The organism is Bacillus thermozeamaize (genome assembly GCA_002159075.1).
Lineage (GTDB): Bacteria > Bacillota > Bacilli > ZCTH02-B2 > ZCTH02-B2 > Bacillus_BB > Bacillus_BB thermozeamaize.
Map to the genome: position 1 here is coordinate 1 of LZRT01000080.1, position 57,671 is coordinate 57,671.

Annotated in this window: 55 protein-coding genes and 2 tRNA genes (1 of these 57 running past the window's edge); 14 read left to right on the top strand and 43 right to left on the bottom strand. The window is 54.9% G+C overall.

Features of this window, described 5'->3' with window-relative positions; genetic code table 11:
• Nucleotides 1-110 precede the first annotated feature (110 nt).
• The 19 genes from BAA01_16510 to BAA01_16600 all read right to left on the bottom strand — a co-directional run bounded on the left by BAA01_16510 (nt 111) and on the right by BAA01_16600 (nt 20,742).
• Nucleotides 111-740 carry a hypothetical protein gene (locus BAA01_16510; protein ID OUM87013.1) on the bottom strand — a complete coding sequence of 210 codons (630 nt, stop codon included), beginning with the start codon at nt 738-740 and terminating at the stop codon, nt 111-113.
• Nucleotides 741-750: 10 nt separating this feature from the next.
• Complete coding sequence (locus tag BAA01_16515; protein ID OUM87014.1) at nt 751-3,948, bottom strand: acriflavin resistance protein; 3,198 nt, start codon at nt 3,946-3,948, stop codon at nt 751-753.
• Nucleotides 3,945-5,261 carry a hypothetical protein gene (locus tag BAA01_16520; protein ID OUM87015.1) on the bottom strand — a complete coding sequence of 439 codons (1,317 nt, stop codon included), beginning with the start codon at nt 5,259-5,261 and terminating at the stop codon, nt 3,945-3,947. Before BAA01_16520 ends, BAA01_16515 begins: the two co-directional genes overlap by 4 nt.
• A gap of 345 nt (nt 5,262-5,606) precedes the next feature.
• On the bottom strand, nt 5,607-6,731 hold the full coding sequence (locus BAA01_16525) for an alcohol dehydrogenase (GenBank protein ID OUM87016.1): 1,125 nt from the start codon (nt 6,729-6,731) through the stop codon (nt 5,607-5,609).
• Between the two features lie 101 nt (nt 6,732-6,832).
• Nucleotides 6,833-7,222 (bottom strand): thioesterase, encoded by a 390-nt coding sequence (locus BAA01_16530; GenBank protein ID OUM87017.1) that lies wholly within the window; start codon nt 7,220-7,222, stop codon nt 6,833-6,835.
• A 225-nt stretch (nt 7,223-7,447) separates the two neighbouring features.
• Complete coding sequence (locus BAA01_16535) at nt 7,448-8,203, bottom strand: hypothetical protein (protein ID OUM87018.1); 756 nt, start codon at nt 8,201-8,203, stop codon at nt 7,448-7,450.
• A 15-nt stretch (nt 8,204-8,218) separates the two neighbouring features.
• Complete coding sequence (locus BAA01_16540) at nt 8,219-8,677, bottom strand: hypothetical protein (GenBank protein ID OUM87019.1); 459 nt, start codon at nt 8,675-8,677, stop codon at nt 8,219-8,221.
• 24 nt (nt 8,678-8,701) lie between these two features.
• Nucleotides 8,702-10,450, bottom strand: a complete 1,749-nt coding sequence (locus tag BAA01_16545) for an ABC transporter (GenBank protein OUM87020.1) — start codon at nt 10,448-10,450, stop codon at nt 8,702-8,704.
• 38 nt (nt 10,451-10,488) lie between these two features.
• Nucleotides 10,489-10,971, bottom strand: a complete 483-nt coding sequence (locus BAA01_16550) for a hypothetical protein (GenBank protein ID OUM87021.1) — start codon at nt 10,969-10,971, stop codon at nt 10,489-10,491.
• Nucleotides 10,968-11,483, bottom strand: a complete 516-nt coding sequence (locus tag BAA01_16555) for a hypothetical protein (protein ID OUM87022.1) — start codon at nt 11,481-11,483, stop codon at nt 10,968-10,970. Before BAA01_16555 ends, BAA01_16550 begins: the two co-directional genes overlap by 4 nt.
• The gene (locus BAA01_16560; GenBank protein ID OUM87023.1) at nt 11,468-11,836 is read right to left on the bottom strand and encodes a hypothetical protein; all 369 of its coding nucleotides are present in this window, start codon (nt 11,834-11,836) and stop codon (nt 11,468-11,470) included. The genes BAA01_16555 and BAA01_16560 overlap by 16 nt, the downstream gene beginning before the upstream one ends.
• Nucleotides 11,837-12,039: 203 nt before the next feature.
• Entirely contained in the window at nt 12,040-13,044 is a 1,005-nt protein-coding gene (locus tag BAA01_16565) for a hypothetical protein (protein ID OUM87024.1), read from the bottom strand.
• A 143-nt stretch (nt 13,045-13,187) separates the two neighbouring features.
• Nucleotides 13,188-13,796 (bottom strand): hypothetical protein, encoded by a 609-nt coding sequence (locus BAA01_16570; GenBank protein ID OUM87025.1) that lies wholly within the window; start codon nt 13,794-13,796, stop codon nt 13,188-13,190.
• Between the two features lie 404 nt (nt 13,797-14,200).
• On the bottom strand, nt 14,201-15,016 hold the full coding sequence (locus BAA01_16575) for a pyrroline-5-carboxylate reductase (protein OUM87026.1): 816 nt from the start codon (nt 15,014-15,016) through the stop codon (nt 14,201-14,203).
• 36 nt (nt 15,017-15,052) lie between these two features.
• Nucleotides 15,053-16,303: a glutamate-5-semialdehyde dehydrogenase gene (locus tag BAA01_16580; protein ID OUM87027.1), complete on the bottom strand. Its 1,251-nt coding sequence runs from the start codon at nt 16,301-16,303 to the stop codon at nt 15,053-15,055.
• A 25-nt stretch (nt 16,304-16,328) separates the two neighbouring features.
• Complete coding sequence (locus BAA01_16585) at nt 16,329-17,453, bottom strand: glutamate 5-kinase (GenBank protein OUM87028.1); 1,125 nt, start codon at nt 17,451-17,453, stop codon at nt 16,329-16,331.
• A gap of 318 nt (nt 17,454-17,771) precedes the next feature.
• On the bottom strand, nt 17,772-19,715 hold the full coding sequence (locus BAA01_16590; protein OUM87029.1) for a threonine--tRNA ligase: 1,944 nt from the start codon (nt 19,713-19,715) through the stop codon (nt 17,772-17,774).
• A 494-nt stretch (nt 19,716-20,209) separates the two neighbouring features.
• Nucleotides 20,210-20,533: a hypothetical protein gene (locus BAA01_16595; protein ID OUM87030.1), complete on the bottom strand. Its 324-nt coding sequence runs from the start codon at nt 20,531-20,533 to the stop codon at nt 20,210-20,212.
• On the bottom strand, nt 20,530-20,742 hold the full coding sequence (locus BAA01_16600; GenBank protein ID OUM87031.1) for a hypothetical protein: 213 nt from the start codon (nt 20,740-20,742) through the stop codon (nt 20,530-20,532). The genes BAA01_16595 and BAA01_16600 overlap by 4 nt, the downstream gene beginning before the upstream one ends.
• Nucleotides 20,743-20,987: 245 nt before the next feature.
• On the opposite strand from BAA01_16600, the gene BAA01_16605 reads away from it, so the two are divergent.
• A complete protein-coding gene (locus BAA01_16605) occupies nt 20,988-22,178 on the top strand; it encodes an oxalate decarboxylase (protein OUM87032.1) in 1,191 nt (396 codons plus the stop codon).
• A 233-nt stretch (nt 22,179-22,411) separates the two neighbouring features.
• Here the strand turns inward: BAA01_16605 and BAA01_16610 are convergent.
• Together BAA01_16610 and BAA01_16615 are read right to left on the bottom strand one after the other, a co-directional pair.
• Nucleotides 22,412-22,487, bottom strand: a tRNA-Gly gene (locus BAA01_16610).
• A gap of 9 nt (nt 22,488-22,496) precedes the next feature.
• Nucleotides 22,497-22,572: transfer RNA gene (locus BAA01_16615), tRNA-Phe, on the bottom strand.
• Nucleotides 22,573-22,880: 308 nt separating this feature from the next.
• On the opposite strand from BAA01_16615, the gene BAA01_16620 reads away from it, so the two are divergent.
• Nucleotides 22,881-23,852, top strand: a complete 972-nt coding sequence (locus tag BAA01_16620; GenBank protein ID OUM87073.1) for a TIGR01777 family protein — start codon at nt 22,881-22,883, stop codon at nt 23,850-23,852.
• 4 nt (nt 23,853-23,856) lie between these two features.
• Here BAA01_16620 and BAA01_16625 read toward each other — a convergent pair whose 3' ends face one another.
• Together BAA01_16625 and BAA01_16630 are read right to left on the bottom strand one after the other, a co-directional pair.
• On the bottom strand, nt 23,857-24,399 hold the full coding sequence (locus tag BAA01_16625; protein OUM87033.1) for a hypothetical protein: 543 nt from the start codon (nt 24,397-24,399) through the stop codon (nt 23,857-23,859).
• 153 nt (nt 24,400-24,552) lie between these two features.
• A complete protein-coding gene (locus BAA01_16630) occupies nt 24,553-25,080 on the bottom strand; it encodes an RNase III inhibitor (GenBank protein ID OUM87034.1) in 528 nt (175 codons plus the stop codon).
• Nucleotides 25,081-25,224: 144 nt separating this feature from the next.
• On the opposite strand from BAA01_16630, the gene BAA01_16635 reads away from it, so the two are divergent.
• Nucleotides 25,225-26,136, top strand: a complete 912-nt coding sequence (locus BAA01_16635; GenBank protein OUM87035.1) for a hypothetical protein — start codon at nt 25,225-25,227, stop codon at nt 26,134-26,136.
• Here BAA01_16635 and BAA01_16640 read toward each other — a convergent pair.
• The 9 genes from BAA01_16640 to BAA01_16680 form a co-directional block, all read right to left on the bottom strand.
• Nucleotides 26,079-26,924 carry a hypothetical protein gene (locus BAA01_16640; GenBank protein ID OUM87036.1) on the bottom strand — a complete coding sequence of 282 codons (846 nt, stop codon included), beginning with the start codon at nt 26,922-26,924 and terminating at the stop codon, nt 26,079-26,081. The two genes, BAA01_16635 and BAA01_16640, sit on opposite strands and share 58 nt — an antisense overlap.
• A gap of 87 nt (nt 26,925-27,011) precedes the next feature.
• On the bottom strand, nt 27,012-27,941 hold the full coding sequence (locus BAA01_16645) for a hypothetical protein (GenBank protein ID OUM87037.1): 930 nt from the start codon (nt 27,939-27,941) through the stop codon (nt 27,012-27,014).
• Nucleotides 27,942-28,106: 165 nt separating this feature from the next.
• A complete protein-coding gene (locus BAA01_16650; GenBank protein ID OUM87038.1) occupies nt 28,107-29,081 on the bottom strand; it encodes a transcriptional regulator in 975 nt (324 codons plus the stop codon).
• Nucleotides 29,082-29,143: 62 nt separating this feature from the next.
• Nucleotides 29,144-29,401: a hypothetical protein gene (locus BAA01_16655; GenBank protein OUM87039.1), complete on the bottom strand. Its 258-nt coding sequence runs from the start codon at nt 29,399-29,401 to the stop codon at nt 29,144-29,146.
• A gap of 21 nt (nt 29,402-29,422) precedes the next feature.
• Nucleotides 29,423-29,707, bottom strand: coding sequence for a hypothetical protein (locus BAA01_16660; protein OUM87040.1), 285 nt, complete (start codon nt 29,705-29,707; stop codon nt 29,423-29,425).
• Nucleotides 29,708-29,801: 94 nt separating this feature from the next.
• Nucleotides 29,802-30,845 (bottom strand): hypothetical protein, encoded by a 1,044-nt coding sequence (locus tag BAA01_16665; protein OUM87041.1) that lies wholly within the window; start codon nt 30,843-30,845, stop codon nt 29,802-29,804.
• Nucleotides 30,846-31,032: 187 nt separating this feature from the next.
• Nucleotides 31,033-31,728 carry a hypothetical protein gene (locus BAA01_16670; protein OUM87042.1) on the bottom strand — a complete coding sequence of 232 codons (696 nt, stop codon included), beginning with the start codon at nt 31,726-31,728 and terminating at the stop codon, nt 31,033-31,035.
• Nucleotides 31,704-32,606, bottom strand: coding sequence for an ABC transporter ATP-binding protein (locus BAA01_16675; GenBank protein ID OUM87043.1), 903 nt, complete (start codon nt 32,604-32,606; stop codon nt 31,704-31,706). Before BAA01_16675 ends, BAA01_16670 begins: the two co-directional genes overlap by 25 nt.
• Nucleotides 32,606-33,010: a GntR family transcriptional regulator gene (locus BAA01_16680; GenBank protein OUM87044.1), complete on the bottom strand. Its 405-nt coding sequence runs from the start codon at nt 33,008-33,010 to the stop codon at nt 32,606-32,608. The genes BAA01_16675 and BAA01_16680 overlap by 1 nt, the downstream gene beginning before the upstream one ends.
• A 324-nt stretch (nt 33,011-33,334) precedes the next feature.
• On the opposite strand from BAA01_16680, the gene BAA01_16685 reads away from it, so the two are divergent.
• Nucleotides 33,335-34,423, top strand: a complete 1,089-nt coding sequence (locus BAA01_16685) for a quinoprotein glucose dehydrogenase (protein ID OUM87074.1) — start codon at nt 33,335-33,337, stop codon at nt 34,421-34,423.
• 125 nt (nt 34,424-34,548) lie between these two features.
• Here the strand turns inward: BAA01_16685 and BAA01_16690 are convergent, their stop codons facing one another.
• The 4 genes from BAA01_16690 to BAA01_16705 all read right to left on the bottom strand — a co-directional run bounded on the left by BAA01_16690 (nt 34,549) and on the right by BAA01_16705 (nt 37,930).
• Nucleotides 34,549-34,929 (bottom strand): UDP-glucose 4-epimerase, encoded by a 381-nt coding sequence (locus tag BAA01_16690; protein OUM87045.1) that lies wholly within the window; start codon nt 34,927-34,929, stop codon nt 34,549-34,551.
• 61 nt (nt 34,930-34,990) lie between these two features.
• Complete coding sequence (locus tag BAA01_16695) at nt 34,991-36,523, bottom strand: aldehyde dehydrogenase (protein OUM87046.1); 1,533 nt, start codon at nt 36,521-36,523, stop codon at nt 34,991-34,993.
• Between the two features lie 94 nt (nt 36,524-36,617).
• Nucleotides 36,618-37,643 (bottom strand): zinc-dependent alcohol dehydrogenase, encoded by a 1,026-nt coding sequence (locus tag BAA01_16700; protein ID OUM87047.1) that lies wholly within the window; start codon nt 37,641-37,643, stop codon nt 36,618-36,620.
• A gap of 56 nt (nt 37,644-37,699) precedes the next feature.
• Complete coding sequence (locus BAA01_16705) at nt 37,700-37,930, bottom strand: hypothetical protein (protein ID OUM87048.1); 231 nt, start codon at nt 37,928-37,930, stop codon at nt 37,700-37,702.
• On the opposite strand from BAA01_16705, the gene BAA01_16710 reads away from it, so the two are divergent.
• Nucleotides 37,930-39,891, top strand: a complete 1,962-nt coding sequence (locus tag BAA01_16710; protein OUM87049.1) for a hypothetical protein — start codon at nt 37,930-37,932, stop codon at nt 39,889-39,891. The genes BAA01_16705 and BAA01_16710 overlap by 1 nt on opposite strands.
• A gap of 58 nt (nt 39,892-39,949) precedes the next feature.
• Here BAA01_16710 and BAA01_16715 read toward each other — a convergent pair whose 3' ends face one another.
• From BAA01_16715 to BAA01_16725, 3 genes are read right to left on the bottom strand one after another with little or no spacing between them, the layout of a single operon-like run.
• Nucleotides 39,950-40,390 (bottom strand): hypothetical protein, encoded by a 441-nt coding sequence (locus tag BAA01_16715; protein ID OUM87050.1) that lies wholly within the window; start codon nt 40,388-40,390, stop codon nt 39,950-39,952.
• A 21-nt stretch (nt 40,391-40,411) separates the two neighbouring features.
• Nucleotides 40,412-40,660, bottom strand: coding sequence for a hypothetical protein (locus BAA01_16720; GenBank protein ID OUM87051.1), 249 nt, complete (start codon nt 40,658-40,660; stop codon nt 40,412-40,414).
• A gap of 57 nt (nt 40,661-40,717) precedes the next feature.
• On the bottom strand, nt 40,718-40,924 hold the full coding sequence (locus BAA01_16725) for a hypothetical protein (protein ID OUM87052.1): 207 nt from the start codon (nt 40,922-40,924) through the stop codon (nt 40,718-40,720).
• Between the two features lie 473 nt (nt 40,925-41,397).
• Between BAA01_16725 and BAA01_16730 the strand changes: the two genes are divergently transcribed.
• The 7 genes from BAA01_16730 (at nt 41,398) to BAA01_16760 (ending at nt 51,932) form a co-directional block, all read left to right on the top strand.
• Entirely contained in the window at nt 41,398-42,288 is an 891-nt protein-coding gene (locus BAA01_16730; protein OUM87053.1) for a chitooligosaccharide deacetylase, read from the top strand.
• 452 nt (nt 42,289-42,740) lie between these two features.
• Entirely contained in the window at nt 42,741-43,775 is a 1,035-nt protein-coding gene (locus BAA01_16735; protein OUM87054.1) for a uroporphyrinogen decarboxylase, read from the top strand.
• A 19-nt stretch (nt 43,776-43,794) separates the two neighbouring features.
• On the top strand, nt 43,795-44,766 hold the full coding sequence (locus tag BAA01_16740; GenBank protein ID OUM87055.1) for a ferrochelatase: 972 nt from the start codon (nt 43,795-43,797) through the stop codon (nt 44,764-44,766).
• A complete protein-coding gene (locus BAA01_16745) occupies nt 44,756-46,168 on the top strand; it encodes a protoporphyrinogen oxidase (protein OUM87056.1) in 1,413 nt (470 codons plus the stop codon). Before BAA01_16740 ends, BAA01_16745 begins: the two co-directional genes overlap by 11 nt.
• A 31-nt stretch (nt 46,169-46,199) precedes the next feature.
• Complete coding sequence (locus tag BAA01_16750) at nt 46,200-46,616, top strand: hypothetical protein (protein OUM87057.1); 417 nt, start codon at nt 46,200-46,202, stop codon at nt 46,614-46,616.
• Nucleotides 46,617-47,329: 713 nt separating this feature from the next.
• Nucleotides 47,330-48,505, top strand: coding sequence for a carbamoyl phosphate synthase small subunit (locus BAA01_16755; protein ID OUM87058.1), 1,176 nt, complete (start codon nt 47,330-47,332; stop codon nt 48,503-48,505).
• A 97-nt stretch (nt 48,506-48,602) separates the two neighbouring features.
• On the top strand, nt 48,603-51,932 hold the full coding sequence (locus BAA01_16760; protein OUM87059.1) for a carbamoyl phosphate synthase large subunit: 3,330 nt from the start codon (nt 48,603-48,605) through the stop codon (nt 51,930-51,932).
• Between the two features lie 227 nt (nt 51,933-52,159).
• On the opposite strand, the gene BAA01_16765 is transcribed toward BAA01_16760, so the two are convergent.
• From BAA01_16765 to BAA01_16780, 4 genes are all read right to left on the bottom strand, one after another.
• Nucleotides 52,160-52,750 (bottom strand): glutamine amidotransferase subunit PdxT, encoded by a 591-nt coding sequence (locus BAA01_16765; protein OUM87060.1) that lies wholly within the window; start codon nt 52,748-52,750, stop codon nt 52,160-52,162.
• Complete coding sequence (locus tag BAA01_16770) at nt 52,750-53,637, bottom strand: pyridoxal biosynthesis lyase PdxS (GenBank protein OUM87061.1); 888 nt, start codon at nt 53,635-53,637, stop codon at nt 52,750-52,752. Before BAA01_16770 ends, BAA01_16765 begins: the two co-directional genes overlap by 1 nt.
• 135 nt (nt 53,638-53,772) lie before the next feature.
• A complete protein-coding gene (locus tag BAA01_16775; GenBank protein OUM87062.1) occupies nt 53,773-54,354 on the bottom strand; it encodes an anthranilate synthase component 2 in 582 nt (193 codons plus the stop codon).
• Nucleotides 54,355-54,625: 271 nt separating this feature from the next.
• Nucleotides 54,626-55,786 (bottom strand): glycine oxidase ThiO, encoded by a 1,161-nt coding sequence (locus BAA01_16780; GenBank protein OUM87063.1) that lies wholly within the window; start codon nt 55,784-55,786, stop codon nt 54,626-54,628.
• 330 nt (nt 55,787-56,116) lie between these two features.
• Between BAA01_16780 and BAA01_16785 the strand changes: the two genes are divergently transcribed.
• Together BAA01_16785 and BAA01_16790 are read left to right on the top strand one after the other, a co-directional pair.
• Complete coding sequence (locus BAA01_16785; GenBank protein ID OUM87064.1) at nt 56,117-57,535, top strand: ammonia channel protein; 1,419 nt, start codon at nt 56,117-56,119, stop codon at nt 57,533-57,535.
• A 99-nt stretch (nt 57,536-57,634) separates the two neighbouring features.
• A protein-coding gene (locus tag BAA01_16790) for a transcriptional regulator (GenBank protein OUM87065.1) crosses the window boundary here: on the top strand, nt 57,635-57,671 show its beginning. The gene runs 314 nt beyond the window's last position; the window shows 37 of its 351 coding nt (coding positions 1-37); it begins with the start codon at nt 57,635-57,637; its stop codon lies beyond the right edge, outside the window.

The following is a 57,671-nucleotide window of genomic DNA, read 5'->3' on the forward strand; positions in this document are numbered from 1 at the left end:
GAAGAGGAAGGTCATGGTCAGTAAGGGCAAGCCACCCAAGTATACCTCTTTGAGGTGAATGTTGGGTTAGATTTTCAAATGAGTGATCTATTCCGTCTTCGGTAAGATTTTTATATGGGTTGACACGCACATTGCGACACATCTGTGTCGCTCACCGGCTTTGCCCGCAAGCCGGATAAAAGCAAGGACACCACATCCCGGGCCCGTTCCTGCGGCAGCAGCTGGCCATCCGCCTGATAAACCGCTCCCATGGCCGAAAACAGAACGCCCGCCGCCAGCTGAACGTCCATGTTCCGGAAAGCCCCTTGCCGCATCCCCTCTTCAAGTATATCACGGATCTTCGCAAACAAAGCCTGTTTTTGCTGTAAAAACCATTTGTGCATCTGTTCATCCACAAAACCAAAATCCCGTCCGCCCATTTGGATCAGGTGCCGATTTTGGTGCACAAGGCTGAGGTGCGTCTCAAACAAGGCATACAGCTTATCCAACGGGGATGCGGCAGCATCCAGCTCCCGGTTTACAGCAGCCAGATAGGCGCGCACCCGTTCCTTGAGCATATCCCGAAGAAGGGCTTCCTTGCTGTCAAAATAAAGGTAGATGGTCCCCTTGCCCACGCCGGCATGCTGGGCAATTTCCTCTATTTTTGTATTGTGGTATCCCTTTCGTCCAAAAATCTCAAACGCGCTTTCCAGGATCGCTTCCCGTTTGCCCGGCAACTGCTCACCTGAGAACTCCGTCATCCTCCTCACCTCATCTCCGGCCACCGTCATCGTTTTCATTTGTGTTCGTTTCGGTCCTGGTTACAGCCACTTGTCGTGTAACCATTTCCCCGTTTTCCGCTCCGCCATCCTGAGGACCGATGGGCCGCCGGCGGGAAAAACGACGCCTTAGCCGGTCGAGATAATCATCTGTCAAGCTGTAAACGGCCGGTATCAACACCAGGGTGACCAACGTGGAAACCAACAGCCCGTAAATCACCACGACCGCCAATGGCGCCATCATCTCCGCAGACTCACCGCCACCATAGGCAAAAGGCAGCAAGACCAAGTTGGTGGACAACATCGTCATCAAGATGGGCCTCAGCCGGATCGGTCCGGCCTGAAGCAGCGCCTGATCCCTCTCATATCCGGCTCGCCGCAAGGTGTTCGTATAATCAACCAGCACAATGGCGTTGTTCATGACCACCCCGATCAGCATGATCATGCCAATCATCGCCGTCACGCCGATATGCATGCCATGGGTAGCCAGACCAAGCAAGGCCCCGACCACCGTCGGCGGCAGACAAAACATGATGACAAACGGCTGGAAGAAGGATTCAAATTGCCCCGCCATGATCATGTACACCAGCAACACGGCCAGGACCATGGCAATCACCAGCGACTGGAACGACTCACCCATCTGTTCTGTCTCGCCGCCAAAAGACCAAGCGTACCCGTGTGGAAGCTGCAGCTGCTCCATCACCCGCTGGACATCAGCCGAAACCTCTCCCAACGAACGCTCCCCGGTTAGGCGAGCCGTGATCAAGGCCTGCCGCTGCCCATCGCTGCGGGTGATGGAAACCGGCCGCCCTTCCGAAACCACCTCGGCAACGTCGCCGAGCCTTACCAGCGCCCCGGTTGCGCTGCGAAGCGTCAGATCTTCCAGGTGACCATACTCTTGCCGGAAAGTGTCAGGAAACATCAGGCGAACGTTGTACTCATCCTCGCCATCCCGGATCCTGGTCACCGTGCGCCCCCCAAAGGCAGTCTCAATCGCCGCCTGCATTTCCAGCGGAGAAATGCCATGCTGGCTCGCTTTTTGCCGATCGATATAAACAGCCACTTCGGGCCGTGACGCCTGCAGGTTGTTGTCGACACTGGTCAATCCGGGAATGCGGGAAATGGCCGCTGTGGCCTCTTCCGTCAACTCCTTCAAGCCGTCCAGATCCGGTCCTGCGATATTCACTTCCAGGCCGCTGGTCCCCATCGCCGACCCTTGCGTATTGACGTTTACAACAACCCCAGGAATATCACGCGTACGCTCATAAAAATCGTTCATCACTTCCTGGGTCGTCCGCCCCCGTTCCTCACGCGGCTTCATCATCACTGTCAGTGAAGCGGTGTTGGTCGAACTGATTCCGGTGATGGCGGTCTCCTGGGAGCCACCCACGGTGCTGGAAACCAGGTCCACCTCCGGATAACTGAACAGCACCTCTTCCAGCTGCTGCACCACCTGCCTGGTTTCCGACAACTTGGCCGACGGCGGCAGTTCGACGGACACCACCGCCTGCCCCTGATCGGTCTGCGGAATAAACTCCGCACCTATCAATGGGATGAGACCCAGTGAGGCAACAAAAATGAGCAAGGAACTGATGATCACCAACCAGCGACGCCGCAGGGTCCACTCCAGAAGATGGCGGTACACCACCTCCAACCGCTCAATCCCCCGTCCAAACAGGTGCAACGGGTTGGATGAACGGCGCGGCCTGGACGAGGCGGGCAGGCTTCCAAGACGTGCAGCCAGCATCGGAACAAACGTGATGGCCCCAAACCAAGCAGCCACGTGAGAAAAAATCACAGCCAAAGCCATGGGGCCAAACAGCTCCGTCGCAAGCCCGCCGGCAAACAGCATCGGAAAGAAGACGGCAATCTGGGCCAAGGCGGATGCGGTCACCGCCGCCGTCACCTCACCCGCACCAAGCGTGGCTGCCTCTTTCCCCAGCGAACCCCGCATGCGGTAGCGGTGGATGCTCTCAATCACCACAACGGCAAAGTCCACCAGCGAGCCCATCCCGATTAATAGCCCGCCGAGAGACAAAATATTCAACGATTCCCCGGAGGCGGCCATAAAAGTAAAAGTAGCAATCACCGAGATGGGCAGCATCAACGCAACGACCAGCGTTGTCCGCCAATCAGCCAGGAAGAGGAACAGGATCAACACCGCGATCGCCCCGCCAAGCAGACCATGTTCCACCACGTTGCGAATCGACTTGTTGATAAACACGGCCTGGTCAAAAATGGGTGTCACTTTCACCCCATCCGGCAGCGACGCTTTCAGCTCATCCAGTTGTTGATACACTTCCTTGGATACCTTCACGGTATTGCCGCCGCTGGCTTTCATCACTTGCACCTGAACCACTTGCTGACCGTTTAGGAAAGCCAGTTGAGACTGCCTGGCATGGGTCAGAGAGACGTCGGCCAGATCTTCCAGCCGCACCGTACCGCCTGCCGGCAGCGAAATCGCCATCGTCTTAATCTCCTCGACGTTGTTCATCTCCGCATCGAAACGGATCGCCAGCTCCTTGTCCCCCCGTTCCACTGAGCCGGCGGTAGCCATCAGGTTGGAAGAGGCCAACGTTTGCGCAATCAGGCCGGGGGTGAGGCCATATTCCGTCAGCTTGTTCGCATCCAGAATGACCTGGATTTCCTTTTGCGGGCCGCCCGTCGCCACCGCGGAGGCCACCCCGTCCGCCTGTTTCAGAGAAGGAACAATCTGTTCCTCAGCCAGTTTTTGCAGCTGATCAAGCGGCATATCTCCCGTGACACCCAGGATCATCACGGGAAACGAATTCGGGTTAATCGTCAGCACCAGCGGCTTGTTGGCACCTTCCGGCAACATGCCAGAGATGCGATCCACTTGTTTCTGGATATCCAGCTGCGCCTTGTCCATGTTGGTTCCCCAGTTCATATGGATAAGCACCATCGAGGAACCGGTTTGCGACAACGATTGAATCTTGTCCACATTGTTCACGGTACTGACGATGTTTTCAATAGGTTGGGTGATCAATTTTTCCACCTCGGCCGGTGTAGCTCCCGGGTAGGAGGTGACCACCACCACCATGGGCAACTGCAGCTCCGGCAGCAAGTCCACCGGCAAGGCCGGTAACAGGATGGCGCCAATCATCACCATCGCCGTCAGCAGCATCGTGATCAGGACGGGCCGATTGACCGAAAATTTGGCGATGTTCACTCTTGGTTCCCCTTTCTCGATGCATCAGGCTGAACAACGCGTACCTTGTCTCCGCTCCGCAACAGGTGCTGTCCCCTGGTCACCACCTGTTCGCCTGGCTGGAGTCCCGACAAAACCTGAACTTTTTGGCTGGTCATCTTGCCAATGGTGATCTGCCGCTCTTCCACCACGCCATCTTTGACCACCATGACTCTCCCCGTTTGAGGTGTTTCCCCATCCATGTAAGCCGCCACGGGAATCAGGATACCCTTTGCAGAAACCTTTTTCGCCAAAATGACTCCCACGGTCATTCCCGAATACAGCCGGCCATCGGCATTGGCCACTTCAATCTTCAGCAAATAGGTCTTGCTCATCGGCTGCGTGGTCAAACTCTTCTCTTTCACCTTTCCTGTAAGCAACTGTCCGTTCACCTGTACCTGCATCTCCTGTCCCGCCGTGACCGCATCATACAACCCCTCCGGGAGCTGTACCTCGACTACTGCCGGATTCATCTGGACGATCGTCACCACCGGCACATTTGGGGCGGCCATCTCCCCGGAAGCTACATTCACCGAAGCCACTGTTCCGCTAACCGGCGCCACCACACGCGTATTCTCCAACTGCTGTCGCGCCGCATCCAGCGCAGCCTCCGCCTGCGCCACCTGAGCCCTGACGCCTTTGACAGCCGACTGCTGTTCAGCGGCTTTCAGTCCGCGAAGCGCGGCCTGATAGACGGAACGGGCTGTATCATAGGAGGTTTGCGCCTGTTTTACAGCCACTTCCGCCTGTCGCAATCCCTGCTTGGCCTGTTGCAGCTGCTCCGGTTTTGCCATTCCGGCATCCACCAAACGCTGCAGCTCCTGGACCTGTTTTTGCAGGTCCGCGTATGCCTCTTTCGCCTGCTCCAGCTGCAGCCCGGCCTGTTTCATCCCGCCCTCGGCCTGCGCCACGGCAGACTGGGCGTTGACAACTTGCGCTTCAGATTGTACACGGGCCTGCTCCGCACCGGCCTGGGCCGCTTGCAAACCGGCTTCCGCCTGCGCCACCTGCGCTCGAACGTCTGACTCATCCAGGCGGATCAAGAGTTGCCCCTGCTTCACCCGATCTCCCGGCTTCACAGCCACCTGTTCCACTTTCCCGGGAATTTTCGGTAACACCTGCACCTCCACGCTGCCCGTAACAGTGCCGCTCAACTGTACGGTCTCTTCCAGGTAGCCTTCTTGCGCTTGTTCTGTGGTCACCGACCGTATCTGTTCTTCTTGTTGTGCAGTCTCCTTCTTTTGTCCGCATCCATATAAAGGGAACATCGCCAGGATGGCAACAACCCCGATCAATATCCAACGTTTACCTCGCGTCATTGACACATGTGGTCCCTCCCCGATCTACTGACTGGACGTTCAGTCACTTGCGCCTAAAACAGTTTTATCATAATCTGTACCTTCTCCCGTGTCAATGCCCCGATCACTCGGCTAATCTACGAAACCACATTTATGCACATGAGGTCCTTGATCCCGAATATCGGAAGATACTGGAAATAGAAAGGCAAGCCTTATATCCATTCGACCGGATGGCTTGCCTTAAGCCTTCAGCTTCATGCCGGTTCAACCTCGGGTCCATCAAACCGGTGCGATACCTTTTAATGTTACCAATGATTGTCACAGGAGCGCGAAACGACATCCTCACATTGTAACAACGAGCCGCGATACTTCTCCGCGATCCAGCCGGTCAAAGCCTTCATTGATGTCTTCCAGGCGCAAGCGGTCAGTCAGCAGCCTGTTTACCGGCAGGCGGCCCTGCTTGTAGAGCTCGATAAAACGAGGTATATCCCGTGCTGGAACACAGCTTCCAACATAAGATCCCTTGATCGTCCGCTCTTCGGCTGCAAGCAAGAGCTGCGGGAAAGAAAGATGATGATCGGGATGGGGCAGTCCCGCCGTGACGGTTGTACCCCCACGACGCGTGATGGCGATTGCCGTTTGCATGGCCGGCACGACACCGGCGGTTTCAAACGCGTACTCCACCCCGCCCTCGGTGGCTTCCCTGATTTGTTGCGTTACCTCAGGATCACGCGCGTCAAATGCGTCGGTCGCCCCCAGTTCCAGTGCCGTTTTGAGCTTTGCAGGATTTACGTCCACGGCAATGATGCGCCTTGCCCCAGCAACCCGAGCGCCGAGAATGGCGCTCAGGCCGACGCCTCCAAGGCCGACGACAGCTACCGTGCTGCCCACCGGCACGCGGGCCGTGTTCACCACTGCACCAACTCCGGTCATGACGGCACAGCCGAAGAGGGCAACCTCTTCAAACGGCACGTCCGGATCCACCTTCACCAGGGAGTTCCTTGCCACAACCGCATATTCCGCAAATCCCGAGATCCCTAGATGGTGGTGGATGTCCGCTCCATCTTTATGCAGCCTTCTCTCTCCCGACAACAGCGTTCCTGCTCCGTTAGCGGCAGCGCCTGGCTCACAGAGGGCCGGCCGTCCTTCCCGGCAGGGCAAGCAGTGTCCGCAACTGGGAACAAAGGCGCAGACGACATGATCGCCAGGCCGGAGGTCGGTCACGCCAGGACCTACTTCCACGACCTCACCCGCAGCTTCATGACCAAGCGCCATCGGCACCGGCCGGGGCCGGCTGCCGTTGATGACCGACAAATCCGAGTGGCACAGCCCGGTGGCACGAATGCGAATGAGCACTTCACCCATTTGGGGCGGGTCAAGATCAAGCGTCTCAATGCGAAGCGGCTGACTGTCCTTGTAAGGAGCCGGAAGATTCATTTCATGCAGAACGGCGGCGCGAATTTTCATCTGGCAGTGCCTCCTTTACGAGATGACAATATCCTCAATTTTTGAAGTGGGTATCCTTTGAGCGGTTATGTAAGGTTCGACCAAGTATATCCGAGATCCGATCAGCGAAGATGCTGCTCCAGTTGTTTCCGAATGTGCGGCGGAATTGGTTCCGGTTTCTTATCCGCAAAATTGTAGTGGACGTACGTGCATTCTCCCCGTGCCCGCAACACATTGTCTTGAAATAACTCCTCCGCCAATTGCAAACTTGTATTGCCAATCTTCTTGATCCAGGTTCGCACCTCCACCTCCCGGCCGTAGAAGGTTTCTTTCACAAAATCGATGTTCATGTTAACCAGGACCAATTTCCAATTCCGAAAAGACAGGTCAGGTGTAAATAAACGAAAAATTTCATCACGTCCTGCTTCAAACCAAATCGGAATGGTCGTGTTATTGATGTGACCGACGCCATCTGTCTCGGATACACGTGGACGAATCCTCGTGACAAACATTCAATCCCCCCTTATCTTTATTGTTGTTGGGTTTATTTTTTCACTGTTTGAGATATATTTTTTTCGCTTGATATTGCTATAATAACTGAATTGATGACAAAATTCACTGTTTCGCCGAAAAAGCACAAAAAGAAAGCGGCTACACTTCCGCGCAGCGTTGATGAAACACGCAAAAACAGCTGCATGTCCCACGATGCAGCTGTTTTCCAAAAGCTATTCCAAAAGCTAAATGAGCCGGATTTTCCGCGACATCTTTTGAAACGCTTGCAGCACTTTCGCCTTGATGTCATCCACGTCCATGCCGACGTAAGCTGCCGCATCCCGCTGCGCGCTGATCACCTGATCCAACTGTGGCAACCAGCGGTCAAAGAGCATCCGTCCCTTTTGCCTCTCTTCCCCGGGGGCTTGTTGAATCCGTTCCTTCAGAAAAGGAATCACCGGCTCCAACGACCGATTTTCCTCCTCCAAAAATTGCCGGATGGTCTCCCGAAACAGCGAAATCGATGTCGTCTCAGCCACCCGTTCATAAATCGCCGGCAAAACGACACTATCCAGAAAAAAGGGAACGGCCAGGCACTTCCCCAAAACGCCTTCATTTCTCACATCATTGCCAAACTGGACCAATTGCGGATGGAATTCAGCCGGCGGTTGCTCCATTTCGATGATTTCCTTGAGCAGACGGGAACGCTTCAACTTTTCCCCTGCCCGGTGCAACCAGTAAGCCTGTTCATCATCGCTATATTTGGCTTCCGAAGGAACCGCCGCCAGTGCCGCATACGTCTGGGCACCAAGCCATTCGCAACCGTACAATTGGGAGAACAGTTGGGCATAGGCCGACTTTTCTTCCAATGTCAACCCTTCCAAAAACATCTCAATCTCGGCCAGCCGCCTCGTCCACTGCGACATCCACCTCCTCATCTCATCCAATGCGCCTTCCGCCTCGTACATCATCTCCTTGTCATCCAAAAAAAGCGGATCCATGGCAGCACCCCTTTCTCAAATCTTTAGATGTTTGATTTTCGACGCATCGGAATTGCCGTCTAATTGTTGCAGAATTTGATCCAGTTTAGCTTCCAGTTGTGCAAGGCGTCGGTCTTGTTCTGCCAGGCGCTTATTGACGACTTGGGCAAACTCACGCATCATCCGCTCCGTCTGACCATCCTGGCGATGAACCAGTTCCTCCCAGTGATCGTTCAAACTGGCTCGAAACTGTGTAATCCACTCATAAACCAATTTGTTGGAAGGATCATTGCTGATCACCCGCCTGAAAGCATCCCTGATCGTCTCCCGTTTTCCGCGCACGCCATGATCCTTGCCGTACAAAAGGTGCTCTTCGATGATCCGCTGAATGTCGGGATTGTTCGGCCCGCCACTCTGGCGATAAAAGGCTTCAATCCGTTCTCTCATCGTCGGGCTTTCTTGTTCATTTGTCAGGATATCCTGCTCGTTCGCCATCCTATCCCTCCTGACTCAAAATCGTCAAAACAACGATCGTTGTTTCTTCCGCCACCAGGAGCGTACGACTGCAACCCCTGCCGCAAGCAGCAATACCACAACCAGCACAACTTGGAATGCACCAGGCAATCCCACCAACACTCCTGAACGATACAGCAGACTGAAACTGATCAGGATGCTGGAGACAAAAATGGCCAGAGAAACACGGTTAAAAATGGTCAGCAGCGTGTTGCGGGTGGTCGCATCCATCTGAATCCGGATATTGAGACCCATCTCATTCCAGAACAAATGTTCAAGAAATTTGTTGAGCCTCCGGGGGAGCGTCCCAAGCAGCTTTCCTGTTTCTTGGACGAGGCTGGCATTTGAGCGGTAGTTGAAGCGCTTTTCCAAAATCGACTCCATGACCTGGACATCGGCGCTCTCCACCACCGTATGGTAACTGATTTCAGGGCACAGCCAGCGGGCCGTTCCTTCCGTCGCGGAAAACCCCTTGGCCCAAAGGGCCAGTCCGTTCGGAATCTTGCAATAGTTGGCCACACCGATGCGAATCAGGTTAAGCACCAAGGCCCCCCAGTTGTATTTCATATCCCCCTGCTCGCTGTTGACATAATGAATCATCATCGAGCGCAACTGATCCCGCAGTTTCACCGGATCGGTATAAATGGTCGGTTCGATGATGTCCATCGCACATTCCGTCGCATCTTCCGCCTGGTTTAATCGAATATGCATCAACATCCGGAAAATGGCCTGCGCGTGAAGCACATCCATTTTCCCGGTCATGCCCCAATCAATGACCACCGCCTTGCGCGTCTTGCGATCGATCAGGATATTGCTGCCGTGCGCATCGGCGTGGTAATGGCCGTTGGCCATCGAGAGAATGTAATAATGCGCCAGGTCCAGCATCACTTTCAAGCGTTCCTCAAAAGTGTAAAAATCCACAGGAAATTCTTTAATCGTCCAGCCATCGATAAATTCCATCACGAGAACATGCTTGGTAGCAAGGTAAACTTCCGGAACGCGAATCCACTCGAAATCGTTTTCATATTGGCGATGTTCGTTCATCGTCCGTGCCTCGGCCCGCATGTCCAACTCTTTAAGTGAACTGGAATAATAATCCTCGACCAAGCCCGTCAAGTCCAAAGAGGCCCGCAGTTCTTCAGGCAAAAGGGCGTTCAGCCGCTTCACCAATTTCTTGATCACCACGATGTCGGTTTGAAACAACTTCTCCACAGTCGGACGAACCACTTTCACGGCCACGTCCTGGCCGCTTTTCATCTTGGCACGGTAGACTTGCGCCAACGAAGCGGAGCCTAATGGCCGGGGATCGATCCATTCAAATGTTTGCAGCCCGTCTGGAAGCTCTTCTTCCAACATAAGCTGCAAGTAGCCAAACGGGAGAGGCGGCACCTCATCCAACAATTTTTCCAGCTCACGGGTGACCGGTTCGGGAAGAATGTCCTGTCGCGTTACCAGAACTTGCCCCAACTTGATAAAGGTAGGGCCCAGTTCTTCAAACGCCTCCCGTAACTTCATCCCCAACTGGCGCAAATTTTCCTCTTCCGTTTGATTCCGCTTTTTTTTGGAAAACAATGAAACGAGGCTGTTCTGCCGAAAAAAGTATCCCAAGCCATGCTTTGCAATCACCGCGAAAATCTTCCGCTGCCTGGAACGGGGATGGATGGCCCGCTTCTGGCGCTCAATCTCCTGGCGTATCTCTTTCAGTTGCTGGGCGGATATGATCGCTTCCTGTTCCTTCTCCAGCACAACCGCCATGACCACTCCCTCCTTCCTTCGCCCATCCTTTGCTCAAATCAAGCCTCGATCAAATCCTCCCGGCCAATGGCTTTCAGATGTTCCTTATAGCGCGGATAGAAGGAAGCCAAATGCGGCATCACTTGCAACGCCTTCATGAACATGCCGCTCGCCTTGATTTGCTGCGTAGCCATCGCTTGTGTCAGGTCCAGCTTGCCTTGCCAGAACCGGTTGGCCACCTCCGCATCCATTTCAAAAATCATCTCTGGCTTCAGATCCGTCTCGCCATACACTGACTCGATTCCGCCGTCTTCCCCTACAATCCAGGTAATGACGGCATCTGGACGACGATAGACAAATTGGACAATCGCGTCATGATCCTCGGAAGCAGATTCCTTGTACGCGGCAAGAATCGCTTTGGCCGGCACACTGTGCTTATTCTTCTCGCAAAAACCGCCAAAAACTTCATATACTTCTTGCGATGTCTGAAACCCTGCCACAGAGATTCCTCCTCCAAATGAAAAATCATGATCATCATTCATTGAACGCGCGATGAAAGATGCCCTTCCCCAACGGTTAACACCAGATTGGGAATGACAATTTTTTTTGCTTGTAGACGATGGGTGTTCAGCTTCAACTGTTCAGCATCAAGCCTGGCTCCCAAATCAAGCAAAGATCCCAGAAAGATCAACAGATTTTTCTCAGGTTCCGTGTCCCAGAAATCACGCAATGTTATGGGAAGAAAACCTAACACCCTTGCCGTCATTTCTTTCGCATACAACTCGGAAACCTGCGTTTCAAGGTCACGATAGAATGGCGTTGTGCCGGTAATTTTCACTTCATCTGACGGGTTCCTTGTCGTAATCTGAATGTGAAACCGGGTGCCGTCCGATGTCGTCAAGTTTTTGTAGAGGTTCAACCCCCGCAGGGTCACATTTTCAAGGCCGATCTTGGCCTGCGGCTCAGACCCTTTTTCCGAGGTTTCGCCATTCACCTTACCCATTGTCAAGTTATATCCTTGGAGTGAATTCACCTCGATCACGAACCCTCCCACCTGAGGTTCCTTTGGAAACGGCCCGGGCGCAAAATGAAGTTTCGGCAACTCATGCTCCGGCGCCTTTTCGTCATCCTGCTCCTCATCAGGAGGTGTGTTACCCTCATTGGGAGGTGTATCACCCTGGCTGGGGGGCGTGTCACCTTCATGGGCAGGTGTGTCACCTTCATTGGCAGGTGTGTCACCCTCGTTGGGAGGCAGGTCTCCATCCGGATTGTCCTGTTCGTCAGGAGTGGGAGAGCCTCCTGAACCGTTATCTGGATTATCGCTACCATCGCTCGGAGTTTGTTCTTCTTGCGCTGTTCCCACTGTGTCATTCTCCGCTGATCGGGCAGGTGAAACTTGATTGGCAAATACAGGGACGGCGTAAATCCCCCCGGAAACCGTTAGAGCTCCAGAGAAGATGAGCGTCATCAGCGCGATACCACTAAACAAACATCTCGTTCCATAGGAAAAATGCCAACGCTTTGTGCAGCTCCGTTTCTTCACATGTCCCCCTCCCCGTCCAAACTGCTCCTGCATCCCGTGTCCTCCAGAAGATAAACCTGATAAGCCGTTACTTCTCCGTCGCCCTTTGGGCATCTAACTCCGGAGAATCCGCCTCCTGGGATGCTGCCACTTCACCTATCGCCTCGCCGTCACCAACCTTCTCCTCAGCCTGTTTCTCTTTGCTCTCATCCACCTCCTGGGCTTTCTGCTGCTGGCCGGCGGCACCTTGCCAGGAAGCAATCAGGCTGCCTGACAAAATTCCCAGCAACCCCCCGACAACCAACCCTCCGGTGGCACCTACAAAGGACAAAATGGAAAAAAAGATCAAGAGTCCGCCGAGCACCAGAGAAAACTTGGGATAAATAAGTGGAAGCACCGAAACCACCAGCATCAGCGCGCCAATGACCATGCCGGCCCACATCAAGCCGCTGCCGGGAAGGAACAGCAATGGCGCCACGTTGATTCCCACCCACAACACCAAGCCGCCGCTCAAGATGCCGAGTAAACTTGCAAACAGCGGGCGGTTGTGGTTACGGGAAAAAATGATTCCGGGCAACAACGCAAAAAATCCGGCAACGAGAAAAGGCAGCGTAAAATATAGAACACCTTGCAACCATGTTCCTTTTTCGGTGATTGCAGCTGCCAATTCAAATCCAAGCCAAGCGCCAAGCAAACTCAAAAGGAAAAAGACGCTCATTTCACCCCGGTACGCAACATACCACCGAGCCTTTTGAAGACGGGAAATGACAAAAGCCCAACCTGCCGCAAACCAAACCACACCCCACAGGGCACCCAGGAAGATCCCAAGATGAAAGAAGCCAATCCAGGCATACAAATGCCCGCCAAGCAATATGCCAGGGAGAATTCCCGCCACCCCGGCGTGAATCGCCCTGCGAAAGCGCTCGTAGCGCTGCCCCAGCCAAGCCAACAAACCACCTGACAAGAGAAGACCTGCCAAAGCATAAATACCGGTTCCTTGCAATGAGCTTCGCAAGATGATGCCGCCCAAAAAACTGCCAATCAACAGACCAGACAACCCCATCTGCACATATGTGCCAACACTTCGCAACACGGGCAGTCCCCCTCAGGACGAAAACTCCAACCTGTAATCACTTTCATAACAAAGAATCGAAGACCCATGACGGCCGGACATACGCTGGCAAACGCTGTCATGGGTCGAATCTCCGATCCATTAGATGAATAAAAGAGCAGAACTTAAAAATCTCCGCCAATCAATTTTCCATTGGCGTCATAGGCCTTGATTTTTAACTTCATCCCTGGAATAGCGATGGACTGGGCCACCAGGCTGTGGGTATTCAATTCGGCCTTGGTCAGTGTCAATTTCGGAGCTTCCATGCCCAATTTGTTTAACGGGTTGTCACTGTGTTTTTCTTTTACATCCAATGTATCAAATTCCGCACGATCAGCAGCCAGACCGGAGATACGCAATTTCAGTCCTTGACCCACAACATCCTGGGTGGCCGTAATTTCGACAAGGACTTTATGAATCCCATAGTTTCCCAGAGCCCCCGATACATCCAGATCTTTCGAAAGATTCAATCCACTGATGGTCGCACTACTCAAGTCGACCGCGGCTTGCGGCCAGGACGGTTTTTCCGATGTTTCTCCGAGCGACGGATAAAGTTTGAATCCATCACCGACAATTTTGTCGGCCGCAATGACGAAACCGCCGATCCCAGCCACTGGAAAAGCCGCAAAGACAGTGCCGGTCAGAAGCAGGGCAGCCAAGAGAGCAATCAGCGCTGCGTAACCCACACCCCCCATGATCAAAAATCGTTTCCGATCAATGTGCAAAACTCCCATCTTTTGACCCCTTTCTTGATTTCATTTTTTAAAACGCTTACTTTTTGATCTAAATCGCTGACCTCGCTCCAGTACAATTTTCTTCTAGACCGAGTGAATCACTACAAGCGTATTTACCACTCAATCCTTCCCTGACATCACCTCCATTTCGCTAAAAGCTGATGTTACTGTCTGTCATTGCTGTCATCGGTGCCACGCTGCTGTCACAAATGCAAATTGTACTTTTCATACAATATTTTATCTTTTGTTTCCTACGACGAATTATAAAATCATGCCATTCTGCAAACAATCCCCACAATTGAGGGATTTTGCATCCGCTTGAGCCGAAAAAAATCCGTCATTTTGTCGAAGCATAAGAAAACGAAAATAAAAAACAGGAGCTCTGGATTGGCTCCTGTTCATGTTCAGATACCCAACTCTCGCGAACGGGAAACAGCCGCCTTGACTGCCTCCCGCAAAGCTTCGTGGAAACCGCATTCGGCAAGACGGGCCAAACCGGCCATCGTCGTGCCGCCAGGCGAAGTCACCCGTTCCCGGAGCGCCTCTGGCCGCTCACCGCTTTCTTCCAACATCCTGGCTGCACCAATAAAGGTTTGCCGGCTTAACTGACGGGCTATCTCAGGGGACAAGCCCAACTCCATCCCGGCCTTTTCCAGGGTCTCGACCATCGCATAAAAATAGGCCGGGCCACTGCCAGCCACACCCGTCACCACATCCATTTGCCACTCCTCGACCCACACCAGCTGGCCCATGGCATGGAATATTTTTTCTGTCCAGCGCTTCTGGCTTTCTCCGGCATAACGTCCCAAGCAGGCGGCCGTCGCGGAATAACCTACGGCAGCTGACGTGTTTGGCATCGCGCGGATCACAGGAATGGACAAGCCGCTTTGTTCCTCCAGCCAGGCCGTGGATATGCCGGCGGCAACTGACAGCAGCGTCTGGCTCGGACTCAGATGTTGCCGGATCGCCGCGATGGCTTCCGGCATATCTTTTGGTTTCATTGCCAGGACCAAATGACTGCATTGCTTCAAAAAAGCCTCTCTGTCTGTCTCGATCCGGACGCCGTAACGCTCTGTCAAGTGCTTCAAGCGGTCGCGGTTGCTGCGGTTGGTCACGATGATCGACTCCGGCAAGTATACCTTGTTTTTCAGCAACCCAGCGATCATCGCCTCGGCCATTGAGCCGGCGCCTAAAAAGCCTATCGTTTCATTCACATCCAACTCCCCCCTTTGTGTCGTAGTCCGAGGTCACCTGTCCTACTGCCGAATCTGTCCATCGCCCCGCACCACATATTTGTATGTGGTCAAGGCTTCCAGTCCCATCGGCCCGCGCGCATGCAATTTCTGCGTGCTGATCCCGATTTCCGCGCCAAAACCAAATTCAAACCCGTCGCTGAATCGCGTCGAGACGTTGTGATAGACGACGGCAGCATCCACCTCGTTTAAAAAGCGCTCTGCTTCTCCGGCATCAGAGGTGACAATCCCCTCCGAATGATTCGTGCCATACCGGTTGATATGTGCGATCGCTTCATCCAGGCTTTCCACGACCTTGACAGCCAGGATCAAGTCCAGATACTCCGTCGCCCAGTCTTCCTCCGTCGCCTCAAGCATCGATGGCACCAGCTGGCGGGCAACCGGGCAACCCTTCAACAACACACCTTTCTCCTCTAACTTCGCCGCCAGCTGGGGAAGGTGTGAGGCGGCCCATTCGCGGTCGACAAGCAAGGTTTCGATGGCGTTGCAGACGCTCGGGCGTTGCGTCTTGGCATTGACGGCGAGCGAAATGGCCATCTCTGGCACGGCCGAGCGGGCGACATAGAGGTGGCAATTGCCAACGCCGGTCTCGATGACCGGCACTTTCGACTCGTTCACCACCCGCTGGATCAAACCTGCACCGCCACGGGGAATCACCACATCCAGATACCCCCGCAACTGCAACATCTCCTGCACCACTTGCCGATCCGTCGATTCAACCAGTTGCACCGCATCCGGTGTTACCCCTGCCTGGCGCAATCCTTCCTGCAAGATGGCGACCAGCCGGCGGTTGGAGGACACTGCGTCACTTCCTCCTCGCAACATCACCGCATTGCCGGTCTTCAAACAAAGGCCCGCCGCGTCGACCGTGACATTGGGCCGCGATTCGTAGATCATCCCGATGACACCCAAAGGAACGGCCACCTTTTGCAGCCGCATTCCGTTGGGACGCTCCCATTCCGCAAGCACCGCCCCCACCGGATCCGGCAAAGCGGCAATCTGGCGCAAACCCTCGGCCATCGCCCGTATCCTCTCCGGTGTCAGCCGCAGTCGATCCATCAGGCTTTTGGCCATGCCGGAAGCCTCTCCACGCTCGAGATCCTCCGCATTGGCCGCCAGGATCTCCTGTTGACGGTTCTCCAGCATCGCAGCCATGGCATGAAGCGCCTGATTTTTCTGCTCCGTCGTGTATTTGGCCAACTGCCGGGATGCGCTCCGCAGGCGCTCTGCCTGGCGGATCAATTCCTCTCTCATCATTTCTCCCTCCATTCATTGCTCATCATGACCTTTGGACACTTTCCTTCTCCACCAACAGCACCAGCTGATCCCGGTGAATGACCGGTTCGGCAGGCATGTTCAGCTGCGCTTCGATCTCTTCGGAACGCTTACCCTTGAGCTGTTCCAGCTGTTGGCTGGAGTAGCGTGTAATCCCTTTGCCGATTGGCTCGCCCCGGTACGTGATCAGCACCACCTCACCAGCTGCAAATTCCCCGGATACCGTGCGGATCCCGGAAGCCAACAAGCTCTTCCCTTGGGACAACAGTGCTTTGGCCGCACCGTCATCCACGCCAAGCTTCCCTGCCTCTTGTGTCATAAAGCGAAGCCATTGCTTGCGATTCGGCAACGGCTCACCTGAGGCGCTAAAATAGGTGCCCCTGGCCCGGCCGTGATACGCATCGCGCACGATTCCGGGCCGGTCTGCACGGCCCAAAAAAACCGGCACGCCTGAGGCGGTGGCGATTTTGGCCGCTTCCACCTTGGAACGCATCCCGCCGGTTCCAAACGGACTCCCTGCATCTCCGGCCATCCGTTCGATTTCCGGTGTGATGTGCGGCACATCGCTAATCAGTTTCGCTTCGCGCACTTCGTGGGGGTTGGCGTCATACAGCCCATCCACATCAGAAAGCAGGATCAGCAAATCCGCCTTGACCATTCCTGCCACCAGCGCAGAAAGGCGATCGTTATCGCCGAATGTCAACTCGTCTACACTGACTGTATCGTTTTCATTGATAATCGGCAAGATCCTCTTTCGGAGCAATAGCATCAGCGTATTAAAGGCGTTCACATACCGCGTGCGGTCGGAAAAGTCGCTCCGGTTCAGCAAGATCTGCGCGGCAGTAATCCCATGCTGCTGCAGCCGGTGCGTATACTCTTCGATCAGGATGCCTTGCCCCACTGCGGCAGCCGCTTGACGCGCCGCAATGGAACGGGGACGCCGGCGAAACCCCAACTTGTTGAAACCGGCCGCCACGGCCCCGGAAGAAACCAGGAGCAACGACACCCCATCCCGGTATAATCCGGCCAGTTCATCGACGATATGTTGCAATTTGTCCCGATCCAGCCCCCCAGACGGATTGCTCAAGGAACTGCTTCCTACTTTCACGACTACCACAGCCACGTCCATTCCACCCCATTATGCAAAATCCTCTGTCCAATACAAAAGCCTCTCCCATCCCTGAGGACGAAAGAGGCTCTTCCGCGGTACCACCTGGGTTGACCATGCCAGATCGCTGGTCCACTCACATGTTGATAACAGGAACGCCTGAACCTGCTCATCGCAGTCCGCTCAAGAGGCGGGTTCGACCGGTTGTCCTCCTTTCAGCCGGGGGAGAACTCTCTGGAAGTCGGTCTACTATTCCTCTTCATCGCGTGTATGGATTATTCATGTTCTCATCCGAATGCTATCATCTCATCTGAATCTTATCGGTTCACGCGGGGATTGTCAATTCGGGGCAACTTTCTTCTGCACGATTTCCTCTTTGGCGCTGGCCAACCATTGATCCACCGGCATGGCACCCTGATCTCCGATTTTATAACGGCGGACGGCCACGAGACCTTCCTTCTCCTCCCGTTCGCCGACCACCAGCACGTACGGAATTTTTTGCAACGTGGCCTCACGGATCTTGTACCCCAATTTCTCGTTGCGCTCATCCACTTCTACCCGCAGGCCTTCCTCCCGGAACCGCTCCATCAGTCGGCGGGCATACCCCAGGTAAGCGTCAGACACCGGGACAATCCGCGCTTGCACCGGCGCAAGCCAGAGAGGAAAAGCGCCGAAATAATACTCCAGCAGAAAAGCGACAAATCGCTCCATCGTCCCGACAATTCCCCGGTGAATTACGACCGGACGGTGCGGCTTGCCATCCTCACCAATATACTCCAGCCCAAACCGCTCCGGATTGTGGAAATCGAGCTGCACCGTGGACAATGTCTCATCCTTGCCCAGCGCCGTCCTCACCTGCACGTCCAGCTTCGGCCCGTAAAAGGCTGCCTCCCCTTCTGCCTCCACATATTCGAGGCCCAGCTCATCCATCGACTCCCGCAGCATCCGCTGCGCCATCTCCCACATCGCGTCATTTTGCACATATTTTTCCTTGTCTTGCGGATCGCGGTAAGAAAGACGGAACCAGAAGTCACGGATGCCAAAGTCGTCATACACCTGCTGGATCAGCCGGACCACCCGTGTAAATTCATCCTTGATCTGATCCGGCCGGCAGAAGATATGCGCATCATTGAGCGTCATCGAACGCACCCGGTGCAATCCGGTCAGCGCCCCTGACATTTCATAACGGTGCATCGTCCCCAGCTCGGCGATCCGAATCGGCAAATGACGGTAGCTGCGCAATTCATGTTTGTAGATCATCATGTGGTGGGGACAATTCATCGGCCTAAGCACCAGTTCTTCATTGTCCAGCTGCATGGTCGGGTACATATTTTCGTGATAATGTTCCCAGTGGCCGGAAATCTTATAGAGCTCTACATTGGCCAGGTGAGGGGTATACACGTGCTGGTAACCAAGCCTCTCCTCCAGATCGACGATGTACCGCTCCACAATCCGGCGGACCGTCGCCCCGTTCGGCAGCCAGATGGGCAGCCCCTGGCCCACCTCCTTGGCAAAGGTAAAGATCTGCAGCTCCCGGCCCAGTTTCCGGTGATCCCGCTCCTTGGCCTCTTCCAGGCGCTTCAGGTGCTCTTCCAGCTGGGAAGGCTTCGCAAAAGCGGTGCCGTAGATCCGCTGCAACATCTGGCGCTTGGAGTCACCCCGCCAATAAGCCCCCGCCACACTGAGCAGCTTGAAAGCCTTCAGCCTGCCCGTGGAAGGCAAATGCGGACCACGACACAGATCAAAAAACTCTCCCTGCTCATAAATGGTAATTGTCTCCTCTTCCGGCAATTCCCGGATCAGCTCCAATTTCAGCGGATCGCCTTCCTTTTCATAGATCCGGATCGCTTCTTCACGGGATACCACATGCCGGCGAATCGGCAGGTTTTCCTCGACGATCTTCTTCATCTCCGCCTCGATCTTCTCCAAATCTTCCGGCGTCAGGGACACTGGAATCTCCATGTCATAGTAAAAGCCGTCCTCAATGACCGGCCCTACGCCCAGGTGGGTCCCTGGATATAACCGCTTTACCGCCTGCGCCATCACATGCGTGCAGGTGTGACGGTACACTTCCAGCCCTTCAGGGTGTTCCAGCGTCACAATCTCCACGCGCGCATCCTGTTCCAAAGGCGTGTACAGATCCACCAGCCGGCCGTCGATTTTGCCGGCGACTGCCGCTTTTTGCAAACTTCGGGAAATCGAACCGGCGATCTCTTCCAGGGTCGTCCCTGAAGCATACTCCCGGACACTGCCATCCGGCAAGGTCACCTTGACCATCGACATCTCTGCTCACTCCTTTACACGTTCAATGCACGATCATTTCAATAAAAACACGCCCATCCCAACAAGGGACGGACGTATGCCGTGGTTCCACCCTTTTTCAACAGCAGGCCAAACTTTTATTTAGACAGGCCTGTGTCCTCATTTGCGCATAACGGACGCCTTGACCGGCTGCCGATACTCTCGTTTTCCCGGCAGCAACTCCCAGACGGTAGACGCAGCTTCTATAGGTAGGCGTTCCCAGCTCCCCGCCCTCTCTGGTACCATCAAAACCACGCCTGTGTTCTGTTCATCGCTTTTGTTTATGTCGTTGGCAAAGCATCATGGACGACGCAGCATACGCACAACTCAAAGGTACCACATCGGGTCGGGAAAATCCAGAGGTTGACAGGACAACAAACAACCTAAACCACTCTTGTACCCGTTTGATGGCACGGGAGTTGGTCACCTTCGGACTAACCCCAAACCATTACGCCGAACCGATTGGGATTCGTTGATTAGGATTCAATAACATCGAGAATCTTCTCAACATCAATATGTATTTTTCCATCGTCAGTGACAAGCCTGAGCGCGTCCATCTCAAACCGGACAATACGGCCAACCGCTTCCCGTTCCCCATGCTCTCCCCAATACCGGATCGTCACTTTCCGTTCCGTTTTCCAAGCTTGATGGATTCTCCACGAAAGCTCTTCCCTCAGCTGCTCATCCATCTCTGGACGCTCTTTTACTTCCTCGTTAAACCATTGCTCCAACCCTTCTCTAAGTTCAGGGATCATGAGAGACACCCATTTCTTGCTGCCCCGGTCGAATATGCCTGTCATGATGCGATCCCCTTCGCAGGCATGATGGCCAGGATATTCTCTGCAATAAGTTCCCTAATCCCGTCCTTCGCATAACAATAAACTCTTACACGACCACCACGAATAGATAAAATGACGACTTCGCGTTGGCTGAATCGGCCATGGCGATCCAAATAGATCACTTCCACTCGACATCCTCGGCGGCGATAGTGTTCAAGCTGACGAATCATGACATCACCTCGAACGTTTGTTTGTTTTTATTATATGCAAACTGATGTTCGTGATGATAGTGGAAAGTTTTGGGCTGCAAAATTCTGGGATTGTACAATGGGCTCCGGACATGGGCGGATGATCTTCGCAATACAACGGCAGCATTTCTGCCGTAAAATGGACTTCCGACACGCTTGCGAATTTTGCGTCATAGACTAATGTATGTCGAAAAGGATGATTAAAATCATCAAAGGAGAAAGTTTGCATGGAAAGACATCCTGAGAATTACCCGTATATATATGTACCCATGCCTATCAGGGATGATGGCGCCGGTGGGATCGATTTAGGTCCTCGGGACGTGATGCGCGACCTTGAGAATCCCGACTCGCTGGTTCCGCCGGCCACCGATGCCGGAACCATCCCCAACTTGAAATTCTCTTTTTCCGACACCCATATGCAGTTAAATCATGGCGGTTGGTCACGGCAAATAACGGTGAGAGAGCTGCCAATCGCAACCACGCTGGCCGGGGTGAACATGTATCTGACGCCGGGCGGTGTGCGTGAGTTGCATTGGCATAAACAAGCGGAGTGGGCTTTCATGATTTGGGGGCGTGCGCGCATCACCGCGGTCGACCAGGACGGAAAGAACTTTATAGCCGATGTCGGCATGGGCGATTTGTGGTACTTTCCTTCCGGCATTCCGCACTCGATTCAAGGGCTGGAAGAAGGCTGCGAGTTTCTGCTCGTCTTCGATGACGGCAGCTTCTCCGACCTTGACACCTTCTCCATCTCCGATTGGTTCGCGCACACGCCGAAGGATGTGCTGGCGGCAAATTTCGGCGTGCCGGAAAGAGCCTTTGCCCACATCCCGACAAAACAGCGATACATTTTCCAAGCAAAGGTGCCTGGTCCGCTGGAAAGCCAGAAGGTGTCGAGTCCCCACGGTACGGTGCCAAAGAGCTTCACACACCGGCTGCTTGCGCAGGAGCCGATCGTCACGCCGGGCGGGACAGTGCGCATCGTCGATTCCACCAACTTTCCCGTTTCGACTACCATTGCGGCGGCGCTGGTAGAAGTCAAGCCGGGCGGAATGAGGGAAATGCACTGGCACCCGAACAACGACGAGTGGCAGTATTACCTCTCGGGCACGGCGCGTATGACGGTATTCGCGGCAAATGGCGAGGCCCGGACTTTCAATTACCGGGCTGGCGATGTTGGATACGTACCGTTTGCCTTCGGGCACTACATCCAGAACACCGGTGACCAAAGCCTGTGGTTTTTGGAGATGTTCAAAAGTGACCATTTTGCCGACGTGTCGCTGAACCAGTGGATGGCACTGACTCCCCGGGAGCTGGTAGAGGACAACTTGCATGCAGGACCGGAGTTGATGAACGCACTGCGGAAGGAAAAATGGCCGGTCGTCAAATACAAGCAGAAATATAAACAGCAGAGGTAACGTCCAAAACCCTGATCACCACCACGACAGGGGGTTGTGGTACAATGATTGTGGTGGGGAGGTTTCCATACCCTGTTGGCTTAGCATCGCTTCTTGTGAGCTTAGCGTCTCTTTTTGAGACGCTTTTTCTGTTTTCTTTATCGCTCCTGGGCCACAAAAAATCCCCGGTGCATGACCGGGTTTTAGGAAAAAGAAAAAAGCCTTGTGTACCAAGGCTTTTGTCGTCGTATGTATGGAGCGGATGACGGGACTCGAACCCGCAACTTTCAGCTTGGGAAGCTGATGCTCTACCAATTGAACTACATCCGCTCGGTTTCATGGTGGTTCGGGACGGAATCGAACCGCCGACACGAGGATTTTCAGTCCTCTGCTCTACCAACTGAGCTACCGAACCATATCTGGAGGATTAATCGATGATCGATTTTCCGTATGGAATATTACCATGCAAAGGTTAAAGATGTCAAGCGGTTACCCACAGCACGCCGACGAAATCTTGCTGCCGCACTCCCTGGATGGAGACCATGCAGACAAAGGCGGACCAATCATCTCTGCATCAAATCCTCTCCTTCGGTATGGTAACTGTATGGTAAAATCAGAGAAAACGATCAAATGTCCTCAGGGATCTTCTGTGTGTACGGGGCGGCATCATTGAACAGTGGAAAACCAAAAGGTTGGTCTGATTCCATGGAGGTGGAACAAAAGGTGAAAGTGGTAATCACGGGCGGGACAGGTTTCATCGGCAGCAATCTGGCCAAATCCCTGCTGGACGACGGCCATGACGTCGTCATCCTTACACGCCAACCGGCCCGTTCAGCCCGCCTGGCACACCCTTTCCTCGACAAAGCGACGTGGGCCGCCTGGCCGGGTGACGCGGCAAACGATCCAGAGAGAAAGCCTCTCGATGTTCAACCGGCCGATGAAGATCAATGGCTTTCCGCACTAGACGGGGCGGACGCGGTCGTCCACCTTGCTGGAACCTCTATCGCCGCGGGAAGGTGGAACCACGCACGCAAAGCAGCCATCCGAAACAGCCGCATCCTTGGCACGCGAAATCTGGTGCAGGGGATTTCCCGGTTAAACCGCCCGCCGCGTGTGCTGATTAGCGGCTCCGCAATCGGATTCTACGGTCCACGTGGAGATGAAGAGGTAACTGAAACGGATAGCCCTGGGCGGGGATTTCTCTCGCAAGTATGCCAGGAATGGGAACAGGAAGCTCGTGCCGCTGAGCAAGTTGGTGTGCGCGTGATTCTTCTGCGCACCGGCCTGGTTTTGGACGGGAAACATGGTGCGCTGCCGCGGATGCTTCTGCCCTTCCGTCTGTGGATTGGAGGGCCGCTGGGTAACGGGCAGCAATGGATGTCCTGGATCCACCTTCGGGATCAGATAGGCCTGATCCGCTTTCTGCTGGAACACCCGGAGGCGAATGGCCCCTATAACGCCACGGCTCCCCGGCCGGTCACCAACCGCCAGTTCAGCCGTATCATTGGCCGCCTCATGCACCGCCCGTCTCTGTTTCCAGCTCCCGCACCGATGCTCCGGCTGTTCTTGGGCGAAATGGCAGAAGAACTCCTGCTCACCGGCCAGCGGGCCATCCCAAAGCGCGCCTTGGAACAAGGATACTCCTTTCAATACGCAGACCTGGAAAGCGCCTTGGCTGACATTCTTCGCCGGTGAAAAATCACACCACTTCTGCCTTGTAGATGTTCTCCATGTGCCGGAGCATGAAATGATGTGCTTCCTCTGTCAAGTCGGCCACGCCGTCCTGAAAAACCTTCATCCGATATCCGCGAAAATATCCGCCTTGTACCGTGGCCGAAACACAGATGGAGGTGCATACGCCGGCCACGTACACCTCCCGGACTCCCTCTTTTCGCAAGATCGCATCCAAATCCGTCTCGTAAAAGGCGTCATATTTGGTTTTCGGCAGTTCGTAAAACCCCGGTTTTCCGCGCAACTGCCCGATCACCTCCGCGGTTTCTCCATAAGGCTGACTGCCCCACGTCCCCTGCACACAATGAACCGGCCAGATGGCGAATTCTTCATCATCCGGTTGATGTTGGTCATTAACAATCACCACGGCATCTCCACGACCATGAAAGAGGCGAATCTGCCGGGAGATAAACGGATCCAGCCGCTGGCCGGCCAACCCGCAAGTCAGCGCCCCATCGGAATGAACAAAATCGTTGTTATAATCAACGACCACCAGCGCCTTCCTGGACATCTGACAGTCCCTCCTTTTTCCATAACATCTATCCGTTGCTTTACACTTTCATCATATTGTAAATACAGGTGTAAAGTCAATTGTCAATCAAGAAGGCGCCTGTTTGAACATCCAGAAGGCCTTAGCAACGAAGGGCCTTAGCAACCAAGGATCTTATTCCTCTTTGGATGCCAATTCCTGCAGGCTCTGCTGGTATGTGTCGTATACCCGCTGGTCAAAACAGACGACAACCACTTTTTCCAGCGTATGGTTTTGCCGGAGGAATGCACCGATCTCCCGCAGGGCAATCCGCGATGCCCTTTCAATCGGAAAACGATAGGCCCCCGTGCTGATGGACGGGAAAGCCATACTCCGGATCCCGTACGGCTCCACATAGGCAAAGCAGCTGCGGTAGCAACGGGCCAGCAAGTCATCCTCACCTGCATTGCCGCCTTGCCATATCGGGCCAACCGTATGGATCACCCATTTCGCCGGAAGACGGTATCCCTTGGTAATCTTCGCCTCCCCGGTCGGACAGCCGTTGAGCCTCCTGCATTCTTCCAGCAGCTCAGGCCCGGCGGCGCGGTGAATCGCGCCATCCACCCCTCCCCCGCCGAGCAACGTGTTGTTGGCCGCATTGACAATGGCGTCTACTTCCTGCTTGGTGATATCTCCGATGATAATCTCAAGACGCGCATCCATCCTTGTGCCACCTCCGCATTTCCTATGGATGAACTGGGATCCCCTGCATGAAGTCCAAAAGTTTGATATACTGTCACTATATTTCAGAAAATGAATCGTCACTAAAAACCAGCATCTGAAAGTGAATAGAGGAGGAAAGCAATCTTGAACACGTGGTGGTTTGACGGCCATCTGCACATCATGTCGGAAAAGCGGATGAAAAGCGGCATCCGCTGGGCCATCAAAGCAGGCTTTGATATGGGCCTGGAACCGGAACAAACAACGGAAGACACCTTGCTGCAACAGATCCGCAACACCGGAATCCGGTATTTTTTCAATTTCTTCTTTCCCATTTTTCCGCGCACGACGTTGGAAATCCTAAACTGGCAGACGCAGTTTGCCCTCCGCACACCCGAGGCTTTCCCTTTTGTCTCGGTCCACGTCAACGACGGAGACCCGCTTCCTTTTGTCGAGGAGGCGTTGGAGAGACGTCGTTTCGTTGGCTTGAAACTCCACCCGTACGCCCAGAGATTGGCGCTTTCACATCCGCTCCTGGAACCGGTTTATGATTATGTCGAAAAAAAAGGGGCGATATTTGTCACCCATACCGGATACGACGCGTTTTACGGCCAGTCGGGAATCACCCAGGATCTGGAGAAGATTCTTGAGGATCATCCGCAGCTGATCACTGTCGTGGCCCACATGCTCTACCCTGAAATGGATAAAGCATTCGAATGGCTGGAACGCTTCCCAAACCTCTACCTCGACGGAACCAACGTCATCTACTCCGCCGCCCAGGACGGCACCATCGGGAGATTGTATCCGCTACTGGAAAAGTACGCCGATCGGATCCTGTTCGGCAGCGATTATGCCATGGCGATGGAGCCAATCGGATCAACTTGGAAACGATTTGCCGAGCTGCCCATTTCCGAAGAGGCCAAAATCCAGATCGGCCAAAAAACTCCTCTCCAATTGCTCCGGCGAAGTGGATGGCCGTTCCGCGGTGAAGCACCGATCAGTTACAGGGAAGTGGTAGAGGGGCAAAACGCCTCCCACAACTCATCCAGTGTACGGTAGGCAGCGATGATCTCCAGCGCGTAGCGCGTGGGCGGAATAATCGGAAACCTGCCATCCCGGTTCTCCAGAATCTCCTGCGGCCGGAACCAGCCGTCCTCCACCGCTTCTCCCGTCAACCCCTGCATATTGTCCACCTCTTGCCCTTCCGGCAGGCGGGCCAGGAAAAAACGCGTATCAAAGCGGCGTTTCTCCGTGGAGGGCGTGAGCAGGCGGCCCATATACCTCAACATCTCCGGAACAGGACGCAAGCCATGCTCTTCCAGGAAATCTCCGAACCGGATTTCACCGCTCATCACCTTTTGCCGGATCTCCCGCAGCAACATAGGATCCGGTAAATTTCCTTCCACGAGCAATGTGCCTGTCTCTTCAAACAACTCGCGAATCGCTGTAACCCAGGAGGCCAGGTTGGTCGCGGGATCCAGCGATGAATCCGGAATCGGATCATCCGGGATTTTGGTCCCGATCCGCTTTTCAATCCATGGACCGAGCCGCTTGCGGAAGTCTCTCGTTTCGATGGCCGGCATGGTTCGCTCGCGATACACCGTCTGTTCGGTGGCTTGTCGCTCATCAAAAGGGGCCAGAAGGATTCGCCATTTCGGAACGCGATCCTGTTCATCCACCGATCCGCCGGGAAAGGCCCATACTCCGGCAAAGGAGCGGAGTTTGGGCGAACGGCGCATGGCATACACCTGAAACCCGCTTCCGCCATCCGGACGAACGAGCAGGACCGTCGCCGCATCGCGGACTGGCGAATGGGATTGCGCTTGTGCGTTGGTCGTGTCCATCATGCACACACTTCCTTGTCTCATGAATCTGAAGTCGGATCCGCCTATGATTCACATTATACCTTGATCCGCGCCGTTTTCCAAAAATTTTTACCTCAAAATCTTTTTCAGGCGACCGATCTTTTCCACTAAATACTGATAATACTCCGGGCTGACAACTCCCCACGCGCCGCGCAGGATTTCCTCCGCATACCAGTCGGGCGGCGGAGTTTCGGTAGCCTTATCCACCACCGTAAAGGTCAGGACATCAGTAAGCTTTCGCCCATCCACTTCCACATCCACAAAGGTTGGACGATAAGCGCCTTCCCGCACCCCTTCCCGAGCATACAAATAAGCAAGCGCTCTCCTGCCGATCCGGTAAACCCTTCCCTCAACCACACCCCCCGTCTCCAGAATATCGGCCCGTCCCGTGCCGTCCTGAGCGGACTTGTGGGTAAAAGCGATCTCATAGCCGCGCAACACACCCCGTCCGATCACATCCTGAAACCACTCATGGACACCACATTGCCTGAAGCGTTGATCATCCATACAGGACCCGTAGGCAAAGTACAACCAGGATCGTTTCCCGTCGCCTTCCCCTTCCCTTTCATCGGCATACTGCACGGAAGCTTCCTCAGGGTCCGGCAACCGCAAATAGCACTTCCAGTCACCGGAACGAATCGGCGCAAGCCCATGGGCCCGCTCAGGCGGGTAGACATAGAGGTACGCCTCCAGATCCTCGCGGTCGGTATGGACCACACCCACCACCCGCTCATAGTGGTTATCCGAACTCCCCTCCTCGTACTCTTCCAGCTCATCCAGTGCCGCCAACTGTTCATCCGTCACACGGATTAATTCCCCGTATACTTTCTTGGGAACGTTGCCAGGGCTACTGTCGCAAACCAAAGCCGGATACCCGCACCCTGTATCGTAAAGCGTCCCATGGACCCATGCCTGCTCCGCCACCCGCTCCGCATCAGCCAGCAATCTCGCGTTACTCTCATGGCGGCGCAATGTGCCATACGCAAAAACCAGATGCATGCAAGTCCCCCCTTGTAGCCATACGAGACAACCATTTCTTTCGACGCTGCCATTGTAGCACAGACATCCTGACAACAGGTTGTCACCAAATGCGCGGAATAAAAAAGCCGGACACCAGGCCCGGTTCGATTGACTGACGGAATATTGACCTTTTTTATGAAACGATTACTGTGGATGCGTCCCATACCGTTTTAGCCAACGCTCCAGCTTCTCGCGCATCCTTCTCCGGTATTCAGCCGGCTCCAGGATTTCCGCATCCTCCCCATAGCCGTACAACCAGCGCAAAAACTCTCCGCTGCTGTTCACCGTCACCTCCATCAACACCGAACCATCTTCCTGCTCTTCAAACTTCGGCTTGAGAAACAACTCCTCCTCCAGAACATAGCGGGCCGCCTCCGGCGAAAATCGGACCACAAACCTGATCTCTTCCTGGCCCCTTTCAATCGACCATGTCCCGCGCATGTATTCGTAAATGTTGAAAGGCCGCCGCTCAAAGCATTCGTCCAGTACCTTCACTTCGTGAAAACGGCTGAGGCGAAACGTGCGAAAATCCTGATTGTCATGGCAAAACCCGACGAGGTAAAGCCGGTACTCCCGCGGCAGGAGTTGATAGGGATCGATTCGCCGCCAGCGCGTCTCATTGCGCCCTTGGGAATGGTACAGCGCCTCGATCGTCTTCTGGTTGACAATCGCCCGGAAGATGTCAGGAAACAGGTTGCGCGTCTCAGGCGCATAATGCGGCTTCCCGAGCTGTATCACTTCTTGCAGGCGATCCAGGAACGTGAGCGCGTTTTTCTTTTCCTTGGCATGGGCGGACAAAACCTTTTCATAGGCGCGCCGCCAGGCAGGAGAAAGTTGTTCTCCCAGACGCTCCAGCCAAACGGGAATCATCGAAAAAGCCATGGCTTCCTCTTCGGTCAGATCCATCGGATAAATGGCAAAACTGCCGATAAACCGGTATCCCTTTCCGTACCCCTCGTTGACTATCGGGAAACCGGCCTCCGCCAACAATTCCAGATCCCGGTAGATGGTCCTTTCGCTCACTTCGCACTCTTCCGCCAAATCCGGCGCACTGATTCCCGGACGCGCCTGTATCAAATCGATCAACCGCAACAGCCGGAGCAATCGTTCTTTTGACATGCCCTCACCTCAAACCCATCACTAGCCCCGGAGGAGAACCGGTGTATTCATTGCCGACGCATTCATTTTAGATCATTTTGAAGAAAACTGTCATTCGCATCTGTTTTACACAAAATGGAAACCACCTCATCAACCACCTGATCCGCCCATTGAAACAGCGTCTTCCGATCTGTCGCCGCAATCGGATGCGGGATCATGACAAACGGGTAATCGGGCACCCCGTGCGCCACAGCCATCGCCTTTGCCGAACTGGCAAAAGGTCTGGTAATGATCACGGCGGCTGGAATGTTCCGCTTTTCCATGACAATTCCGTCGAGCAAACTGCCCGAGCTGCAAGACCCTCAGTCACCCACTCCGGCAATCACAAAATCACACTTCGCCAGTTGATCCGCCTCCGCCGCGTTCAACGGATGCGAAAAGGAGTGTTTCCGCACGGAGACCATCTCTTTCAGTTGATATCTTTCCGCCAGGCGCCGGGCCAGGCGACCCAGCACCGTGTCGGAGTTGTGTTTCCGGTTATCGATGATGCCCAGAATGCCGTTTTCCAACGTGACTACCCGGTCCGCCAGCCGGCTCCGCCTTTCAACCACCGGATCACTGGTCGGATTGAGCACGACGAAACGCAAGGTTCCATCTCCTTTCCGAAAAAGTCGGTTTAGCCAATTACATAACCAACGATTTCTGATTTCTGGCCAATCGCCGATTGGCCTGTCACCACCCTCAGGTGCCGCAGGTGGCTTCCCTGATCGCCTTGGTCACGGCACGCGATATAGACGTTCCAAACCAGCCGGGAATACACGCGGAAAAGCGCCCTGCGTCTCCTCCTGCCACCAGAAGAAGGATATCCTCTGGTGACTGCACCGCCCTGACGAGTGTATGTTCGTCTTCCGGTTGGACGGGCTGCTCGAGGTATCCGCCTTTTTTCAGATCGCTGAGCGGACGCGCGGCATGTTCGTAGAGAAATTCCTGCACCGTTCGTTTGTTCCACCCTTGTTCGTGTAAGGTATGGTAATGCTCAGGGCAAAGTACGACCGCCATTTCCGCCTGGCCGCCCATGTTGAACGTTCCAAGGCCGGACATCCGGTCGGCCAGTGTCCGCAGGATATTTTCAGCGTTTAACGCGAAGTGGTTATTGATCTGATTGGGCCCCTCCGCCGCAAAAACCGTTACGGTGCTGACATCCCGATCGTATCCCCGTTGCACGTGGAGCGGTTCCCAGGCCGTATCCTCCCGCTCGGCAATGCAGTAGGTGTATTTTCCCGGATGCCCCAGCGTCGATCGATCAAACTCACGTGAACCGCCCGCATTGATGAGGAACAGCCGGATGGCCCGGCCAATCGTGGCATTGGCGCGGTTTCCCGGTCCAAAGAGGTTCTGCCCCGCATTCATGCCGATCGCCTGGGCAACCGGCCCATTCACAATGATCAAGATGGCCGGCCCATGGGTGCTGGCGCTCGGCCCATGCAGGCCAAACGCGGGATCGCACATGGCGGAAACTGCTGCCACCACCACCGGGAAATAGGCCGGCAGACACCCAGCCATCACCGCGTTGATGGCAACCAACTCCGCCGTAAACACCCGGTTTCTTTCCGGGATGGCGCCAATCACCGTGTCGGGGGCCATATCCACCATGTCCAGCATCTCCTGAACCCGCTCCTCGGTGGGCGGAATCACAGGGAGCCCATCCGTCCATCCCATTTGGTAATAATATTCAATGGCCGCAATGGCATCTGGCAACTCGATCCGGGATGCGCGCAGCGTCATCTCAACACCTCCTTCACCAATATTTTATAAATTGATATTTCTTTTTAAAGTATCATAATTGGTCCTTCTTGCCAAGAAGCTCCTCTGGAACAAACCCATCCGGGAAAAAAATGAAAAAACCCGCCCAACCGGGCAGGTTTGTGGCCAGCCGTCACAACAAACATCAAACCGTCTGGATGGGAGGGATTTACCCCGCCGTTCTTGCCGGCGCCTTGCGGAGAAACAGCCATCCCGCCACAAGACAGACGAACGCAAACGGGATCAGCCATAGCGTCAACTCTTCCACTGAGTTGATTCTGCTCAACCACCGGAAAAGCGCCTTCCAGCCGTCCAACAGATGAAGCATGACAGTCAAGAGCAACACAATCGCAAACGAAGCAAAGAGGCCCAATCTGCCAAAGCGATAGTACAGACATCCGACCACATTGCCACAAGACACAATGGCCAGGATGACGATGAAATGAAACCATAGCAAAAACCAAACGGATGGCCGCTCCATCCAAGGAATCTGATAGAATAGCAAATGTACATCCGGATTCACCGACAAAAACCATTTCTCAATCCCGTACAGCAAGGCGTACACGACTGAAAGGGCAAAGGACACAAGCACATAATGAATCACCGTGGCCAAATAATAATCCCGCCGCGTCACGCTCCAGCCAAGGGCAACCGGCAGCGTGCCATTCACCGTCACCACACCGCCAACCAAAGCGTAAATGTACACGGCAAACCAGCCGCTAAACATGACTCTGCTGTCCGAAAACTGGTATGTCAGATAACAGGAGAGTAGAAACACCGCAATCAATATGGACCAAAAGATGACAAAAGAATGCATCGTATCCATGTAATGCAGCCGCATCATCGCCTTGATTTTACTTCCCACTGCGCGTCCGCTCCTTTCTCCGTCAAGTAGATAAACAGCTTCTGCAAAGGCAAGGGGCCCACTTCCATTCCCGCTGCGGCCGCCTGGCGCCGCTCTTCTTCCGTGCAAGACCCGTAAACCGCAGCGATACGGTTTGAGCCGATGGTCTCCGTATGGAGCACCCTCTTGCCGACGACAAATCGTTCCACCGCTTCGCTGTTGCCGCTGACGGTAAACGCCGACTCACGCAGCCGCTCAGCTTCCTCGTTCAGTAGGAGCTGCCCCTGGTGAATGATCATGACCTGCTCGAACAGCTTACTCACCTCGTCGATCAGGTGCGTCGACAGGATGACGGTCCGAGGGTGTTCCGTATAATCTTCCAGCAATCGTTCGTAAAAAAGGTTCCGGCCGACGGCATCCAGGCCAAGATAGGGTTCGTCGAACAAGGTGATCGGCGCACGGGATGCCAGACCAATGACAATGCCCACCGCCGATTCCATGCCCCGCGAAAGATGCTTGATTTTCCGGCGCATCGGCAGGCCGAAATCCTGAACCAGCCGCTCCGCAAATCGCTGATCCCAGTTCGGGAACACGGCTTTTGCCAAATCCAGCGTCTGGGAGACGGTCAGGTGCTTGACGTACCGCTGGCTCTCCTTGATGAAACAGATGCGGTTCAGACAATCTCTGTTCTCAAACGGAAAAACGCCGCCGATGCGAATCTCCCCTTCATCAGGAAGCAGCTGTCCTGTCAACAGATGCATCAGTGTCGTCTTGCCCGCCCCGTTTCGTCCCAGCACGCCATAGATCTTTCCATCCTCCATGGTAAAGCTCACGCCTTTGACAGCTTCCACATCGCGGTATCGTTTCGTCACATTCCTGCACTCCACTGCCAAGCTCATCACTGCTCCCCTTTCCCGTTATCAAGGCTGCCGTTTTCGATCATGGCGATGATCTCTTCCCGGCTGATTTGGATTTTCTCCGCTTCGCGCAACATCTCCAGGATGTACTTGTCGTAAAATTGTTGCTTCCGCTTCTGAAACAACTTCGCTTGCGCCCCCGGCGCGACAAACATGCCAATCCCCCTCTTTTTGTACAAAATCCTCTCCTCTACCAGAAGGTTAATCCCCTTGGCCGCCGTTGCCGGGTTGATTTGGTAAAACGAAGCAAACTGATTGGTCGAAGGCACCTGATCTCCTTCCCGCAACTTCCCTTCGATGATGTCATCTTCAATGGATTCCGCGATTTGCATAAAAATGGGCTTGCTGTCATCCAGTGAAAATTTCAATCTGTCGCACCACCTCATCGGTTAGTTACTTATGTAATGAAGTATACATCTATTGAAGTAATATGGCAAGTGATCAAACGCACAAAAAATCCCCCTGCCTTCAAGCAAGGGGAAAACGGTTTCGCAAGGGAGCTTTCTGGGCAAGCACGGACAACTGCACACCGCGTGCCACGACGTTGCGCGGCAGCATGCAGGAATTCCCGTGTCCGATATCGAAGCAAGACACCATGGGAAACGATGAGCACCAGAGATGAGCACCAGATTTGTTCAAAACAAGAACGGTGTGGGGGGTGTTGGCCCATACGCGCGTTTTTCTTCGTCGTGCTGTCCCTTTGTTTTTTCATGATGACCGCGTGCTCTCCGGACACAAAACAAGAGCCCCATCGCCATGAAGGCGAAGTCGTTTCAAAAGAAGAAAATGACCATGAGGAACAGACGGAATCGGCAGGCAGACACAAGTCTGAGGCGGTGGACAAGCGTCAAGTGATCGCGAAACATCTTCAAGAACCTTGGGAGATCGCTTTAGTTGGGAATACATTTTATATCAGTGAGCGCAACGGTTCCATTGTTACTGTTACGATGAACGGCGATGTTCAAACACGGAAACCTGTCCGGTTTGAAAAAGACCTATCGCATCAGCCAGAAGCCGGACTGCTAGGAATCGCCTTTCCAAGTGACTTCCAAGAAACAAAAACAGCCTTCGCATATTATTCTTACCAAGAAAACGGAGCGTTTTTTCAGCGTGTCGTCACCATCAAAGAATCACATGACCATTGGGAGGAAACCTCCGTATTACTGGATAAGATTCCTGGCGGTCGCTACCATCAAGGGGGCCGGATCGAAATCGGGCCCGATCAAAAGTTATATGTCACAACGGGCGATGCGGCGAAGCCCGAGTTGTCCCAGGAGCTGGACAGTTTAGCAGGAAAAATTTTACGGATGAATTTGGACGGTTCCATCCCCGATGACAATCCGTTCGGTGAATCCTACGTGTATTCGTACGGGCATCGAAACCCTCAAGGCCTGGCATGGAATTCGGATCATGAGCTTTACGCGACCGAGCATGGTTCGAATGCATATGATGAAATCAATAAGATCGAGGCGGGAAAAAATTATGGATGGCCTGTCATCCGTGGGGATGAAGCGGCAAACGGGATGGCATCCCCGGTCCTGCATTCCGGTGAAGGAACTTGGGCCCCTTCAGGCATGACATATTTTGCTGGCTATTTCTACTTTGCTTCATTGCGAGGAGAAAGCGTGCGAAAATTTGATCCAGTGAATAAAACAGAAGAGATCATGGTTTCAGATGTTGGACGGGTCCGTGATGTCTTGGCAACAAATGAAGGGCTTTACATCATCACCAATAATACAGACGGACGCGGGACACCGTCTAAACATGATGACCAACTCATTTTTATCCCGCTGACATGATCGCCGGCACATCAACAAAAAGCCCCTTGTGAACATGTCGTTGTTCCAAGGGGTAACCATACTTGTAACCATACTTGTCCCGCGCAGGGCAAGCATGTTTTCCTTATCCTCCCTATTATCCTGCCTCATCCTGCGCCCACCACCACCGGTTCCAGCCGCTCCTCCTCACCCGGGCGAAACGGCCGGGAGCGGATGAAGAATCGCACGCCCAAGGGGATTTCGAGGGAAAAGGAGGCCCCTCTTCCCTCGGTCACGTCTACCGTCAATTGGGTGTGTTTCCAGTATTCAAACTGCGGGCCGGAAATGTAAAAGGGACATCCGTGAATCTCCCCCAGCTTCACATCGCTGCTGCCGATGCGAAAGGTTCCCAGCTTGTAACACATCGGCGCCGAGCCGTCACAGCATCCGCCGCTTTGGAAAAACATCAGTTCCCCGTGTTTTTCCCGCAGCCGGTCAATCACTTTTTTCGCTTCATCTGTGACCAGCACCCTTTTGACAAGCTCCATACGAAAGACCTCCCATCAGAAAGCCGACACTGGCCGGGCCATAGCCGGGCGGCAACGATCCCTAAAACAGCCCGACGGGATCTTTGCTGTATGAGATCAGCATATTCTTTGTCTGCTGATAATGCTCCAGCATCATTTTGTGTGTCTCGCGGCCGATGCCGGATTGTTTGTACCCGCCGAACGCCGCATGGGCCGGATAAACGTGGTAGCAATTGACCCAGACACGTCCGGCTTCAATTTTGCGCGCAATCTGATAGGCTTGGTGGACATCCCGGGTCCACAAGCCGGCGCCCAGCCCGTACAGCGTGTCGTTGGCAATCTCAATGAGCTCTTGTTCGTCTTTAAACGTGGTGACGGAGACGACCGGGCCAAAAATCTCTTCCTGGAAAATGCGCATTTTGTTGTGTCCTTTCAGGACGGTGGGCTGAATGTAGTAACCGTCCGGGTAAAGCGGGTGGTCATATGGCTTTCCGCCCGCCAGAACTTCGGCCCCTTCCTGCTTGCCGATGTCGATGTAGCTGAGTATTTTTTCGTACTGGTCCTTTGACGCCTGGGCGCCCATCATCGTTTCAGGATGCAGCGGATCGCCCATTTTGATCTGTTGGACCCGTTTCAACGCCCGCTCCATAAATTCGTCGTAGATCGACTCCTGAATCAGGGCGCGGGAAGGACAGGTGCACACCTCCCCCTGATTGAGGGCAAACATCGTAAACCCTTCAAGCGCTTTCTCCAGAAAAGCATCCTCTTCCCGCATCACGCTTTCCGTGAAAATATTGGGTGATTTTCCGCCCAGCTCCAGGGTCACCGGCGTGATGTTCTCGGAGGCGAACTGCATGATCAGCCGGCCTGTCGTGGTTTCTCCGGTAAAGGCGATTTTGCCCACTTTGGGCGAGGTAGCCAGGGACTGCCCCGCTTCCGGACCAAAGCCGTTGACAATGTTCAGCACGCCAGGCGGCAGCAAATCACCGACCAGTTCGGCGAACAGCATGATCGTGGCCGGCGTCTGCTCCGCCGGTTTCAGGACGACGCAGTTTCCTGCCGCAAGCGCAGGCGCCAGCTTCCAGGCGGCCATCAGGAGCGGAAAGTTCCAGGGGATGATCTGCCCCACCACGCCGATCGGCTCCTTGATGTGCATCGACACGGTATGGGCATCAATCTCCGACACCGTTCCCTCCTCGCCGCGAATCACTCCCGCAAAATAGCGGAAATGGTCGATGGCCAGGGGCAAATCGGCTGCCAGCGTTTCGCGGATCGGTTTTCCGTTGTCCCAGGTTTCCGAGAGGGCCAGCTTTTCCAGGTTTTCCTCCAACCGATCGGCGATTTTCAATAAGATGCGGCTGCGCTCCGCCACCGGGGTATTCCCCCATTTTTCCTTGGCCTGGTGGGCCTTCTCCAGCGCAAGATCAATGTCCTCCTTTTGCGAACGGGCCACCTTGGTAAACACTTTCCCGTTCACCGGCGACGGGTTCTCAAAATACTCCCCGTTTAACGGGGCCACCCATTCACCGCCGATGAAATTGTCGTATCTCTCCCGATATTGCACGAGGCTTCCTGGCGTGTTAGGCGCTTGAAATGCCGACACTTTTTGGCTCATTGGACCGTTCCTCCCCCTCATCATATTCCTGTTGAATTCGGTTTTGCCATCAATATATATAACGTCATGGACAGCCGAATATGACTGGTATATTTCAATGACCAAAGTCAATGACCAACCGGGCCGGAACCTCCCCTTTCTCCACTTTGCGAAACGCCTCTTCAATCTCCTCCAGATGGATTTTTTCGTGAATGACACGCGTCTTCCCCGCCGCATGCAATTCAAAAGCTTCCGCCAGATCCACCCGCGTGCCGACGATCGACCCGACCACGTGAATCCCGTTGAGAACGGTTTCAAAAATCGGCAACTTCATTTCATTGTCGGCCGGCAACGCGACAAACACCAATTTGCCTCCCCGGCGCAAAGAATGGTAAGCCTGTTCGAATGCCCGCGGTGAAACGGCCACACAGATGACTGCGTCGGCGCCGCCCAGCTTGCGAATTTCCTCAACCGGGTCCTGCTTTCTGGCGTTCACCGTATAGTCGGCACCCAATTGTTTTGCCAATTTCAATTTCTCGTCAAACAAATCCACCGCCACGACGGTACCGCCGGCAATTTTCGCATACTGCAAAGCAAGGTGTCCCAAGCCGCCGATGCCAAAAACCGCCACCAATTGCGACGGACGAACGCCAGCCACTTTGACAGCCTTGTAAGTGGTCACACCGGCACAGGTGATCGGCGAGGCATCCACTGGTGCAACGCCTTGCGGGACTTTGACCACTTGTTTTGCATACGCCTTGGCATACTCCGCATGGGTGCCGTCGAGGGAATAACCCGTATTTAATTGCTTTTCACACAGCGTTTCCCATCCGGTGACACAATACTCGCATTCCCCGCACGCGTAACCCAGCCAAGGAATGGCGACCCGGTCCCCTTCTTTGAGATGGGTCACACCCCGGCCGACACTTTCCACCAAGCCTACCCCTTCATGTCCAGGAATAAACGGCAACTTGGGCTTTACCGGCCAATCTCCATGCGCGGCGTGAATATCCGTGTGGCACAAACCGGAGGTTTCGATTTTTACGACAATCTCCCCTTCTCCCGGAGTCGGCTTCTCCACCTCCTCGACCCGAATGGGTTGATGAAAATCGCGAACGACAGCCGCCCGCATTTTAGCCATTACACATCACCTCACATGATTTTTTTAAGGGTTGCCCATTTTCTGGTGGCGCTTTTTCATAAATGCAAGGTTCGTGCCAAGTTGGCCAAAGGACTTGATTGAAGGCCTTCTTGGCTTGTCACAAAACCGGCATGTGCCCATCCCTGTACCACTGGAACAAAAGATTGTTCCACAAGGAACAATAAATGGAACAGTCGAATTTTTTTGTTAATCCATTTCTGTTTGATATAATACAGGGTAAAGAACCATACGGGTTTGAAAAATCGATTCAGAAAGGGGGATGACAATGAAGATCGTGGATTCTTCACCGCAGGCGCTGACCATCTCGCATCAACGCAGCAAGCAATTCGGAGTGAATCCGGAGTACGTGGTAAATGATATCCTGACCGGCGGGGAACTGCTCGACCGGCAAGCGAAACTGGGTCCGCTGCTGTCAATCGCGGAAGCCGTGCTGAAACCGCTTTATACGTTCTTGGAGCAACGGTCGTTTATGGTGTTGATTTCCGACGTAGACGGGTACATTCTCTCCTCTTGGGGAAAGTCTCCGTTCACAGAACGGGCCAAAACCGTGCAACTCAGCACCGGAGCCAACTGGCACGAACGGGTGAAAGGGACCAACGCGATAGGGACCGCCCTGTTGGAGAAAAAACCGGTGAGCGTGGTCGGCAAACAACACTATTGTTATGAGAATCATTTTTTGACCTGTTACGCCGCGCCGCTTTACACTTCAACAGGCGAACTGATCGGGATCCTGGACATCAGCGGCGACGTGCGCGCGCATCACCCCCATACTTTGGGCATGGTGGCGGCGGCGGCGATGGCCTGCCAATCCCGCCTGCTTCTGGAGGAAGCGCGCCGGGAACTGACACTCACCCTCCACGAAGCCGACGCCATGATGCAAACCAGCGCGCAACCTCTCATCTCTGTGGACGGCGAAGGAAAAATTACGCGCATGAACCAGGCGGCCGCGGAAATGTTCAACGTCCAAGCCAGCCAGTGCATCGGCCAGCCGCTGGAAATGATTTTCGGCAAGCGCTACGCTTCGGACATCCTGTCGCTTGCAAGCGGTGACATGGCCGAGGTCCGGTTGAAGAAACGTGCGCATGCCAATGAATCGGACACCTGGATCGTCCGCGCTGTGAAGGACGAGCGAAAACAGCTGTTCAGCACCATTTTGTCCCGTCGGCCATCCCCGATGAAGCTTTCGGAAAGCAGCAATGGAACGGAAAAAGCCGACACAGAAAAGCAAACGAAGATCATCGCCTCCTGTCCCAAGATCAAGCAGGTTTTCGCACTGATCCAGCACGTCGCGCAAACAAACGCCACCGTCCTGATCCGGGGAGAGACGGGCACGGGAAAAGAAATCGCAGCCAGGGAACTGCACCGGCAAAGCGGACGGAAAGGGCCCTTTGTCGTGGTCAACTGTGGCGCCATTCCCGAATCCCTGATCGAATCGGAACTGTTCGGATACGAAAAAGGCGCGTTTACCGGCGCACAGCAGAAAGGACAGATGGGCAAATTTGAAGCGGCGCACCTGGGCACCCTGTTCCTCGATGAGATTGGCGAACTTCCTCTGGCCTCCCAAGCGGTTTTGCTGCGGGTGCTGGAAGAAAAGCGGGTGACGCGCATCGGCTCGCACGAGTCGAAACCCGTGGATGTACGGATTGTGGCGGCCACAAACCGGGATCTGTACAAAGAAATTGCGCTGAAGCGTTTTCGCGCCGACCTGTACTTCAGATTGAATGAAATGGAAATCCTCCTTCCTCCCCTCCGGGAACGAACCGATCTCGACGAATTGATCTGCCATTTTTTGCATGAAATCGCATCTGAACTGGGCATCCACCACCTATCCATCGACCCGGCGGCCATGCACAAGCTGAGGCAATACTCTTGGCCGGGAAACATCCGGCAACTCCGGCACGTCATCCGCCAAGCGGCCTATCAAGTGCACATTGTCAAGCGAAAAAACGCCATCAGCGCTGAAGATCTTCACCTGCCTGAAGAGAAACGAAATGAAAGCGATTTCATCATATTCCAACTGGAAGAAGCGCCTGACTCGACAGCTGCAACAGCCACAACAAATCCAACAGTCGCGGATGAAGAAACACGGATTGCCCATGCCCTCCGCAAAGCGAAGGGCAACATCTCGCAGGCCGCACGGTTGCTCCACATGGGCCGCACCACCCTGTACCGGAAGCTGAAACAATATCCCGCGCTGGCAAACATCCGCGATGAATGGAACACATGATGTCCCAAATGCGACAGCCCGTGCCACGACACACCGTGACACGGGCTGTTTGCAGGTTTCAATGCATATTTCCGTCCAAGGATGGCACCAACTCAAATCCAGATGATAAAAAGTGATGATCAAATCCAAACACCTTACGGATCCCTAATAATTTCATGATTGCAATGCTTGTGGCATCCACATAAGACAAGTTTTGGTCTTGAAAATCATGCAAGATTTGTTCTGAAAGTTTTCTTATCCCATAGTCTAGATAGTGCACCTTCAGGTATCCTTCTTCCTCTGCCTCCTCAATAATTCGTAAAAATTGTATGGCTACATCTGCATGCATTCTGTATCGAAGAAATGTGTAAGTTTCAGATATCACCATGATGCTGCTGACACGTTCCCAGTAACGAGGCATCATTTGATAAGTTTTTTTGGCTTGTTGATGCCACTGATCCCTGCTGTTTACCAACGCGATCCATGCACCAGTGTCAAGAAATATTGAATCTCTTTCCAAGTGCTATAACCACCTTAAATCTTATTCATTCCCATAAATATATTGATCATGGTGAACGGATCCATCGATTGGATTAGAATCAGTAAGATCGAACAATTTCAATAACGGATCGTTTTGTTCTTGTTTCTTCATATATTCATCGATGGCTTCCCGAATCACTTCCGCTTCTGTCCACCGGCGCCTCATGGCAATTTGTTTTATCTTATCATTTTGTTCCTGGCCAAGATAGATTTGTTTGCGAACTTTTTTTCCTGAATGTTTCGCTTTCACGATTTTTCACCTCATGTACATTATATACATATTGGACGATGTATGTAAACCTTCTTCTCATTCTTGGACAATGGCGCCCCGCTTTTGCTTCACCCCTACCATCGTCATATTCCCACCCTGCCGGACCAGCTGAAGCGTGGTCTCTTCCAGCTCATGAGCCTTTAAGGAAAACTGAAACGGAAACAAGGCCGGACACAATACGTTCCAAAAGCATTCCCGCCATTCGCGGCTGACGGGAATGCGGATATTCCAACAGCGCTTCACTTAAGGTAAGACTCAGCGGAATCAGCGGAAAGTGCAACTGTTGCGCCAGGCGCGGCAACACAGGCAGATGCGGCGGATGACACAGAATGAGCAATTGATGGCGGCGCATCCGCAGTTCACGCTGTATTAGCAGTATGTCGATATGGCATCCCTCTTTTCCTGAATCAATTACCTCAACGTACATTTTGTCAGTTTTATCATAGCATACAGATCCTGACAACCTTATGTCAGGATTCATTGAATTCTCTTAGGCATTTTTTGATATAATCTGCCAATTCAAATCAAGCCGACCCTCCACATACCAATATCATCCAAAAACAACCCTGCTGCTATTATATACTTTGCATGTCTTTTTTTTTGAAGTATTTGTCATCTCATCCCCTGCATATTTCTCCCAAAAACAAAAAATCCTAACCAAAGAAACGTTACATCCACGTTTAACACGACTAACATGACCGATACAGGAGGTACCCATGAACATTCGCAAGCAATTTCACAAGAACTTTCCCTGCATTATAGCCCTCTTCATCATTGCCATCCTCATCGCCACGGGCTGCACGCAAGCGATTCCCCCAGAAACCCGCCAACCAGGGCCAACAGGCATCACATACCGGCTTGACACGACGCAGCGGAACGTTCCACCTCCGACCCGGACACCGGATTTGCATGGCGGACCGGAACATGCCATCCGCCAGCCTCATCCGCTCACCTTATCTGATTTGAGGAAGAAATACCCCAGCACGTTTATCCTCAATGCGCCATCGGCCAAACGGGAAGTGGCGTTGACCTTTGACGACGCCCCTGACAGCATCTACACGCCGCAAATCCTGGATGTTTTAAAACGAGAAGGCGTCAAAGCCACCTTTTTCGTCGTGGGAAACCGCATCGAGGCCCATCCCGAAATCATGCGCCGCATCGTGAAGGAAGGACACGCGGTAGGCAACCATTCCTACAATCACGCCAACCTCCCCAAACTGAAAGATGGCCCGTTCCGTAATCAGATTGAAAAGACGGATCAACTCATTCGCCGCTTTACGGGGCATATCCCTCGTTTTGTGAGGCCCCCTTACGGAAATATTCAGGAAGAGCAAATCAAATGGCTGGCCAGCCAGAAAAAAACGATCGTCAATTGGAACGTGGATTCGCTGGACTGGAAAGGCTTGAGCGCAGAACAAGTGGCAACCAATGTGCTGGCCCATGTGCATCCGGGCGCCATCATCCTGATGCATTCAGGCGGAGGCGCCGGAGAAGATCTGTCAGGAACGGTCAACGCGCTGCCTGAAATTATCCGCAAGCTCCGGGCTGATAACGTCAAGCTGGTCACCATCCCAGAGCTGCTTGAGTTGCCGCCTGGGGTGTCATGACTGGCCTGGGGTGTCATGACTGGCTTTCAGCCGCATGGCATCCCCGGTTCATCGTCCATGGCAGAGCCGCATGCATTTCATCGCAAACAGATTCTGGAATGATTGCAGGATAAACGCCTGATCCTCTCCTCTAGCCACGAACTCCTCTCAGCATGGTCCCCCATTCAGAATCAGCAGTGTTTCATGCCGGGAAGGCAGCAACGATGCCGACGAGAAACATCCCGTCAAAAACACCAGCCCCGCCTAATACATCAGCACCGCCAAATACTCAAAACCATATCCCCCGATTTCCAAAGCCGCCTCCTGTTGCCAGAATATGTTTTTGGATTTGGATCAATTTAATGACAAACGCTGTCCATCCCTATCCATTTTAATCCGTACAGGTTATTATGTAATAATGAGTTTGAAGTGTATCCTAAAACTGCCGCGCGTCATCTAAAAGGGGTGTTTTAATGGGAAAAAGACCGTTTAACGATACCTTTTTAAAAGCGTGCCGCCGCGAACCGACACCGTACACGCCGGTCTGGTACATGCGTCAAGCGGGCCGTTATCAACCCGAATACCGCGCCATCCGGGAAAAGTATTCCTTTTTTGAGATGAACGAAATACCGGAGGTTTGCGCAGAAGTCACCCGCCTGCCGGTCGAACAGCTGGGTGTGGATGCAGCGATTCTGTTCGCCGACATCATGACCCCGCTACGGCCGATCGGGGTTGACGTGAATATCGTCTCCAGCATCGGCCCCGTCATTCAAAACCCGATCCGCTCAAAAAAGGACGTGACCCGGATACGGGATCTGGAACCGGAAGTACATATCCCATACATAATGGAGGCTGTACGCATCTTAACCGAACAACTTTCTGTCCCTTTGATCGGATTTGCCGGTGCGCCGTTTACCATCGCCAGTTATTTGATCGAAGGCGGCCCATCAAAGCATTACCATAAAACAAAAGCCTTCATGTATTGTGAACCCGACGCCTGGCAAGCCCTGATGGAAAAACTAAGGCAAGTCACTGTGGCTTATTTAACGGCACAAATCAAAGCTGGCGCCACTGCCGTGCAAATCTTCGACTCGTGGATTGGCGCGCTAAGTGTCCACGATTACCGGATGTATATCGCACCGGTGATGCAGCAGATTTTCAGCCAACTAAAGGATCTGGACGTCCCGTTGATTTATTTCGGCATCGGCGCCGGCCATCTGCTGGAAGAGTGGGACAAACTCCCGGTAGACGTGATCGGCCTCGATTGGCGCACCTCGATCAACGAGGCGCGAAAGCGGGGGATTGAAAAAGCGCTGCAGGGGAATCTCGATCCCGCCCTGCTCCTTGCGCCGTGGGAAACGCTAAAAGAACGGACACAGTCGATTCTCGACGAAGGGACGCAATCACCCGGCTTTATCTTCAACCTCGGTCACGGCATCTTTCCGGAAGTGAACGTGGACACGGTGAAAAAATTAACTTCTTTCATCCACGAATATACGAAAAAGTAAAGAAAGCAAGGTGTAAAACATGTCAAAAAAAACTGTCGGACTACTTGTCATGGCTTACGGCACGCCGCGAAACAAGGAAGAGATTGAACCGTACTACACCCACATCCGCCGCGGCAAAAAACCGCCACAAGACTTGCTGGAAGATCTGATTCGCCGTTATGAAGCGATCGGTGGCGTTTCCCCTCTCGCGCAGATTACGGAACGGCAGGCAGCAACACTGGAAAAGGTGTTAAACGAGCGGAACACAGAGATTCATTTTAAACATTACCTGGGGTACAAACATATTGACCCGTTTATCGAAGACGCTGTTTCAGCCATGCACCGGGACGGCATCGAAACGGCCGTCGCGCTCGTCCTCGCTCCCCATTATTCGACGTTCAGCATCAAATCGTACCACGAACGGGCACAAAAACAGGCGGAAGCGCTCGGCGGACCGGCGCTCTTAAGCATTCACAGTTGGTACGACCAACCCAAATTCGTCCGTTACTGGGCAGAACAAATCCAAAAGACGATGGCGCATATCCCAAAGGAAGAACACGACAAGACGGTCGTCATTTTTTCAGCCCATAGCCTCCCTGAAAAAATCATCCGGCTGAACGATCCGTACCCGCAACAGTTGGAAGCAACCGCTCAATTGATCGCCGAGCAGGCCGGGATAAAACATTACGCGGTCGGCTGGCAAAGCGAAAGCGCCACCGGTGAACCGTGGCTCGGCCCCGACGTGCGGGAACTGACACGGAAGCTGTTTGAACAGAATCAATACACCGCTTTTGTCTACTGTCCTGTCGGATTTGTCGCCGACCACTTGGAAGTGTTGTACGACAACGACGTGGAATGCAAAGCGGTCACCGACGAGCTTGGGGTCCGTTATTACCGTCCGGAAATGCCCAATGTTCATCCGTTGTTTATCGAAGCGTTGGCCGATGTCGTCGAAAAAACAGCGCATCAAATCTTGGAAACGCACATGTTGGAGGTTCAACATGAATCTTAAGCACCCCCACATCACCATTGTCGGTGGCGGGATGACCGGCCTGTCCGCCGCCTTTTATTTGGCGAAAACGATCCAGGCGGAACGTCTGCCAATCCGCTTTACGCTTGTCGAAGCAAGCGGCCGGCTCGGGGGAAAAGTGCGCACGGAACACCGGGACGGCTTTATCATTGAGCAAGGTCCTGACTCGCTGCTGGCACGCAAAAAAGCCGGGCCCCAGCTGATTGCCGAGCTTGGCCTGGAACATGAAACGGTTCGCAATCAGACAGGGCAATCGTACATTTTACATCACAACCGGCTCTTTCCCATTCCGGAAGGCGCGGTGATGGGCATCCCGACCAGATTGACACCCTTTGCCGCCACTCCGGTCATTTCCCCGCTGGGAAAAATGAGAGCCCTGCTCGGCGATCTTCTCCTCCCCCGTTCCCCGCAGCACGCGGATCAGTCGGTGGGACACTTTTTCCGCCGCCGCCTTGGCAACGAGATTGTGGAGCGATTGATCGAGCCTCTGCTCTCGGGCATCTATGCGGGAAATATCGATCAATTGAGCCTGATGGCCACATTTCCCCAGTTCTACCATCAGGAACAAAAATACCGCAGTTTAATGATCGGCATGAAAAAAACAGCCCCGCAAACGAAAAAGGGCGAAGCGCAAGGGGCCTTTCTCACATTGAAACGAGGCCTGTCTTCGCTTGTCGAAGCGATCACGGATCATCTGTCGCCGGCCGCCATCCGATTGAACACAGCCTTGACCCGCATCGAAAAGGCTGAAAGCGGCTATACCCTCTACTTCCGGGACGGGAATTCCATCGCGACCGATGCCGTCATTCTCGCCGTTCCCCATGACGTCACGACACACGTTCTTGCTCATTACCCATTTTTGCATTTAAATCGCGACGTCACAGCCACCTCCGTTGCGACAGTCGCCCTGGCTTTCGATGCCAAAGACATCCATATCCCATACGAAGGAACCGGCTTCGTCGTCACGCGCACGTCCAAGCATACGATCACGGCGTGTACGTGGACACACAAAAAATGGCCCCATACGACACCTGAAGGAAAAGTGCTCATCCGCAGTTACGTTGGACGGGCCGGCGACCAGACAATTGTCGACCAGTCAGACGAGACGATCGTGCAGACCGTGCTCCATGACTTACAGGCCGTCACTCCGATAAAAGGAAATCCCTTGTTTTACATCGTCACCCGCTGGCGCGAAGGGATGCCCCAATACGTTGTCGGCCACAAGGAATGGCTAAAACAGGTGCATGATCAGCTGGACAAACACCTTCCCGGCATCCGGCTAGCCGGAGCCTCCTATGAAGGCGTCGGCCTTCCCGACTGTATTGAGCAAGGGAAAAAAGCGGCCATGCAAACGATTGACCACATCAAAACGCGTCTATTGTGAAATGGAATCGACATTGATTGGAGGTATGACGATGCATGTCCCTCCCCAGAATGTGCAAATCAAGCGCATTTATGATCCTCCTGAGCCAACCGACGGCAGGCGGATCCTTGTCGATCGTCTCTGGCCCAGGGGGGTATCGAAATCCCGCGCCGCCATCGACGAGTGGGCCAAAGAGGTATCCCCCAGTCCCGAACTGCGCAAGTGGTTCAAGGACCACCCGGAACGCTTTGAAACGTTTCGCAAACGGTATATTGAGGAACTGCTAATGATTCCGGAAAAGTCCAAAGAAATTGCCAGGCTTCGACGTCTGGCAGCGGAGGAAAAACTGACGTTACTGTATGCCAAAAAGAACCCTGATTGTAATCATGCCCTCGTCCTGGCAGAAGTGATCCGGGGAACCGTCGACATGGAATCTCCTTCTGCAGAAGGTCCCCTTTCACTCCTTTAGAACAAGATCATTGATTGCAGCGAAAAGCCCAACAGTTTCGTGTATCCACACAAAGCCTGCGGCTGGCAAACGCCATACGGATCACGGGCCAATCATCCGTGTCGCCGCGAAAGCGCGGGCGCGCGGCTCTCCGCATACGCATCGACACGCATTGGCCTTCTTCCTTAAAGCCATCCACACTTTTTCTGAATAAGAATAAAATAAACCCCTTCTCCCCCCCACCGGAACAACATAATCAAAAAATTTCAAAAAATCGCATTCGCAGGACAAGCCGGCCCGCAGGCTCCCCTGATCACGATAAACAGCCCCTTCCGCTCATGCTGTAATCTGCCGCACAGTGGAACTTTTTTCAACATGGACAAGATGTCGGGTCATCCATTGGACACAAAAAAGCTCCTTGCATCTGCATTTCTATTAAACAATTAACCTGACATTTACTCAGACGATATGAGAAGTCATTTCTTTTAATCTTGACACTATGCAGAGAGATGTTATACTTATGCAGAACCTGCGTCAAGGGAAATCCCTGGCGCGTATTTTATGATTGAAACGGCAAGCCATGCCCAAGCTCTGGGCAAGGCATCCTCACCGACAAGGAGACGGAAACCATTTTTCGCCCCCATGTTGCCCGATGTTCCCGGGCTCAAGACAGACACGGCTTCCGTCAGCGTTCATACAGTCCCATAATGCGCACCACCAAGGAGGATGAGAACATGAAGAGCTACCTTGTTCTTGAGGACGGCACCGTTTTCCAGGCGGAGGCCTTTGGCGCCCCAATCTGGAACGTCGGTGAGGTAGTTTTTAACACCAGCATGACCGGTTACCAGGAGATTCTCACTGATCCCTCATATGCCGGTCAAATCGTCACCATGACCTATCCCCTCATCGGCAACTACGGCATCAACCCCGAGGACTTCGAGTCCCGGCAACCCTTTGTGCGGGGCTTTGTTGTAAAGGAACTCTGTTCAGACCCCAGCCATTGGCAAGCCCACCGTTCCCTCAACGATTATCTCACGAAAAACGGCATACCGGGTCTCTTCGGCCTCGATACCCGGGCCCTCACCCGCCACCTGCGGGTGGAAGGAACGCTCCGGGGCGTGCTGGCCACAGCCGACTACGGTCCCGCCGAGGCCAATCAGGACCTAGGCGCCAATGGCGGACTCCTCGCCCTTGCCGGCCAATGGCGAGTTCCCCACCTCCCTCCATCCCTAAGGGACTGGCTCATGGAACTGCAGCTCAAAGCCCAGCAATTCGTTCTATCCCGCCCCGTACTGGAGGTAACAACCCCCACCGCCTACCACCTGGAGCCTCAGGACGGACGAAGCCGGGGTCCCAAGGTCGTGGTGGTTGATTTCGGGGTGAAGCAGAACATCCTGCGCATACTCACCAGCCTCGGATGCCAGGTAACGGTGGTGCCTGCCACCGCCACCGCCGAGGAGATTCTGGCTCTGGAGCCTGCCGGCGTTCTTCTCTCCAACGGCCCCGGCGACCCCAAGGACGTACCCGAGGGCATCGCCACCGCCCGGATCCTCATGGCAGCCGGTATCCCCCTGTACGGTATCTGCCTGGGTCATCAGATTCTGGGCTTGGCCATGGGCGGCAACTCCTTCAAACTCAAGTTTGGCCACCGCGGAGCCAACCACCCGGTAAAGGACTGCCTGAGCGGCCGAATCTACATCACCTCCCAAAACCACGGGTACTCCCTTGACGAGTCCACCCTCCCTCCTGAGGTGATGGTCACCCACCGCAACCTTAACGATAACACGGTCGAGGGCATCATGCACACCCAGCTCCCCGTCTGGTCGGTTCAGTACCACCCTGAAGCCTCTCCGGGTCCGGAGGACTCCCGGTACCTGTTTGACCGCTTCCTCACGGCGCTTGTCCGCTGAATCCACTCCGCCGCCTGGAATGGACAGATCGGCGCCTTACGCCCATGCGTGCCCTCAGGAAGAAGGTAGAGCAGCAAATGACGAAGGAGGAGTAAGCATGCCTAAACGGAAAGATCTCAAACGGGTGCTGGTGATAGGCTCAGGTCCTATCATCATCGGCCAGGCCGCGGAGTTCGACTACTCCGGTACCCAAGCTTTGCAAGCCCTCTTGGAGGAAGGGCTGAAGGTGATCCTTGTCAACCCCAACCCCGCCACCATCATGACCGATGCCCAAATGGCGGACCGCATCTACCTCGAACCCCTCACCCCGGAGTTCGTGGAGCGGGTCATCGCCAAGGAGCGGCCCCAGGGACTTCTGCCCACCCTCGGCGGCCAGGTGGGGCTCAACCTGGCTACCCAGCTGGCCGAAACCGGTGTGCTGGAGAAGTACGGTGTCGAGCTCATCGGCACGCCCCTTCAGGCCATCCGTCAGGCGGAAGACCGGGGCGAGTTTAAGGCTCTCATGCACACCTTGGGTGAACCCATCCCCGAGTCGGCCATCGTCACCAGTGTCAGTGATGCCCTGGCCTTTGCCGAAAAAATCGGTTTCCCTGTCATCGTCCGCCCAGCCTACACCTTGGGCGGCACCGGCGGAGGCATGGCAAAAGATGCAAAGGATCTGGCGGAAATCGTGGGCCGTGCGCTAAAGCTTTCGCCAATCGGCCAGTGCCTCATTGAACAAAGCGTCTACGGATGGAAAGAAATCGAGTATGAGGTCCTGCGGGACAGCGCCGGCAATGCCATCACCGTCTGCAACATGGAAAACATCGATCCAGTGGGCGTTCACACCGGCGACTCCATTGTGGTAGCTCCGTCCCAGACCCTGACTGACCGGGAGTACCAGATGCTCCGCTCTTCCGCTCTCAAGATCATCAATGCCCTTGGCATCCAGGGTGGCTGCAATGTCCAGTTTGCCCTCAATCCCAATAGCCGGGAGTACGTGGTCATCGAGGTCAACCCCCGCGTCAGCCGATCCTCGGCCCTCGCATCAAAAGCCACTGGCTATCCTATCGCGAAGGTATCGGCCAAAATCGCCATCGGGCTCACCCTTGATGAAATCAAGAATCCCGTTACCGGCACCACTTACGCCGCCTTCGAACCTGCCCTTGACTACGTCGTTGTAAAGATTCCTCGCTTCCCGTTCGACAAGTTCCCCGGCGCCAGCCGCATCTTGGGCACCCAGATGAAGGCCACCGGCGAAGTAATGGCGATCGACCGCACCTTCCCCGGCGCCTTGCAAAAAGCCATCCGTTCCCTGGAGATCGGACGGGACGGCCTGATGCATCCAGGCATCCAAAACATCTCAGATCAAGAGCTGGAGCAGAAAATCATCACGCACAACGACGAACGGCTCTTCGCCATCGCCGAGGCCCTGCGCCGAGGATGGACCTGGCAAACCATATCCCGCCTTTCCCACATTGACAAGTTCTTTGTCCAGGGCATCGGTCAAATCGTCGAGATGGAGCGGCTCATCGCCCATAGCGGATACGAAGGGCTAAATCGAAGCATTCTCTGGAAGGCCAAACGTTTGGGCTTTTCCGACTCAGCCATCGGCCGGCTGGTGGGGAAAGACGCTCTCACCATCCGCCAGCTCCGAAAATCCCTCGGAGTACGGCCCGTCTACAAAATGGTAGACACTTGCGCCGCCGAATTCGAGGCCGCCACGCCCTATTACTACAGCACCTACGACGGTGAAACAGAGGTAGAGGCGCCCTCAGGTGCCAAGGCCATCGTCTTGGGCTCGGGGCCAATCCGCATCGGCCAGGGCATCGAGTTCGATTACAGCGCTGTCCACGCCGCTTGGGCCCTTCGGGAGGAGGGCATTCAGTCCGTCATTATCAACAACAACCCCGAGACCGTATCCACTGACTTCAACACCTCCAACCGTCTCTATTTCGAACCCCTCACTGTCGAAGACGTTCTCAACGTCATCGAACAGGAAGGCGGCGAGTGGCCGTACGGCCACGGTCAGCCGGACATTGCCGGCGTCGTGGCCCAGTTCGGCGGCCAGACGGCCATCAACCTTTCCGGCCCCCTGGCGAATGTGGGTGTGCCTCTTCTCGGCACCCCCGTGGAGGAGGTGGACCGGGCCGAAGACCGCAAGAAGTTCGACCAACTGCTTGCTGAGCTCGGGATTTCCCGTCCCCCTGGGGGGACCGCCGTCACCGTTGAAGATGCGGTACGCATCGCCAACCAGATAGGTTATCCTGTCCTGGTCCGGCCTTCCTACGTCCTTGGTGGCCGGGCGATGGAAATCGTTTATTTTGAGGAAGAACTCCGCGCCTACATGGCCACGGCGGTTGAAGTGTCTGAATCCCGGCCGGTGCTGATTGACAAGTATCTGCTCGGCAAGGAGATTGAGGTGGACGCCGTCTCCGACGGCAAGCAAGTGCTCATCGCCGGCATCATGGAGCACGTGGAGCGGGCTGGCGTCCACTCGGGCGATTCCATTGCCGTCTACCCGGCCATGGGCATCAGCCACAAGGTACGGGAACGGGTCCTTGACTACACCACCCGCCTCGCCCTCGCCCTTAGGGTAAAAGGCCTGGTAAACATTCAATATGTCATCTATGGCAGCGAGGTGTACGTGCTGGAGGTGAACCTACGCGCATCCCGCACGGTACCGTTTCTTGCCAAAGCAGCCGGTATCCCGCTCGCTAACCTGGCGACTCGGGTCATTGCCGGCCGTACCCTGCAAGAGCTGGGTTACAAGCCTGCCCCTGATTCGGCGGTCATCCGGCACACATTGAACGTTTCATCTGGCCAAAGCGCCGAGGGCTACGGCTGGATCTGGCCCGAACCAAACCGGGTGGCAGTCAAGGCTCCGGTTTTCTCCTGGCAGAAACTCACCTCGGTGGATGTCTCCCTTTCACCTGAGATGAAATCCACGGGCGAGGTCATGGGCTCCGATCGGGACTTCCCACGTGCCCTCTACAAGACGCTTCTGGCCGCGGGCCTTAGGGTGCCACAGAAAGGAGCGGTGCTCATCACCGTAGCGGACCGTGACAAGGCAGAGATACTGCCCATCGCCGCCGAACTGGCGTCCCTGGGCTTCCGAATCTTTGCCACCAGCGGCACCGCCAGGGCGCTGAAGGCCTCTGGGATCCCGTGCACCCAGGTGAACAAGGTCTCCGAAGGGTCCACCAACATCCTGGATCTCGTCCGAAACGGTGAAATCCACCTTGTCATCAACACCCCTTCCCGCAGCAATCGTGAGGTGGACCGGGACGGCTTCCTCATCCGCCGGACGGCTGTGGAACACAACGTACCGTGTCTCACCAGCCTCGATACGGCCCGGGCAGTGGTTCAGATGCTGGCGGCAATCTCAGAGGGGACGCCCATGGACGTCTCGGCACTGCAAGACTGGAACAGTGTCCCTCAGATCTAGCCAAAAACCCTATAGACGAAGAGGACGTGGCTTAAAGCGAAAACCCTGGATGATGGGGCCCTGGCGCCGCATCACCCAGGGTTTTTACTGTCCTGTGGGCATCGAGAAAAAGCGAAAGAGACCCCTGGCTCGCCAAGCCAAACACAAAACGGGTCTCTTCGCTTCACGATCTATTCAATTTCTGCTATTCTTCTTCTGCTATTCTTCAGCTCAACGATGCTGCTTCGTCAGCGTCCTTCAATCGCCATTTCCATGAACAGCCGATGGATCCGCAAGTCGTCGGTCAGCTCCGGGTGGAACGCCGTGGCCAGGTGGCGGCCGTAGCGCACGGCCACCACCTTGTCGTCGAGGGTCGCCAGCACCTCGACTTCCGGATCGGTTACCTCAAAATAGGGGGCACGAATAAAAACCGCCCGGAAAGGCTCCGGGCCGATGCCTTTCACGGGAAAATCCGCTTCGAAAGAATCCACTTGCCGGCCAAAACCGTTGCGGTAAACGGTCAAGGGCATAAGGCCCAGACGGGGCTGGTTGGGTTTGCCGTTCTGGATGTCGGTGGCCATGAGAATGGCGCCGGCGCAGGTGCCGTAAACGGCTCCCCCATTACGGGCCCACTCCCGGAGCGGATCGAGGAGCCCCCAGGTTTGCATGGCATCGCCGATGACGGTCGACTCCCCGCCAGGAATGATGACGCCGTGAAGCCCCTCCAGATCCCGGGGCCACTTCACAGGCACCGCTTCGGCACCGGCACTCTCCAGGGCTCGCAGGTGTTCGGGCACTGCTCCCTGATAGGCGACAACACCGATGCGCGGCTTCAACATTACCAACCCCGCCCCGCCAGACGCTCCTCGGCAGGCAGTGTCGAGATGTTGATGCCCACCATGGGCTCCCCAAGATCCTCAGAAATCTCGGCAAGGAGCTTGGGATCTTTGTAGTGTTGCACAGCCAGCACGATGGCCCTGGCCCGTTTTTCCGGGTTGCCGGACTTAAAAATGCCCGAACCCACGAAAACCGCCTCAGCCCCCAGTTGCATCACCAGGGCAGCATCGGACGGCGTTGCAATGCCACCGGCGGAAAAGAGGGGCACCGGCAACTTCCCGCGCTCCTTCACCTCCTGCAGCAGTTCCAGGGGAGCACGGAGCTCCTTGGCGATGGCGGGGAGCTCATCGTTTGGCGCCGCCACCACCCGCCGGATGTCCTTTTGGATGGACCGGAGGTGCCGCACGGCTTCCACCACGTTGCCCGTCCCCGCTTCCCCTTTGGAGCGGATCATGGCCGCCCCCTCGGCGATGCGGCGCAGGGCCTCGCCCAGGTTGGTAGCACCACAGACAAAGGGCACCTTGAAGTCGTGCTTCCAGATGTGATTTTCCTCGTCGGCAGGAGTAAGGACCTCCGACTCGTCAACGAAATCAACCCCGATGGCCTCCAGGATCTGGGCCTCAACGAAGTGGCCGATCCGGCTCTTGGCCATGACGGGAATGGTCACTGCCTCCATGATCTCCTTAATGATTTTTGGGTCGGACATGCGGGCCACGCCGCCTTGGGCGCGAATGTCGGCCGGCACCCGCTCCAGGGCCATCACGGCAACTGCCCCCGCCTTCTCAGCGATCATGGCCTGCTCAGGAGTGGTGACATCCATGATCACGCCACCCTTGAGCATCTCCGCAAGGCCCACCTTATTGCGCCAGGTGATCTGCTCCTTATTCATGATGCCTTCCTCCAGTTCGGTATGGTCGATTTTTACCCCGCCGTCGGTAAAAATCGGGGGGTATTCCTGCTCGTTTCAAATCGGTGCGGGTCAGAACGCCTTCATGTACACGTGTACAATCTGTCCGTCACTTTCCTAGCGCCGCACAGGGATGCTGGCCAGGAAGTTGGCCAGTATCTGCTTTCCTCCCTCAGTGAGGATAGACTCGGGATGGAATTGGATGCCCGCCACGGGGTACCGCCGATGGCGGATGCCCATGATGAGGCCGTCGTCAGTCTCGGCGGTGATGGCCAACTCGGGGGGCAAGCTCTCCCGCTCAACCACCAGGGAATGGTAACGGGTCGCATGAAAGGGGTTAGGCAAGCCCTGAAAAAGCGTATCCCCCCAGTGGTAGATGAGGGACGTCTTCCCATGCACCGGCTCCGGAGCCCGGACTACTCGCCCGCCGAAAGCCTGGCCGATGACCTGGTGGCCCAGGCAAACGCCAAGGATGGGTACCCCTTGGGTCGCGAAGGTGCGGGTCACCTCCAGGGAAATGCCGGCTTCGTCGGGGGTGCAGGGCCCAGGGGAGATGAGGATGGCCTCGGGACTGAGGCGGACAAGCTCCGGCACGGTCATTGCATCGTTACGTAAGACCTGAACCTTCGCCCCCAGCTCACCCAAGTACTGAACCAGGTTATAAACGAAGGAGTCGTAGTTGTCGATGACGGCAATCACCGCTTTCCCTCCACTCTCGCCACTGAGCCAGGGTGACGGACCGCCTCAGGCCCGGCATGCTGCCCCATCCGCAGTTCGTCCACACTGCCGACATAAAATGAACGCCCCGTCCCGAACGAGATGGGGCAATCAACGGCTCAATTCTCCGCGGTACCACCTGCGTTTGAACGTAAAACGCTGCACCAACCTCAAGCTGCGGATAACCGTCGGCATCTATTGTCTGCTATATCGTACCACGAGCCAGCCGCAGTGTCAACGGAGATACGACCGGTTATGCGTCAAGTTTTGAGGCACCTTTCAGCAATCGTTCGGGAAGAAAGTGGGCGCTTGCCACGGGTGGGCGCTGTCCCAGGATCCAGTGGGCGATCACTTCTCCGGAAACCGGCGCCAACAGGATGCCGTTCCGGAAATGTCCTGTCGCCACATAGAGTCCTTCGAACCCAGGCACTGGACCTAGAACGGGAAGTGCATCCGGTGTCCGGGTGCGAATCCCAGACCAGGCGGAATGAAAGGGAAATCTCTTAATCTTGGGAACCAGCTTGCCGGCTCGTTCCAGAATTTTCACGAGAGATTCGGCAGGTACCGCATCGGTCTTAGCACCGGCTTCCTCGGTCGTCCCTACGATGAGCCGACCGTCCTCTTTTGGCGTCAGATACCATCCCGTGCCGAAAAGCGTTCTCTTTTCCCATGGCTCTTCAGGGTAAAGCGCACAAACGGTTCCACGGACCGGTTCCAGGGGAAGTTCCCCGCCCAGCGGGGCCATGAGCGCCGGAACCGACATGCCTCCGGCAAGCACCACCCGGTCAGCAGTCATCGCGCCATCCGACGTTTGAACGCCATAAACACGCGATCCTTCGCTCAATAACGCGACAACAGGGGTCCCCTCGACCACTTGAACGCCATGCAGGCATGCTGAACGGCGCAACGCCTGCACCGCCTGGGCCGCGTCAATTTGATGGTCATCCGGCACATAGAGGGCACCGCAGACGGAATCGCTCAGTCCAAGAACAAGGGATCTCAGTTTCTGCGCGTCCAGCCACTCCCCGCCCAGTCCCTTGCGCTTTTGCCACTCAAGACGATCCTGAAGTTGCTCCGCCTCTTGAGGAGTCTCAGCAATCCTGAAAATCCCCTCTTTCCGGTAGCCGAACCCAATCCCGCTCTCTTCCGGTATGATCTCAGCCCACTCCTGCCATAACCTTCGGCTTTCGATCTGCAAGTCGAAAAAGGGTCCGTCTTCCTCAGTCTCTACTTGCGCTGCCAACATCCCGGCCGCTGCACGAGAAGCTCCCGATCCGACGTGTGTCCGTTCCAACAACATCACCTTGACTCCCCGAACCGCCAGTTGTCTGGCAATGGCAAGCCCGATGATGCCTCCACCCACTACCAGAACTTCCGCCGTACGGGTCGTGGCCCCTTTTTCCTTTACTGGCATCGTTCTTTCATCCTCCCCCTCCTGTGGATATGAAGAACACTATGATTATACACCTCTCCCGCATGTTTTGGATGAGTTTCCGGCTCCTCTCGTTTTCGAAAAAGCTTTGGCTCATCAGTTTCTTCCCGTCTATTGACACACCCGGCACTGCCAAGTATAATCTGGGTGTAGGCAACGGTGCCCCTGTGAGCGAAGGCTCACGGGGGCTTTCGCGTTTGTAGTGGGCAGTAGTGGGCAATGAAGCCCCTGCGAGCATACAGCTCGCAGGGGCTTTTCCATTTGTTGCAACAAGGAACAGGGATTCATCATTCCGGAAAGAGGTGGTCAGACATGCAAAATCGTCCAACAAAGAAACTGGGGGCTGCCGGCATGGCCGCAGCAATCCTGTGGCTGATTGCAGCGGTACCGGCGCTGGCCCAGGAAACGGAACCCGCCGCGATCAACAGCGGCGACACCGCCTGGGTGCTCATCTCCAGCGCCCTGGTCATGGCGATGGTCGTCCCCGGGCTGGCCTTCTTCTACGGGGGGCTGGTCAGCCAGCGCAACGCGCTGTCGACGTTGATGCACAGCTTTTTCATTCTCGCCCTTGTGGCTGTCCAATGGGTCTTGTGGGGATACACCCTCTCCTTCGGTTCCGACATCGGAGGGGTCATCGGCGGGCTGGACTTTTTGGGATTCAATGGCGTAGGCCAAGAGCCCAACGGCTCCGCCACCGTCCCCCACCTTGCCTTTGCCGCCTTCCAAGGCATGTTTGCCGCCATCACCGCGGCCTTGATCACGGGCGGCTTTGCCGAACGCATGCGCTTCCCGGCCTTCATCCTCTTCTCGTTGCTCTGGACCACCCTGATTTATGACCCTCTCTCCCACATGGTGTGGGGCGGCGGATGGCTGGCGGGGCTCGGCGCCCTGGACTTCGCTGGGGGTACCGTGGTGCACATCAGCTCCGGGGTTTCGGCTCTGGTGGCGGCGTATGTCATCGGCAGGCGTCACGGCTTTCCTGGGTCGGTCAGCCCGCCTCACAATGTGCCCTTCACGGTGCTGGGTGCCGCCTTGCTGTGGTTTGGCTGGTTCGGGTTCAACGCTGGCAGCGCCCTGGCCGCCAACGGCCTGGCTTCCCACGCCTTCGTGGTGACCCACACGGCCACGGGGGCAGCGACGCTGGCCTGGGTGGCCATTGAATGGGCCCTGCGGGGCAAGCCCACCGTCCTGGGGGCGGCTACCGGAGCGGTGGCTGGCCTGGTGGCCATCACCCCGGCGGCGGGCTATGTGGACGTGTTGTCCTCCCTGGCCATTGGCGTGGGAGGGGGCCTGGTTGGGTATTGGGGCGTCAACTGGCTCAAGGCGAGGCTGGGGGCGGACGACGCGCTGGACGTGTTCGGTGTGCACGGGCTGGCGGGAACCTGGGGTGCTTTGGCCACAGGAATCTTCGCCAACACGGCGGTCAACCCGGCCGGTGCAGACGGGCTTTTGTTTGGGAATCCGTCCCAGTTCGTGGCGCAGCTCATCAGCGTGGCGGCTGCGTGGGCCATGGCGGCGGCAGGCACCTACGTGATTCTCAAGCTGGTGGGAGCCATCACGCCGTTGCGGGTTACCCGCGAGGAAGAACTGGCCGGCCTGGACCAGACCCAGCACGGCGAGAAGGCCTACAACCTGTCCACGACGGTTCTGGGGCATGCCGCATCTGCAATTGACATAGACGCAGCCACAGCCAAAGCAGGGAATCCGGCAGACACCAGTCTGTCATCATAGGACAGGCAACAACAAAAGGGCCCGAAAAGCGAACAGAAGTTGAACAGTAGAAACATGGGAAACAAAACTTGAAAACGCGAATAAGGAGGCAGGCGAGCGATGAAGATGCTGACGATCGTCATTCGTCCGGAGAAGT

Excerpts from the sequence above, each read along its gene's own strand:
- BAA01_16510 (OUM87013.1), bottom strand. The coding sequence starts at position 740 with ATGACGGAGTTCTCAGGTGAGCAGTTGCCGGGCAAACGGGAAGCGATC.
- BAA01_16530 (OUM87017.1), bottom strand. The coding sequence starts at position 7,222 with ATGTTTGTCACGAGGATTCGTCCACGTGTATCCGAGACAGATGGCGTC.
- BAA01_16605 (OUM87032.1), top strand. The coding sequence starts at position 20,988 with ATGGAAAGACATCCTGAGAATTACCCGTATATATATGTACCCATGCCT.
- BAA01_16690 (OUM87045.1), bottom strand. The coding sequence starts at position 34,929 with ATGGAGCTTGTCAAAAGGGTGCTGGTCACAGATGAAGCGAAAAAAGTG.
- BAA01_16740 (OUM87055.1), top strand. The coding sequence starts at position 43,795 with ATGTCAAAAAAAACTGTCGGACTACTTGTCATGGCTTACGGCACGCCG.
- BAA01_16785 (OUM87064.1), top strand. The coding sequence starts at position 56,117 with ATGCAAAATCGTCCAACAAAGAAACTGGGGGCTGCCGGCATGGCCGCA.
- BAA01_16550 (OUM87021.1), bottom strand. The coding sequence starts at position 10,971 with ATGAATGATGATCATGATTTTTCATTTGGAGGAGGAATCTCTGTGGCA.
- BAA01_16700 (OUM87047.1), bottom strand. The coding sequence starts at position 37,643 with ATGGCTAAAATGCGGGCGGCTGTCGTTCGCGATTTTCATCAACCCATT.
- BAA01_16765 (OUM87060.1), bottom strand. The coding sequence starts at position 52,750 with ATGTTGAAGCCGCGCATCGGTGTTGTCGCCTATCAGGGAGCAGTGCCC.
- BAA01_16755 (OUM87058.1), top strand. The coding sequence starts at position 47,330 with ATGAAGAGCTACCTTGTTCTTGAGGACGGCACCGTTTTCCAGGCGGAG.
- BAA01_16710 (OUM87049.1), top strand. The coding sequence starts at position 37,930 with ATGAAGATCGTGGATTCTTCACCGCAGGCGCTGACCATCTCGCATCAA.
- BAA01_16640 (OUM87036.1), bottom strand. The coding sequence starts at position 26,924 with ATGATGGACACGACCAACGCACAAGCGCAATCCCATTCGCCAGTCCGC.
- BAA01_16595 (OUM87030.1), bottom strand. The coding sequence starts at position 20,533 with ATGACAGGCATATTCGACCGGGGCAGCAAGAAATGGGTGTCTCTCATG.
- BAA01_16535 (OUM87018.1), bottom strand. The coding sequence starts at position 8,203 with ATGGATCCGCTTTTTTTGGATGACAAGGAGATGATGTACGAGGCGGAA.
- BAA01_16680 (OUM87044.1), bottom strand. The coding sequence starts at position 33,010 with ATGAGGTGGTGCGACAGATTGAAATTTTCACTGGATGACAGCAAGCCC.
- BAA01_16770 (OUM87061.1), bottom strand. The coding sequence starts at position 53,637 with ATGAATAAGGAGCAGATCACCTGGCGCAATAAGGTGGGCCTTGCGGAG.
- BAA01_16540 (OUM87019.1), bottom strand. The coding sequence starts at position 8,677 with ATGGCGAACGAGCAGGATATCCTGACAAATGAACAAGAAAGCCCGACG.
- BAA01_16730 (OUM87053.1), top strand. The coding sequence starts at position 41,398 with ATGAACATTCGCAAGCAATTTCACAAGAACTTTCCCTGCATTATAGCC.
- BAA01_16780 (OUM87063.1), bottom strand. The coding sequence starts at position 55,786 with ATGCCAGTAAAGGAAAAAGGGGCCACGACCCGTACGGCGGAAGTTCTG.
- BAA01_16545 (OUM87020.1), bottom strand. The coding sequence starts at position 10,450 with ATGGCGGTTGTGCTGGAGAAGGAACAGGAAGCGATCATATCCGCCCAG.
- BAA01_16525 (OUM87016.1), bottom strand. The coding sequence starts at position 6,731 with ATGAAAATTCGCGCCGCCGTTCTGCATGAAATGAATCTTCCGGCTCCT.
- BAA01_16675 (OUM87043.1), bottom strand. The coding sequence starts at position 32,606 with ATGAGCTTGGCAGTGGAGTGCAGGAATGTGACGAAACGATACCGCGAT.
- BAA01_16580 (OUM87027.1), bottom strand. The coding sequence starts at position 16,303 with ATGAGAGAGGAATTGATCCGCCAGGCAGAGCGCCTGCGGAGCGCATCC.
- BAA01_16760 (OUM87059.1), top strand. The coding sequence starts at position 48,603 with ATGCCTAAACGGAAAGATCTCAAACGGGTGCTGGTGATAGGCTCAGGT.
- BAA01_16585 (OUM87028.1), bottom strand. The coding sequence starts at position 17,453 with ATGGACGTGGCTGTGGTAGTCGTGAAAGTAGGAAGCAGTTCCTTGAGC.
- BAA01_16650 (OUM87038.1), bottom strand. The coding sequence starts at position 29,081 with ATGTCAAAAGAACGATTGCTCCGGCTGTTGCGGTTGATCGATTTGATA.
- BAA01_16685 (OUM87074.1), top strand. The coding sequence starts at position 33,335 with ATGATGACCGCGTGCTCTCCGGACACAAAACAAGAGCCCCATCGCCAT.
- BAA01_16590 (OUM87029.1), bottom strand. The coding sequence starts at position 19,715 with ATGTCGATGGTCAAGGTGACCTTGCCGGATGGCAGTGTCCGGGAGTAT.
- BAA01_16645 (OUM87037.1), bottom strand. The coding sequence starts at position 27,941 with ATGCATCTGGTTTTTGCGTATGGCACATTGCGCCGCCATGAGAGTAAC.
- BAA01_16735 (OUM87054.1), top strand. The coding sequence starts at position 42,741 with ATGGGAAAAAGACCGTTTAACGATACCTTTTTAAAAGCGTGCCGCCGC.
- BAA01_16695 (OUM87046.1), bottom strand. The coding sequence starts at position 36,523 with ATGAGCCAAAAAGTGTCGGCATTTCAAGCGCCTAACACGCCAGGAAGC.
- BAA01_16750 (OUM87057.1), top strand. The coding sequence starts at position 46,200 with ATGCATGTCCCTCCCCAGAATGTGCAAATCAAGCGCATTTATGATCCT.
- BAA01_16600 (OUM87031.1), bottom strand. The coding sequence starts at position 20,742 with ATGATTCGTCAGCTTGAACACTATCGCCGCCGAGGATGTCGAGTGGAA.
- BAA01_16570 (OUM87025.1), bottom strand. The coding sequence starts at position 13,796 with ATGGGAGTTTTGCACATTGATCGGAAACGATTTTTGATCATGGGGGGT.
- BAA01_16665 (OUM87041.1), bottom strand. The coding sequence starts at position 30,845 with ATGACGCTGCGCGCATCCCGGATCGAGTTGCCAGATGCCATTGCGGCC.
- BAA01_16630 (OUM87034.1), bottom strand. The coding sequence starts at position 25,080 with ATGGATGCGCGTCTTGAGATTATCATCGGAGATATCACCAAGCAGGAA.
- BAA01_16625 (OUM87033.1), bottom strand. The coding sequence starts at position 24,399 with ATGTCCAGGAAGGCGCTGGTGGTCGTTGATTATAACAACGATTTTGTT.
- BAA01_16745 (OUM87056.1), top strand. The coding sequence starts at position 44,756 with ATGAATCTTAAGCACCCCCACATCACCATTGTCGGTGGCGGGATGACC.